The organism is Pseudomonas sp. SMV71 (assembly GCF_052042015.1).
Taxonomy (GTDB): Bacteria; Pseudomonadota; Gammaproteobacteria; order Pseudomonadales; family Pseudomonadaceae; genus Aquipseudomonas.
This window is the reverse complement of sequence record NZ_JBKGGU010000031.1, coordinates 1-48,251: the sequence shown is the minus strand read 5'-3', so window position 1 is coordinate 48,251 and position 48,251 is coordinate 1. Positions and strand designations below refer to the sequence as shown.

Genomic DNA, 48,251 nt, shown 5'->3' with positions numbered 1-48,251 from the left:
TCCAGGCGCTCTAGATCCTGAAACTCCCCACCAATTGCTTCAACCGCGCCGCCTGCTGCTCCAGGTCGGAACAGGCGCGCAAGGTCGATTGCAGGTTTTCCACGCCTTCCTGGTTCAGGGTGTTGATCTCGGTGATGTCGACGTTGATCGACTCCACCACGGCGGTCTGTTCCTCGGTGGCGGTGGCCACCGACTGGTTCATGCCGTCGATCTCGCCGATGCGCTGGGTCACGCTGCTCAGGCGCTCGCCGGCCAGGTTGGCGATTTCCACGCTCTGCTGGCTGTGGCGCTGGCTGTCGCTCATGGTCGTGACCGAATCCCGGGCACCGACCTGCAACTCTTCGATCATGGTCTGCACTTGCTGCGCCGATTCCTGGGTGCGGTGGGCCAGGTTGCGCACTTCATCGGCCACTACGGCGAACCCGCGCCCGGCTTCACCTGCCCGGGCGGCTTCAATCGCGGCGTTGAGGGCCAGCAGGTTGGTCTGCTGGGAAATGCTGGTGATCACTTCGAGGATCTGACCGATGTTCACGGTTTTGCTGTTCAGCGATTCGATGTTGCTGCTCGACGTTCCCAGCAATTGAGACAAACGATTCATCGCAGCGATGCTGCGCTCTACCACTTGTTGGCCGTCCTCGGCCAAGCCGCGGGCGTCGCTGGCCTGATGGGAGGCCTGGGCGGCGTTGCGGGCGATTTCCTGGGCGGCGGCGCCCAGTTGATTGATGGCGGCGGCCACGCTGTTGGTACGGCTCGATTGTTCATCGGAATTGACCATCGACGAGTTCGATGCGCTGACCACGCGCAGGGCGACTTCGTTGACGTGTTCGGTGGCCGAGGACACCTCGCGGATCGAACGGTGGATCCGCTCGACGAAACGGTTGAACGCCGTGCCGAGGATGCCGAATTCGTCCTGGTTCTGGATGACCAGGCGTTTGGTCAGGTCGCCTTCGCCGTCGGCGATGTCTTCCATGGCCCGGGTCATGACATGCAGCGGCTGGATCAACAGGCGGATCAGCATGCTCAGCAGGGCAATGATGAACACCACGGCGATGACAGTCGCCACGACGGCCGAAGTGCGGAAGTCGCTGAGCATGGAGTAGGCCATGTCCTTGTCTACCGAGACACCCACATACCAGTTGACCGAGGGCAGGCCTTTGATGGGCGTGAAGGTGACGATGCGCGTGTGGCCGTCTACTTCGACTTCGCTGATCTGGTCGCTGATCTTCGGGGTGTCCCGGGGAAAGGCCTCGGCCAGGGTCTTCATGACCAGGTTCTTGTCCGGGTGCACCAGGATCTTGCCGTCGGCGCTGACCAGGTAGGCATAGCCCATGCCGTCGAAGTCCACGGTCTTGAGGTTGTCGATGACGGCTTGCAGGCTCAGGTCGCCACCCACCACGCCGATGCTTTGCGTGGCGTTGCGCGAGGCGCTGGCGATGGAGATGATCAGCGCGCCGGTGGCCGCGTCGATGTAGGGTTCGGTCAGGGTCGCGGTACTGCTGCTTTGCGCGCCTTTATACCAGGGGCGAACCCGTGGATCGAAGCCGTCGGGCATTTTCGTATCGGGGCGAATGATGAAGCTGCCTTGGGCATCGCCCAGGTAGGACGCCATGAACGTGGACGTCAGCGCTTTCTGTTCCAGCAGGCGGGACACCGTGGCGGAATCCGGGTTGATGGCGATGTTCTGGGCCAGGTTATCGACCAGCAGGATGCGGCCGGTCAGCCAGGTCTGGATGTTGCTCGCCGTGACATCGCCCATTTCATGCAGGTAGCTGTCGAGGTCATCGCGGATGGCGTTGCGTTGCAGGTAATCGTTGTACAGCGTGAAGGAGGCGAAGGCGGCGATGACGATCAGGGCGGCAGCAAGCAGGATCTTATGGCTGAAGCGCAAATTTCTATTCATGGTTCGGGGTTCCGCTAAAGTCTTTTTTCCAGGCGTGCTTTTTTAGTAAAGCAGCGCAAAATGTCCCCGTACTGAAAATAAAGCTGATATTTCCTTCGCTCCCTGGGGAATTATCCGACCTTAGTTTTCGATGAGGTCTGTCGCTTTAGCTATCGACCATGCAGCGCCAAAGATGAATCAAAGGTGACCAAATGCAGGATTTCGTGCAACTCGTTATCGGGGCCGACCTCGCCGGTCAGCCTATCGGCCAGGCCATGCGCCTGGCGAATCGTCATGGTTTGGTGGCGGGCGCCACCGGCACCGGCAAGACCGTCACCCTGCAGCGCCTGGCCGAGGCGTTCAGCGATGCCGGGGTGGCGGTGTTCGCGGCGGACATCAAGGGTGACCTGTGCGGCCTCGGCGCCGCCGGCAACCCCCACGGCAAGGTCGCCGAGCGCATCGCCGCGATGCCCTGGCTCAATCACCAGCCCAGGGCTTATCCGGTGACCTTGTGGGATATCCACGGCCAGTCCGGTCACCCATTGCGTACTACCTTGAGTGAGATGGGCCCGCTGTTGATCGGCAGCCTGCTCGAATTGACGGACAGCCAGCAATCGGCGCTCTACGCCGCGTTCAAGGTCGCCGACCGCGAAGGCCTGTTGCTGCTGGACCTCAAGGACCTGAAGGCGCTGCTCAACCATCTCAAGGACAACCCCGAGCTACTGGGGGACGACGCGGCCTTGATGACCACCGGCTCCAGCCAGGCGTTGTTGCGGCGGTTGTCCACGCTTGAACAGCAGGGCGCCGATGCACTGTTCGGCGAGCCGGCCTTGCAACTCGAAGACATCCTGCAACCGACCGCCGATGGCCGTGGCCGCATTCATTTGCTCGACGCCAGCCGCCTGGTCCACGAGGCGCCGAAGGTCTACGCGACGTTCCTGCTGTGGCTGCTGGCCGAGTTGTTCGAGCAACTGCCCGAGCGCGGCGATGCGGACGAACCGTTGCTGGCGCTGTTCTTCGATGAGGCGCACCTGCTTTTTGCCGGTACGCCCAAGGCCTTGCAGGAGCGTCTGGAACAAGTGGTGCGGCTGATTCGCTCCAAGGGAGTGGGGGTGTATTTCGTCACCCAGTCGCCGGGTGACCTGCCGGACGATGTGCTGGCGCAGTTGGGCTTGCGCATCCAGCATGGCCTGCGGGCCTTTACCGCGAAAGAGCAGAAATCTCTGCGGGCGGTGGCGGAGGGTTTTCGACCCAACCCGCAATTCGATGCCCTGGCGGTGCTCACTGAGTTGGGGATCGGCGAAGCCTTGGTTGGTACTTTGCAGGAAAAAGGCACGCCGGAAATGGTCCAGCGGGTGTTGGTGGCGCCGCCGCAATCGCGCATCGGGCCGCTGAGCGAGGCCGAGCGCGCCGGGCTGATCGCCAACTCGTCGCTGCAAGGTCGTTACGACAAGCCGATCGATCGGGAATCGGCCTATGAAGTGTTGATGGGCCGCAAAGGGCTTGAACCCCAGACCGAAGCGCCGGGTAAACCGCAGGCCGAACAACCGAGCTTTGCCGACAAGGCCGGCGAGTTCCTCGGCACCGCGGCCGGCCAGGCATTGAAATCCGCCATGCGCCAGGCGGCCAATCAGCTGGGCCGGCAATTGGTGCGCGGGTTGATGGGGTCGTTGCTGGGGGGCAGTAAGCGCCGCTAGTCGGCAGACCCGGTCGCCGCCATCGCGAGCACATTCAACATCACCTGCACAGGCACACCGCTATCGCGAGCAGGCTCGCTCCCACAGTGGACCTTCAGCGGACATAAATTTTGTGTTCAACAGTGACCCCTGTGGGAGCGAGCCTGCTCGCGATAGCGATCTACCAGGCGAAGCAAGGCCTCAAGCCTTGGGCCGGGCATGCGCCGCCAGTCGTTCCAGCGCCGCCCGCAGTTGCGGATCGCTGATGCCATCGGCGGTGGCCTGGATGGTGGCGGCGGCATCGCTGGACAGGTCCAGGGTGTGCCCTTTGGCACGGGCCTGCACCGTGGGCGGCTGGACCTTGAACAGGATCCGCGTCAGGTTGGCGAACTCGTCGAACGCCTGCAATTGGCGCAGCAGACGCTTCTGTTGGTAGCGCAGGCGCGTGGCCCAGTGGCCGTCGGTGACGATCAGCAGCAGGCAGCCTTCGCGCCACGACGCCACATGGCAATGCTCGCGGGCGGCAGGTTGCAACTGGCTGTCCAGCAGACGCTGCAAATGGCCCAGGCGCCGGGCGTGGCCGAAGAGGGCTTTCAGCGGTTTGGCTTCGCGCAGCAGGACGGCGGGAGCCTTGGCTGGAAGAGGGCGAAAGGCCATGGACGATTACCACAAGTGACAGAGGCGCCATGGTAGCAGAAAGCACCGGGCACGCCTTGGCGCAGTCGTCCGAGGCGTTTAACGGATACAAACACTGGTAACTTCTGCATTTAATGGGTTGAAGTTCGCCCAAAAGCCCTTATTTTAAGCAGGCCCCGTCACAGCGCTGTGCCAGCATCGTGGAATAACGCCACTTTCCTCACCATCGTTTCCGGGTAGAATGCTCGTTCGCATGCGGCCATGAGGGCTGCACGGGCGACTCACGGGGCCGCCCTCCATCCCTTTAGTGTGGAAGATCCTGCCGATATGTTTGCGCCTTTGTTAAAGAAACTTTTTGGAAGCAAGAACGAGCGTGAAGTCAAGCGCATGCTCAAGACGGTACAGACTGTCAATGCCTTCGAAGAGCAAATGGTGGCCCTTTCGGACGATCAGTTACGCGCCAAGACTGCCGAATTCAAGGACCGCATCGCCAAGGGAGAAACCCTTGACCAGCTCCTGCCCGAAGCCTTTGCGGTTGCCCGCGAAGCCGGCAAGCGGGTCATGGGCATGCGCCACTTCGACGTCCAGTTGATCGGCGGCATGACCCTGCACGAAGGCAAGATCGCTGAAATGCGCACCGGTGAGGGCAAGACCCTCGTGGCGACCTTGGGCGTCTACCTCAACGCACTGTCCGGCAAGGGCGTGCACGTCGTGACGGTCAACGACTACCTGGCCCGCCGCGACGCCAACTGGATGCGCCCGCTCTACGAATTCCTCGGCCTGACCGTCGGCGTCGTCACGCCGTTCCAGCCGCCGGAAGAGAAGCGCGCCGCCTACGCCGCCGACATCACCTACGGCACCAACAACGAATTCGGTTTCGACTACCTGCGTGACAACATGGCGTTCAGCCTGGAAGAAAAATTCCAGCGTGAACTCAATTTCGCCGTGATCGACGAAGTCGACTCGATCCTCATCGACGAAGCCCGTACCCCGCTGATCATTTCCGGTCAGGCCGAGGACAGCTCCAAGCTGTACATCGAGATCAACAAACTGATCCCGCAGCTCAAGTTGCACGTCGAGGAAGTCGAAGGGCAGGTGACCCAGGCCGGGCACTACACCATCGACGAGAAGACCCGCCAGGTCGAGCTCAACGAAGCCGGTCACCAGTTCATCGAGGACATGCTCACCCGCGTCGGCCTGCTGGCCGAAGGCGAGAGCCTCTACTCGGCCCACAACCTGGGCCTGCTGACCCACGTCTACGCCGGCCTGCGTGCCCACAAGCTGTTCCATCGCAACGTCGAATACATCGTGCAGGACGGCCAGGTGGTGCTGGTGGACGAGCACACCGGTCGTACCATGCCCGGTCGTCGGCTGTCCGAAGGCCTGCACCAGGCCATCGAAGCCAAGGAAGGCCTGAATATCCAGGCCGAGAGCCAGACCCTGGCCTCGACCACGTTCCAGAATTATTTCCGCCTGTACAACAAGCTGTCCGGCATGACCGGTACCGCTGATACCGAGGCATTCGAATTCCACCAGATCTACGGCCTGCAAGTGGTGGTCATCCCGACCAACAAGCCGCTGGCGCGTAAAGACTACAACGACCTGGTATTCCTGACCGCTGAAGAGAAGTACGCAGCGATCATCAACGACATCAAGGAAGGCATGGCCCAGGGCCGTCCGATCCTGGTGGGCACCGCCACCATCGAAACCTCCGAGCACATGTCCGCCTTGCTCACCAAGGAAGGCATCGAGCACAAGGTGCTCAACGCCAAGTTCCACGAAAAGGAAGCCGAGATCATCGCCCAGGCCGGTCGCCCGGGTGCGCTGACCATCGCCACCAACATGGCCGGCCGTGGTACCGACATCCTGCTGGGCGGCAACTGGGAAGTGGAAGTCGCGTCCCTGGAAAACCCGACGCCGGAGCAGATCGCGCAGATCAAGGCCGACTGGCAGAAGCGCCACCAGCAGGTGCTCGAATCCGGCGGCTTGCAGGTGATCGCGTCCGAGCGTCACGAATCGCGGCGTATCGACAACCAGCTGCGCGGCCGTGCCGGTCGCCAGGGCGACGCCGGTTCCAGCCGGTTCTACCTGTCGCTGGAAGACAGCCTGATGCGCATCTTCGCCTCGGATCGGGTGAAGAACTTCATGAAGGCCCTGGGCATGCAGCCGGGCGAGGCCATCGAGCACCGCATGGTGACCAACGCCATCGAGAAGGCCCAGCGCAAGGTCGAGGGGCGCAACTTCGATATCCGTAAGCAACTGCTCGAGTTCGACGACGTCAACAACGAACAACGTAAAGTGATCTATCACATGCGAAACAGTTTGTTGGCCGCCGACGACATCGGCGAGACCATCGCCGATTTCCGCCAGGAAGTGCTCAACGCTACCGTCAGCGCCCACATTCCGCCGCAATCGCTGCCTGAGCAGTGGGACATCGCAGGACTGGAAGCGGCCCTGCGCAGCGACTTCGGCGTGTCCTTGCCGATCCAGCAGTGGCTCGACGAGGATGACCACCTGTACGAGGAGACCCTGCGCGAAAGGCTGCTGGCCGAACTGATCGCCGCGTACAACGAGAAAGAAGACCAGGCCGGCGCCGAGGCGCTGCGCTCCTTCGAGAAGCAGATTGTGCTGCGGGTACTGGACGACCTGTGGAAAGACCACCTGTCGACCATGGATCACCTGCGCCATGGTATCCACCTGCGCGGTTATGCCCAGAAGAACCCGAAGCAGGAATACAAGCGCGAATCCTACACGCTGTTCTCCGATCTGCTGGATTCGATCAAGCGCGACTCGATCCGTGTGCTGTCCCACGTTCAGGTCCGCCGCGAAGACCCGGCCGAGGAAGAAGCCCGCCTGCGCCAGGAAGCCGAAGCCCTGGCCGCCCGCATGCAGTTCGAGCACGCCGAAGCCCCTGGTCTGGAAGTCGTTGCCGAAGAGGGCGTCGACGTGGATGTCGCCCTGGCGAGCGCGCCGGTGCGCAACGAGCAGAAGCTGGGCCGAAACGAACTGTGTTACTGCGGTTCGGGCAAGAAATACAAGCATTGCCACGGGCAGATCCAATAATCCCGTTGCAACGCTGAACCCTCCACGCCGCGACCGGTTTCAAACGGCTCGCGGCGTTTTGCCATTTGATTAGCCGTCCCGACGAGAGCGGCGCAGACATACATCTAAAAGGAGCGCATTCATGGCTGTTGGTCTTGGTCCGTTGCCAACGTTGCACCCGGTTGCCGGTTTTGAACTCGGTATCGCTTCGGCGGGCATCAAGCGCCCCGGACGCAAGGATGTAGTGGTGATGCGTTGCGCCGAAGGTTCGACGGTCGCCGGCGTGTTCACCCTCAACGCCTTTTGCGCAGCGCCGGTCATTCTTGCCAAGCAGCGCGTGCAGGGGCCGGTGCGCTATCTGCTGACCAACACCGGCAATGCCAACGCCGGCGCCGGCGCGCCAGGCCTGGCCGCCGCCGAGCGCACTTGCGCAAAACTGGCCGAACTGACCGGTGTCGATGCCAATCAGGTGCTGCCGTATTCCACTGGTGTGATCGGCGAGCCGCTGCCGGTAGAGAAAATCGAAGGCGCGTTGCAGGCCGCTCTCGACGACCTGTCGGAGAACAACTGGGCCGCGGCCGCCACCGGGATCATGACCACCGACACCCTGCCCAAGGGCGCGAGCCGCCAGTTTCAGCACGATGGCGTGACCGTCACCGTCACCGGTATCAGTAAAGGTGCGGGCATGATCCGGCCGAACATGGCGACCATGCTCGGCTACATCGCCACCGACGCCAAGGTTTCGCGCCAAGTGTTGCAAGACCTGATGCTCGACGGCGCCAACAAGTCCTTCAACCGTATTACCATCGACGGCGACACCTCCACCAACGACTGCTGCATGCTGATCGCCACCGGCAAGGCCAACCTGCCTGAGATCACCGAAGCCAGCGGCCCGCTGTTCGCCGCCCTGAAACAGGCTGTGTTCGAAGTCTGCATGGAAGTGGCCCAGGCCATCGTCCGTGACGGCGAAGGCGCGACCAAGTTCGTCACCGTGCAGGTCAACGGCGGTGGCAATCACCAGGAATGCCTGGACGTCGGCTACACCGTGGCGCATTCGCCGCTGATCAAGACAGCGCTGTTCGCTTCCGACCCGAACTGGGGCCGGATCCTCGCCGCGGTCGGTCGTGCCGGCGTGCCGGCGCTGGACGTCAGCAAGATCGATGTGTTCCTCGGTGAAGTCTGCATCGCCAGCCAAGGCGCTCGTGCTGCGACCTACACCGAAGCCCAGGGCGCGGCGGTGATGCAGCAGGAAGAAATCACCATCCGCATCGAGCTGGGGCGTGGTGAGTGCAGCGAAACGATCTGGACTACCGATTTGTCCCACGAGTACGTGAAGATCAACGCTGAGTATCGGACTTAACAGGGCTCGGTACCGAGTTGCTCCTATCGCGAGCAGGGATCTGTGGTGTGAACTCAATTCACGCCACCCCACAAATCCCCTGTGGGAGCGAGCCAGCTCGCGATGGCGGCACAACGGCTGCACACTTTTGAGGTGAGCGGCCCAAGTCGAACCCCTTTATCAACGGCCGGCGCTCAAGGCGTGGCAAACGGCCGGCCTGGAGGACACTGCGCGGTGAAACGAGTCCATGTAGCGGCGGCAGTCATTCGTGACGCTGCCGGCAAGATCCTGATCGCCCGACGGGCCGACACCCAGCACCAGGGCGGCCTGTGGGAATTTCCCGGTGGCAAGGTCGAGGCCGACGAGTCCGTCGAGAAGGCGCTGGCCCGGGAGCTCCATGAAGAGCTGGGGATAGTGGTCGGAACCGCCCGACCGCTGATCAAGGTGCGCCACGATTACCCCGACAAGCAGGTATTGCTCGATGTCTGGGAAGTCTCGGCGTTCACCGGCGAGCCGCATGGCGCCGAGGGGCAGCCGTTGGCCTGGGTGACGGCCCGCGATCTGCCGAATTATGAGTTTCCGGCCGCCAATCAACCGATCGTCGCCGCGGCCCGCTTGCCGGGCGAATACCTGATCACCCCTGAAGGCCTTGAGACGCCGGCGTTACTGCGCGGCCTGCAGAAGGCGATCGCCGGCGGAATCAAGCTGGTGCAGCTGCGTGCCCCCAACGGCTACGACCCGCAATACCGCGACCTGGCGGTGGATGCGGCGGGGTTGTGCGCCGGCAAGGCGCAATTGATGCTCAAGGGGCCGTTCGAGTGGCTGGGGGACTTTCCGTCCGCTGGCTGGCACATCACCGCTGCGCAGTTGCGTAAACACGCAGCGGCCGGTCGTCCGTTCGGCAAGGAGCGCTGGTTGGCGGCTTCCTGTCATAACGCAGAGGAACTGGCCCTGGCGCAGCAGATGGATGTGGATTTCGTGACGCTTTCGCCGGTACAACCGACCCAGACCCATCCCGAGGCGCAGCCGTTGGGTTGGGAGGAAGCTGCGCGGTTGATCGAAGGTTTCAACAAGCCGGTTTATCTGTTGGGCGGGGTCGGGCCTGATGACCGGCAAAAAGCTTGGGAGGCTGGGGCTCAGGGTGTGGCGGGGATTCGGGCGTTTTGGCCTGGGGCATGATTTTTGTGGTGTGGCTGCTGACCCCTTCGCGGGCAAGCCCGCTCCCACAGGGTGATCGGTTGTGAGCACAGATTGAGTGTCTGACGCAGATCCAATGTGGGAGCGGGCTTGCCCGCGAAGGCGGCCTGACAGGCGATACATTTCTTTTGATCAAGCCCCAGGCTTGGCCGCCGCCTCCCAAAGCACCTCGGCCACCCCTTGCCGCCGGGCTATCACTCGGGCCGCCACGAATAGCAGGTCCGACAACCGATTGATATAAGCCAGCCCCGGCCCGGCCAGCGGTTCGACCGCGTTCAACTGCTGGCAACGACGCTCGGCGCTGCGAGCCAGGCTGCGGCAGACATGGGCCTGGGCAATCAGCGTCGAGCCGCCGGGCAGGATGAAGTTTTCCAACGGTCCCAACTCCTCGTTCCAGACATCGATCGCCGCTTCCAGTCGTTCGACTTCCGCCGTATTCAACGCCTGATAGGCCGGCATCGCCAGTTCACCGCCCAGATCGAACAGGCGGTGCTGACATGGCGCCAGCACGTCACTGACTTCCCCCAGCGCCGGGTAGCGCGTGGTTTCGGCGGCAAGTCCAGCCAATAGCAACCCCAGCTGGCTGTTCAGCGTATCCACCTCGCCAATGGCCTCGATTCGTGGATGGTCCTTCGCCACGCGACGGCCATCGCCCAATCCGGTTTCACCCTTGTCGCCGGTGCGGGTGTAAATCTTCGACAGGCGAAAGCCCATGCTCAGCGCTCCAGTTGTATGTTTTCCTGCTGGGTGAGGGACGTGCCGGCCAACGGCAGGCGCAGGGTAAAGCAAGTGCCCTGGCCCGGTGCCGATTGCACTTCCATCTGGCCCTTGTGGTTATTGGTGATGATGAAATACGACACCGACAGCCCGAGGCCTGTGCCCTGGCCGATCTCCTTGGTGGTGAAGAACGGCTCGAAGGTCCGCTTACGGACGTTTTCGCTCATGCCGATGCCGTTGTCTTCCACCTGGATCTCCGCCCACAGCGGATTCAGCCGAGTGCGCAGGATAATGCGCCCCGGTTCGCTGTCGTCCTGGCGTTGGTGGATTGCCTGGGCGGCGTTTTTCAACAGATTGAGCAACACTTGTTCCAGTTCGTTGGCCGTGCCGGGCACCGGCCCCAGGTTCGGGTCGAACTGACGGATGATCGCCTGGCCCTTGAAGTCGAAGCCGATCGCCAGGTCGAAGTCGTTGCCGGCGATTTCCACCGCCTGGTCGATCAGCGCCGGCAGGTCGCAGGGTGCCATCTGCCGCGTGCTGCGGCGGCTGAAGCTGAGCATGTGGGTGACGATCTTCGCGGCCCGGGCACCGGCCTGCTGGATGCCGTCGAGCAGCTGCGGGATCTCCCGGCCTTCCAGGTAACGATTGACCGCTGGCAGCTCGATGCCCAGTTGCTCGGCCTGTTCGAGGTTCCTCGGCAGGTCCGGCGACAGCCGCCGCCGGATGTTCTGCACGTTGTGCAGGATCGCGCCCAGGGGGTTATTGATCTCGTGGGCCATGCCCGCCGCGAGACCGCCGACCGAGAGCATTTTTTCCGATTGCACCATCATTTCCTCCAGCGACAGGCGCTGGGTGATGTCATCGATGCGGATCACCACCCCGCGCCCAGCGCCGCCCATCAATGGGTAGAAGGTCAGGGCGTAGTGTCGCGCTTCGTCGTCCTTGGTCCAGGTGACCCGTTCGATTTTCGCCACCGTGTGTTGTTCGACGGTCTGCTTGAGCTGCGGCAGGTACGGTTTGAGCGGTTCGAAGGCGAGGAAGATCGGCTGGTTCAGCGCCTCGTCCAGGCGCGTGCCGGAGAGCGCGCTGGCCTCCTGGTTCCACTGGGTGACGTAGAGCTGTTCGTCGAGGGCGATCAGCGCCGAGGGCATGGAGTCGATGATGCTGTTGAGGTAGTTCTGGAAACCGGTGAGTTTTTTCTCGATCTTGCTGCGCACCTGGACTTCCAATTCCAGCTTGCGATTGGTATGGCGGGTTTCTTCCGCCAGGCCTTGGGCCTGGTCGTAGGCGGCCTGGGAGTCGTCCCGGGCGCGCTTGAGCTGTTGCTCGCGGGCTTCGATCCGCGACAGCATGGTGTTGAATGCCTCGGCCAGGCTGCCGATCTCGTCGTGGTTGCCCCGGGCGGCGCGCAGTGAATAGTTCTCTTCGCGGGTGACCTGGCGTGACAGTTCTTCGAGTTGATGGATCGGTTGGGTGATCAGGCGCTTGATCTGTTGGGCAATCACCAGCCAGAGCAACACACTGAAGATCAGGATGCCGAGGCTGGCGGTGAGGGTGCCGGTGTAGAACGCCGTCGGCAATTCACTGCTGGCCACCAGCAACAGATGCCCCGGTGTCTTGCCGGGACGGGGCAGGGTGATCACCTGGTTGCTGCGAAACTCTCCGGCCTGCCAGGCCTGCATATGGCGGAAATGGTCGGGCAACTTGAGCTTTTCGCCCTGTTGCAACTGTGCCAGGCGTTCGCCCTCACCGTCATATAAGGCCGCTGCTCGCAGCGGTCCGTAGCTGTTGAGCTCATCGAGCAGGCGCTTGGCGGTTTGCGGCGATTGCAGTGCGTCGGAAATCAGGCTCGGGTTCGCCACCAGCCGGCCGATGGTCTGCAAGGCCTGGGGTGCCATGCTTTCCTGGGAAATGTAGTAGGCGGCGCTGATAAAGGTCAGGTTGGCCACCAGCAGAACGGTGGTCAACAACACCAACAGGGCGGCCAGCAGTTTCTGGCCGACCGGGAGGTTTTCAAGGCGTTGGCGCAATGGCATCAGAGTCGTCGCTGCAAAAGAACACGAGGGCAGCGTAGCCGCTGCTCAGTCGCTGGGCAATCCGAGGTTGTCCAGGTGGGCAATCAGGCGCTGTCGCAGCTGTTCCAGGTGCGGGATCACCAGCCCATGGCGTTGGGCTGACTTGCAGGCGTGGCCGAGCAGATAGCTGATTTCGGTGCGGCGCCGATGTTTGACGTCCTGGTACATCGAGGAGTAATTGGCGGCGGTGGCCTGGATCACCCGTTCGACTTCCGAATGCAAGTGCTCGGCCGCAGCCGGCTGGCCGCAGCGTTCGAGCAGGTCGGTGAGCTCTGCGCAGAGGGTCGCGACTTCGCAATGGTGCACCCGCAAGCCGCCATTGTTGCAGTCATGCAGTACCGTCAGCGGATTGATCGCGCAATTGAGCGCCAGTTTGCGCCAGAGCCGGGTGAGGATCTCGGTGCTCCATTCGTGGGGGATGCCGGCGGCGCTCAGGTCGTCCAGCCAGAACGGCGGCATCGGGTGGGCGGGGTCGCCAAGCCAGGTGTAGCCGTGGCCGGCGAACACCACGCGCCAGTCACCGTCGCGAAATGCGCCCTCGGTGCTGGAGGCACTGATGCAGCGGGCCTGGGGGACGCGGTTTGCCACCGCATCCTGGCTGCCGAGGCCGTTCTGTAGAAGGATCAGTTCCGACTCGGCGCCCAGGCGGTGGGCCACTGAAGCCACCGCGGCTTCGGCATCGTAGGCTTTGCAAGCCAGCAGCAGGCGCCGGATCGGTTCGGAGCTGTCCGCCGTTTCACCGGGCACCGGGTAGAATTGCGGCTGGCCCTGTTCCACCAGGGTAAGGCCTCCGGCCGCCTCATACGCCTGCAACCGGTCGTCATTGCGCAGCACCAGCCGCACCGGCAGGCCGGCCCGGGCCAGGCGCGTGGCCCACAGTGTGCCAAGGCTGCCGGCACCGAGGACATGCCAGGTGGTGGACATCAGTTTTTTACTCGGATTGGCGCAGGCATCTGAGGGCTCACAGCGTCGATTGGAAAAGACCCGTTATAATGAGCCCGATTTCAACCACAAGCCAAGCGCGCGCCTTCGTTACGGGCGCGCCTTTTTATTTGGAGAACACTACATGCCGTCATTCGACGTGGTATCCGAACTGGACAAACACGAAGTCACCAACGCCGTTGAAAACGCCGTCAAGGAACTCGACCGTCGCTATGACCTCAAGGGCAAGGGCAGCTTCGAGTTCAAGGAAAAGGAGCTGACCGTCAACTTGACCGCCGAAGCCGACTTTCAGCTTGAGGCGATGATCGAGATCCTCAAGCTGGCGTTGGTCAAGCGCAAGATCGACGTGCAATGCCTCGAGGTCAAGGACGCCTACGCGTCGGGCAAGGTGGTGAAGCAGGAAGCCGTGCTCAAGGAAGGTATCGACAAGGAACTGGCCAAGAAGATCGTCGCTCATATCAAGGACGCCAAACTCAAGGTCCAGGCCGCCATCCAGGGTGAGCAGGTCCGGGTGACCGGCAAGAAGCGCGACGACTTGCAAGAAGCAATCGCTGCCTTGCGCGGCAAGGAATTCGGCATGCCGCTGCAATTCAATAACTTCCGTGACTGATATTCCAGTTACATGAAGACCCTGTGGCGAGGGAGCTTGCTCCCGCTGGCTGCGCAGCAGCCTATTATAGATAGGCGCTACGCACCCAGGCGCGAGCAAGCGCCCTTGCCATAATGCCGCGTGCAATAGGATAAGGAGAACACGATGGACTTGAACGCTGAAGTGGACCACCTGGTCAAGGCTTCCCAGGCCTGGATCCCAATGATCATGGAGTACGGCAGCCGCGTGCTGCTGGCGATCGTCACCCTGGCCATCGGCTGGTGGCTGATCAACAAGGTGACCCAGAAGCTGGGCGCGCTGCTGGCCCTGCGTAATGCTGACCTGGCGTTGCAAGGGTTCATCAGTACCCTGGCGAATATCATCCTGAAGATACTGCTGATCGTCAGTGTGGCCTCGATGATCGGTGTGGAAACCACCTCGTTTGTCGCGGCCATCGGTGCGGCCGGCCTGGCGATCGGCCTGGCACTGCAGGGCAGCCTGGCGAATTTCGCCGGTGGGGTGCTGATCCTGTTGTTCCGTCCGTTCCGCATCGGTGACTGGATCGAGGCCCAGGGCGTTGCCGGTACGGTCGATGCGATCCAGATCTTCCACACCGTGCTGCGCACTGGCGACAACAAGACCGTTATCGTGCCCAACGGCAATCTGTCGAACGGCATCATCACCAACACCAATCGTCAGCCGACCCGCAAGGTGGTGTTCGATGTGGGCGTGGATTACCAGGCCGACTTGCAAAAGGCTCGGCAGGTGCTGCTGGATCTGGCAAAGGACGAGCGCGTACTGGCCGATCCGGCACCTGAAGCAGTGATTTCCACCCTGGGCGACAGTTCGATCACTGTGTCGTTGCGCATCTGGGTGAAAACCGCGGACTACTGGAGCGTGATGTTCATGCTCAACGAACAGGCCCGGGACCGCTTGAAGGATGCCGGGATTGATATTCCGTTTCCCCAGCGGGTGATTCGGGTCGTCCAGGAACCTTCTTCGGTGCAATGATGCTTCGGTAGTTGCTTGACCTTTTGGTCAGGGTTTCCATGAACCAGGCACAATGAAAAAGGCCCATCCGAAGATGGGCCTTTTTTGATTACCGCGAACTAACTTTCGACAATTACAGAATCGAAATCGGGTAGTCGACGATCAGGCGGAACTCATTGATATCGCCTTCAGCCTGGTCGGTGTTGGCGCGATGCCATGCCTGACGAACGCGGAACGACAGGTCCTTGGCAGGGCCGGCCTGAACCACGTACTTGGCTTCGAAGTTGGTTTCGTGATGCTTGCCATCATCACCATAACCGATGGCGTTGTATGGGCTGGTGGCATCCATTTTGGACCCGTCGATATCCCAACCTTTAACGTAGCGGGCCATGAAGCTCAGGCCAGGTACGCCGTACTCAGCCATCTTCAGGTCGTAACGAACCTGGGCAGACTTCTCGTTAGGGGCGTTGAAGTCAGAGTACTGGATGGAGTTCGCGAGGAAGATCGAGTCGCCACCACGGTTGTTCTTGCCTACACCGATGTAGTCGAACGGAGTGTCGCCGTTGACTTTCTGGAACGCGACGGTAACGGTGTGTGCTTTAAGGAACGAGTAAGCGGCAGCCAGGGAGAACGTGGTGTTGCTGATGTCGCCAGCCTTGGCGCTGCCGGCGTCGGTGGTGCGGTAGATGTTACCGTCCAAGTTCAGCGACTGATCACCGCCCATAGGGATAGTGTAGTTCAGGTTACCGTAGTACTGGTTCCAGATATCTTCCAGCTTGGCGCCGTACACCGATGCGCTCAGGTTGTCGCTGAAGGCGTATTTGCCGCCAAGGTAGTCGATGGTGTTGGCTTCCACGCCAGCGTAGTTTGCAAACAGACCGCCGTCACGAGCGTTGCGATCCTGGCTGGTGCCCGAGTAGAAGTGGCCGGCTTCGAGGTCAAGATCTTTGACTTCACTGCTCTGCAGTTGGAAACCGCTGGCAGTTTGAGGAAGGATGCGGGAGCCACCGACTGCGAACACTGGAGAAGTGCTAGGCTGCATGTCGCCGAATTTCAGCTCGGTCTTGGAGATGCGGAACTTGATGGCCGCGCCGGCTTTGCCCTGGCTGTCGTTCACATCGCCATCGGCGTCGCGGCTCATGTTGCCAGTGCCGCCAGTGCCGTCGCCACCGTCCAGTTTGACGGCCAGGTAACCGAATGCATCGATACCGACGCCTACGGTGCCTTGGGTGTAGCCGGAGTTGAAGTTGCCCCAGATGCCTTGGGTCCAGTCTTTCTGATCGTTGCCACCGTTTTTGTTGTCACGGTTGAAGTAGTAGTTGCGCAGCAGCAGCTTGGCGCTGGCATCTTCCACAAAGCCTTTGGCTTCAGACTGGTCAGTTACAAACGGTGCGGCCGTAGCCATTTGGGTACTGGCTGCTGCTGCAACGGCCAGTGCGATCATGCTCCACTTCATCACGCGCATCGTGATTTGCTCCTTTGGTTTTAGAAGAGTACTGCCGTCCCACCTGTTTTATTATCTGGGCGGCTCTTTCTTTTTGTGTCGGCGCAAACTTATATCACGCCGACCCTATTGGCGATACTTGCCCATACAACCTTTCAGCTTCTTTACGACCATGTCGCCAATGGCTCGATCCATGTCGTATCTGGGCTGAACCCGTGCACTTGGATTCACAACTTTAATGTTGTTTTTTCTTTTTCCGGCATCGGTATAAAGAGTCCATCATTACCGCGTTTGAAGCTCCTTGGGCAGCCTTGCCACTCTAATTTTTTCAACTCCTGGCGGTCTGCGCTCCGGCAGGCCTTCCAGACGATGTGCGGATTGAATGCAACAAGCATGCTCAAATCCGGTTCTGCCTTCACATTTTTTTCACATCTTGCTCGCGGTCGCGGTGAAACCTCATGAAACCGGGCCCCAAAGGCCTTGTTTTAAATAGGGTTGACTGCTGCGCAATAGTCATGGTTGCCGGTAGGAAATTTCGCGAGACAACCAAAAACGTTACCGGTTCACCCCATCCGGTGAGTAAATCCCGGATGCTTCGTGCACTGAGCGTAGACGCACTGTGCTGTTTTGGTGCAAAAAAATTTCAGGCTGGACAAAAATCCTACAGCTGTCGCGGTATGTAGCCGCGCCGCCCAGGGTTGTCGGCATGACCCATGCGCCGAATAGGGGCGCGCGGCTGCACTGGTTCATGGCACTCCCGGACCAAAATACATCAGCAGCCAGTGGTTGTTCCGGACCTGGACGTTACGCAGTGAACGTTCTGCGGTTAGCCGGTATGCTGCGGGTCTATGCCCGACGCAGTCCCCAGGGCCGCTCGTCCGGGCAGGATCATCAACGAGGAGTACGCACGGTGTTTGCCTTAGACCCACGACTGCAACAAGACACATTGCCGATCGGTGATTTCCCGCTGTGCCGGTTGCTGCTGTCCAATGATTCCAACTATCCGTGGTTCATCCTCGTACCGCGGCGGGAAAGTATCAGCGAATTGTTTCAGTTGGATGACGGCGATCAACAACAGTTGTGGAAAGAAACCACGGCGCTTGCCGAAACCCTGAAAGATTCGTTCGATGCCGACAAAATGAACGTTGCCACCTTGGGTAACGTCGTCAGCCAGTTGCACATGCATGTGATCGTACGCAAGCGTGATGATGTCGCCTGGCCTGCTCCAGTCTGGGGCAAACATCCGGCGCGGCCTTATACTGAGGTGCAGGTGGCGGCTGTTCGCGAACGCTTGCGGATGGCCCTGACCGATGATTTCAAGTTTCTGGAGGACTGATGCCATGAATCTTGAGGAGCGTGTTACCGAGCTTGAAAGTCGCCTGGCGTTTCAGGATGACACCATCCAGGCCTTGAACGACGTGCTGGTGGAACAGCAGCGTGTAGTCGAGCGGCTGCAGCTGCAAATGGCGGCGTTGCTCAAGCGCCAGGAAGAGATGGCGGGGCAATTCGAAACCTTTGAAGAGGAGGCGCCGCCTCCGCATTACTAACGCCGCAATCCTTGTGGAAGCGGGCTTGCTCGCGAAAAGGGCGGATCAGCCAGCATTGCGACCGACTGACCCACCGCTATAGCGAGCAAGCCCGCTCCCACAGGAAGTGGCGGACCTGGCGTCGATTGGCAGACCATAAAAAACCGCGAGCAGCCTAGGCTGCCCGCGGTTTTTTTTAGCGCTTGGGAATCAGCGACGCGGCAGGGCTGCGATCACGTCTTCGGCTTGCAGGCCTTTGTCGCGGTTCATCACCGAGAATTCCACGCGCTGGCCTTCTACCAGGACGCGGTGGCCTTCGCCACGAATGGCCCGGAAATGCACGAAGATGTCATCGCCGGAGTCGCGGGAGATGAAACCGAAACCTTTGGACGTGTTGAACCACTTCACGGTGCCGGTATCGCGGTTGGACATGTCGTAGTTCTGCGGCGCGGCGGCTGGCGACGACTTCTTGTAGAAGCTGACGGCCAGGTGCAGGGCCACGGCGAGCAGGGCGCTACCCAGGCTGAACAGGATCGCCGGTTGACCGGCGATTTCCGGCATCGGCGCCAGCAGCGCCAGGGTTTGCAAGGCAACGGCCAGCACCAGCAAGGCGCTGACCAGGTTTTGCAGTTGATGACGTGGACCTTTGTTCCAGTACGGAATTACAGGCGCGAGGGTCAGGTTGAGCAGGCCGAAGAAGGCCAGGTACAGTGCGTCGGGGTGTTGCAGGTAAGGTGTGGCTTCGGAACCCAGGCTAGGGATGAAGGACAGCAGCAGGGCAGCTGCGCCCATTAGCAAGTGGACGATTTTCAACATTTTGATTGGCTCACGGTTAAGACAGATCACAAGGAAGAGCTGGTCGGGGGCGGTTCGCTTCGGAACACATTAAGAGGCGGTGGACACGTACCCGAGTCAGCCTATGCGCCATGCCCGGAAGAATAGGCGTAGCGACACACTGCCTATTTAACAGTAAAGCCTGGGCCTTCTCAAACCCGTTGAGGGCGCGGGCCGCGCAGTTCGTCGGCTGGAAAGACTGGCATGCGCTTGAAGCTGTCAGGCAAAGGGCGTTGAATTCTTGAGACTGTCGGAACCGCCGGCGCCCCGGCCTTGTCGGTTCAGAAGGGCTGGCGATCTGTCGCAGGCTGGAGACGGCCAAATCCACTAAAGTGAACGGTCGTTGTCGAATTCATCACCATCAGGAGATCAACCCACCATGGCTATTGATATCGGAATCAGCGAAGAAGACCGCAAGTCCATCGTGGACGGGCTTTCGCGCCTGCTGTCGGACACCTATGTGCTGTACCTCAAGACCCATAATTTCCATTGGAACGTCACCGGGCCGATGTTCCGCACCCTGCACCTGATGTTCGAGGAGCAATACAACGAACTGGCGCTGGCGGTGGATTCGATTGCCGAGCGAATCCGTGCCCTGGGCTTTCCCGCCCCCGGTGCGTATTCGGTGTATGCGCGCCTGTCTTCCATCAAGGAAGAAGAAGGTGTGCCGGGCGCCGAAGACATGATCCGGCAACTGGTCGAAGGTCAGGAAGCCGTGACGCGTACCGCCCGTGGCATCTTTCCTTTGTTGGACAAGGTCAGCGACGAACCCACCGCCGACTTGCTGACCCAGCGCATGCAAGTGCACGAGAAGACCGCATGGATGCTGCGCTCGCTGTTGGAAAGCCAATAAGAGGCACCCGTTATATGCTCCGTGGCGAGGGAGCTTGCTCCCGCTGGGACGGTCCGACGCCTCGGGCGTAGCAGCCCCAAACCTTGTCAGACACAGGTCTTACGGCTGCTGCGCAGCCGAACGGGAGCAAGCTCCCTCGCCACGGGGGCGATATTGCCTGCGCGCCGGGTGTAGGACCGTGTAATTCATCGCCCACCTGCTGTTGGCTTGTCCTACGTCGATGGTCATAAAGTCATCTGGAACTGGCGCTGCCGTTGCGCTTCCATAGGACCACGGGTCGGGTATTCCAACCCACAGGCTCGTATGGCAAAGGAGTGTCAACGGTATGATTCAAGGAAAAGAACCCGGGGAGGGCGTGCAGGGGCGCTTCCAACCCATCAGTGTCGACCCGTTTGTCAGGGGGTTCGATATGCAGCTGGCCCGGCCCTGGGCCCGATCCATCCGTCTGAACGGATTCGCCACCTGTCTGCGGCTGGAGCAGGTGTATTGGAACATCCTCGGCGATATGGCCCGGCTCAACCGCTGCTCCATCAGCACCTTGCTGTCCCATGTGGATCGGGAAGTGCATCTGCGTCACGGTGGGGTGCGCAATTTCAGCGGCTTGGTGAGAGTGGTCTGCGTGGTGCATAGCCTGAAGGAGACCGGGATAGAAGTCCCCGCGCGCCATTGACCGCGCAAGCCCGGCGGTGTCCGCAACCCGACGGCGCAGCCTGTGCGGTCTTACGGCTGCACAGGCTGCATTTAATGGCTATAATCTCGCCCTTTGCCGCAAGGCCCAGTTCTTGCGGGTGTAACCTGATCGCCGAGATAACCCCATGCCGATGTACGACTATCAATGTGCTTCCTGTGGTCATCAGATGGAAGTCATTCAAAAGATCAGCGACGCAAAGCTGGTCGACTGTCCTGCTTGCCAGGCGCCGGAACTGAAGAAAATGCTCTCCATGCCTGGCTTCCGCCTCGGCGGCACGGGTTGGTACGAAACCGATTTCAAGACCGGCGCCAAGAAGAACCTGGCCGGTGGCGACAAAGCTGACTGAGTTGAACACGCGCGAGTTCTTGCACGGGCAGGGCCTCCAACCGAATGTCGAATTACGAGAAGTGAAACCACTACCATGATGCGCAGCCATTATTGCGGCCAACTGAACGAAAGCCTGGAAGGTCAGGAAGTTACTCTTTGCGGATGGGTCCATCGTCGCCGTGACCATGGCGGGGTGATTTTCCTCGATATCCGTGATCGTGAAGGCCTGGCCCAGGTGGTGTTCGACCCGGATCGCGCTGAAACCTTCGCCACCGCCGACCGCGTGCGCAGCGAATATGTGGTCAAAATCACCGGCAAGGTGCGCCTGCGTCCGGCCGGTGCCGGCAACGCCAACATGGCGTCCGGCATGATCGAAGTGCTGGGCTATGAGCTGGAAGTGCTCAACGAAGCGGAAACCCCGCCGTTCCCACTCAACGAATACTCCGACGTAGGTGAGGAAACCCGCCTGCGCTACCGCTTCATCGACCTGCGCCGTCCGGAAATGGCTGAGAAGCTGCGCTTGCGTTCGCGCATGACCACCAGCATCCGTCGCTACCTGGACGAGAACGGCTTCCTCGACGTCGAGACGCCGATCCTGACCCGCGCCACCCCGGAAGGCGCCCGCGACTACCTGGTGCCGAGCCGCACCCACCCCGGCAGCTTCTTCGCCCTGCCGCAGTCGCCGCAGTTGTTCAAGCAGCTGCTGATGGTTGCCGGCTTCGACCGCTACTACCAGATCGCCAAATGCTTCCGCGACGAAGACCTGCGTGCCGACCGTCAGCCTGAGTTCACTCAGATCGACATCGAAACCAGCTTCCTCGATGAAAAAGACATCATGGGCCTGACCGAAGGCATGATCCGCAACCTGTTCAAGGAAGTGCTGGGTCTGGAGTTCGGCGAGTTCCCGCACATGACCTACGAAGAGGCCATGCGCCGCTACGGTTCCGACAAGCCGGACCTGCGTAACCCGCTGGAACTGGTGGATGTCGCCGACCAGCTCAAGGAAGTCGAATTCAAGGTCTTCAGCGGCCCGGCCAACGATCCGAAATGCCGTATCGCCGCCCTGCGTGTACCGGGCGGCGCCAGCATGCCGCGCAAGCAGATCGACGACTACACCAAGTTCGTCGGCATCTACGGTGCCAAGGGCCTGGCGTACATCAAGGTCAACGAGCGCGCTGCGGGTGTCGATGGCCTGCAATCGCCGATCGTGAAAAACATCCCTGAGGCCAACCTCAACGTGATCCTCGATCGCGTGGGTGCGGTCGATGGCGACATCGTGTTCTTCGGCGCCGACAAGGCCAAGATCGTCAGCGAAGCCCTGGGCGCACTGCGGATCAAGCTGGGTCATGACCTGAAGCTGCTGACCTGCGAATGGGCCCCGATGTGGGTCGTCGACTTCCCGATGTTCGAAGAGAACGACGACGGCAGCTTCACCGCGCTGCACCACCCGTTCACCGCACCGAAGTGCTCGCCCGAGGAGCTGGAAGCCAATCCGGCGACCGCTCTGTCCCGCGCGTACGACATGGTCCTGAACGGTACCGAGCTGGGTGGCGGTTCGATCCGTATCCACCGCAAGGAAATGCAACAGGCCGTGTTCCGCCTGCTGGGCATCGACGAAGCGGAGCAGGAAGAGAAATTCGGCTTCCTGCTGGACGCCCTGAAGTTCGGCGCACCACCCCATGGTGGCCTGGCCTTCGGCCTGGACCGCCTGGTGATGCTAATGACCGGCGCCCAGTCGATTCGTGAAGTGATTGCATTCCCGAAAACCCAGAGCGCGGCCGATGTCATGACCCAGGCTCCGGGCGAAGTGGACGCCAAGGCGCTGCGCGAGCTGCATATTCGCCTGCGCGAACAGCCCAAGGCTGAGTAAGACCGGCACCTGATGGCGCATCTTCGGATGCGCCTTTTCGTTGGGGTCGATATTTCCGATTGCCGGCTGCTGCGCCAGCAGGGCGGGCGATGATTCAAAGAAAAACCGGAGCGAGTTATGGCAGGTCATTCCAAGTGGGCGAACATCAAGCACCGCAAAGAACGTCAGGATGCCAAGAGAGGCAAGATCTTCACCAAGTGGATTCGTGAACTGACGGTCGCGGCCCGCCAGGGTGGCGGCGACCCGGGTTCCAACCCACGCCTGCGCCTGGCCCTGGACAAGGCGCTGGGTGCCAACATGAGCCGCGACATCATCGACCGGGCCATCGCCCGCGGCGCCGGTGCGACCGAGGCTGACAACGTTGAAGAGCTGACCTACGAGGGTTACGGCCCGGGCGGCGTGGCGGTGATGGTCGAATGCATGACCGACAACCGCAACCGTACGGCAGCTGCCGTGCGTCATGCCTTTAGCAAATGCGGTGGCAATCTGGGCACCGACGGCTCGGTGGCCTACCTGTTCGAACGCAAGGGGCAGATCAGCTTCGCCCCCGGCCTGGATGAAGATGCCCTGACAGAGGCGGCCCTGGAAGCCGACGCTGACGACGTGGTCAGTCATGAGGATGGCTCGTTCGACGTATTCACCTCGTTCGCCAGCTTCTACGCCGTGCGTAATGCGCTGGAAGCGGCCGGATTCAAGCCTGCCGACGCCGAGATCGTGATGCAGCCGACTACCAGCGCCGAGCTGGACCTTGAAGGCGCCGAGAAAGTGCTCAAGCTGATCGACATGCTCGAAGACCTGGATGACGTGCAGAACGTTTATTCCAATGCCGATATTCCGGAGTCGGTGGCAGAGCAGTTGGGCTGACAGGTGTAATGCTGCTCCCTTAGGGTTTGTTTGAAACCATTGTGGCGAGGGAGCTTGCTCCCGCTGGAGTGCGAAGCGCTCCCAAAAAGGTCTGCTGCGCAGCCCAGCGGGAGCAAGCTCCCTCGCCACGGGTTCAACGTAGGCCTTTGTTGAGTTGCATCTTCTTGCCATCGCACTTTTTTTCGCAGGCGTTATGACTTTAATCCTTGGCATCGACCCCGGTTCGCGCATCACCGGCTATGGCGTGGTTCGCGATACCGGACGCGGCTGCGTGTACGTGGCTTCCGGTTGTATCCGCACGGGCGCGGGCGAATTGCACGAGCGCCTGCAGATTGTTTATCGCGGCGTGCGGGAGGTCATCCAGACCTACGGGCCGGTCACCATGGGCATCGAAAAAGTGTTCATGGCCCGTAACGCCGATTCGGCCCTGAAGCTGGGCCAGGCCCGAGGCGCGGCCATTGTCGCCGGTGCCGAAGAAAACCTGGAAATCGCCGAGTACACTGCGACCCAGGTCAAACAGGCAGTTGTTGGAACGGGCGCGGCGAACAAGGAGCAGGTGCAAATGATGGTGATGCATCTGCTGAAGCTGGTCAGCAAGCCGCAGATCGACGCCTCCGACGCCCTGGCCATCGCCATTTGCCATGCCCACACCCGTTCCAGCCTGTTGCCTCATGGCCTGGGAACCGCACGCAGTCGTGGCGGGCGCCTGCGTCTCTGATAGCATCAGCGCATTTATTCAAGAGCCCGAGCATTTTGCGCCTGTCGTCGGCCTTATATGCGCGGGCAGCGACTCGCCAGCCCGTGGTTGGCCAACCCCCAAGGATCTGAAACGTGATTGGACGCTTGCGCGGCACCCTGGCTGAGAAACAGCCGCCGCACCTGATTCTCGATGTCAATGGGCTGGGCTACGAGCTGGAAGTGCCCATGACCACGCTGTACCGCCTGCCGTCGGTCGGCGAGCCGCTGACACTGCATACCCATTTGGTCGTACGCGAGGACGCGCAGTTACTCTATGGTTTCGTCGGCAAGCGCGAGCGAGACTTTTTTCGTGAGTTGATCCGTCTCAATGGTGTAGGGCCGAAACTGGCCCTGGCCTTGATGTCGAGCCTGGAGGTCGACGAGCTGGTGCGTTGCGTGCAGTCCCAGGACACCTCGGCGCTGACCAAGGTGCCGGGTGTGGGCAAGAAAACCGCCGAGCGCCTGCTGGTCGAACTCAAGGATCGCTTCAAGGCCTGGGAAGCGGTGCCGGCCATGTTCGCGCTGGTGCCGAACCAGCCGGATGCACCGATGCCTGCGGCCAGCGCCGAGAACGACGCGGTGACCGCATTGATCTCCCTGGGCTATAAGCCTCAGGAAGCCAGCAAGGCGATTTCCGCCATCAAGGAAAAAGGCCTGAGCACTGAAGACATGATTCGTCGTGCCCTGAAGGGAATGATTTAAGTGATCGAAGCAGACCGTCTGATCGCCGCCACGGGCGCCCCCCGTGACCGCGAGGAAGTCCAGGACCGGGCGATTCGCCCCGTCAGCCTGGCGGACTATATCGGCCAGCCGACCGTGCGCGAGCAGATGGAGTTGTTCATCCAGGCGGCCCGTGGGCGCAGCGAATCGCTGGACCACACCCTGATCTTCGGCCCGCCGGGCCTGGGCAAGACCACCCTGGCGAACATCATCGCCCAGGAAATGGGCGTGTCGATCAAAAGCACCTCGGGGCCGGTCCTCGAGCGGCCGGGCGACCTGGCGGCGCTGCTGACCAATCTTGAACCCCATGATGTGCTGTTCATCGACGAGATCCACCGGCTGTCGCCGATCGTCGAGGAAGTGCTGTACCCGGCCATGGAAGATTTCCAGTTGGACATCATGATCGGCGAAGGACCGGCGGCACGCTCCATCAAGCTGGACCTGCCGCCCTTCACCCTGGTGGGCGCGACCACCCGGGCCGGCATGCTGACCAACCCGCTGCGCGACCGTTTCGGTATCGTCCAGCGCCTCGAGTTCTACAGCAACGCCGACCTGGCGACGATTGTCAGCCGTTCGGCCGGCATCCTCGGCTTGCCGCTGGACCCGGAGGGTGCCTATGAGGTGGCCCGTCGGGCCCGGGGCACGCCGCGGATCGCCAACCGGTTGTTGCGTCGGGTCCGGGACTTCGCCGAAGTCCGGGCCAAGGGGCACATCACCAAGCCGATTGCCGACCTGGCGTTGAACCTGCTGGATATCGACGAGCGCGGTTTCGACCATCAGGACCGACGCTTGCTACTGACCATGATCGAAAAGTTCGACGGTGGCCCGGTCGGCGTGGACAGCCTGGCGGCGGCGATCAGCGAAGAGCGTCACACCATTGAAGATGTGCTGGAGCCGTACCTGATCCAGCAGGGCTATATCATGCGTACTCCCCGTGGGCGTGTGGTGACGCGCCATGCCTACCTGCACTTTGGCTTAAACATCCCGACACGAATGGGCGAGATGCCGGTGGTAGACGAATTCCTCGATGCCGTGGACGATTGAACGCGCTCGATAGGCTGACTTTTTTCCAGCTCGTGCTGTCCCAGACGACGTCTGGAGCGTCAATGCATTCGAGATTGAAAAAACAGTTGCCTGGCCGATTGGCAACCTGAGGAGTAAGCACTAGAGTATGCGCGCGCAAAACGGGCTGGAGTCGTTCGCACATCGCTGTCGCGTTTATTACGAGGACACCGATGCCGGCGGCATCGTTTACTACGTCAATTACCTCAAGTTTATGGAACGGGCTCGAACCGAACGGCTGCGGGAACTGGGTTTCGCCCAATCCGCACTGGCAGGGGAGGACCTGTTATTCGTCGTGCATTCCAGCGAAGCGCGCTACCACGCGCCGGCGCGGCTGGACGACGAACTGGTGGTAACGGCCGATGTCATCGAATTGAACCGCGTCAGCCTGCGCTTCAAGCAGCAGGTCAGGCGGGCTGCGGATAATGTGCTGCTCTGCGAAGGGCAGTTTTTGGTGGCCTGTGTGCGCACCCATAGTTTGAAACCCCGGGCCATTCCCGAAGCTCTACGTGCGGCCTTTGCCGGCGTGAGCGGCGCGGGTACACACTCAGAGCAGGAGATAAAGCGTGGAAGCTAACGTCGTCGACCATACCTCCATGTGGAGCCTGGTCAGCAATGCCAGCGTCGTGGTGCAACTGGTAATGCTGACCCTGGTAGCCGCATCGGTGACCTCATGGATCATGATTTTTCAGCGCAGCAACCTGCTGCGCGCCGGTCGCCGTGCCCTGGAGAGCTTTGAGGAGCGCTTCTGGTCGGGTATCGACCTGTCCAAGCTCTACCGCCAGGCGGGCAGCAACCCGGATCCGGACTCGGGCGTCGAGCAGATTTTCCGTGCCGGTTTCAAGGAGTTCTCCCGTTTGCGCCAGCAACCGGGCGTAGACCCTGAAGCCGTGATGGAAGGCGTGGCCCGAGCCATGCGCGTGGCCATTTCCCGGGAAGAAGAGAAGCTCGAGCAGAGCCTGCCGTTCCTGGCCACCGTCGGTTCGGTCAGCCCGTACATCGGTCTGTTCGGTACCGTATGGGGGATCATGAACTCCTTCCGTGGCTTGGCCTCCGCCCAGCAGGCGACCCTGGCCACCGTGGCTCCGGGCATCGCCGAGGCGCTGGTCGCGACCGCTATTGGCCTGTTCGCGGCGATCCCGGCCGTTATCGCCTACAACCGCTTTTCTGCCCGCAGCGAAACGCTGATCGGCCGTTACTACACCTTCGCCGACGAGTTCCAGGCGATCCTGCACCGTAAAGTGCACACCAGCGAAGAATAAGCAGGTATTTCCCGATGGCTTTAATCGCTCGAGCCCGAAACAAGCGCAAGCCGGTTGCCGAGATGAACGTGGTGCCCTACATCGACGTGATGCTGGTGCTGCTGGTCATCTTCATGGTGACCGCGCCGATGCTCAACCAGGGCGTGAAGGTCGATCTGCCCAAGGTTTCCAGCGAAGCCTTGCCGCAGGACAACAACACCCAGGTCCTGACCATTTCGATCAAGGCTGACAAGACCTATTACTGGAACCTTGGCAGCGAAGTCGATACCGAGAAGCAGCAGGACCGGGCCATGACCCTGCCGCAGATGACTGACGCGGTGACCAAGATCATTCGTGTCGGCAACGACGCCGGCAAGCGTACCCAAGTGTTCATCCGTGGCGACAAGACCGTGGATTACGGCGCCGTAATGGGCGCGATGGGCGGTCTGCAGAAAGCCGGGGTCGGTAATGTTGGCTTGATCACCGAGGCCCCCTGATGCAGCAACAGCGAGAGCCCTCTGCCTCGGAAAGCTACTTCTGGCCCAGTGTCCTGGCAATCGGCCTGCATGTGCTGGTGTTCGGCATGCTGTTCGTCAGTTTTGCCATGACGCCTGAGTTGCCGCCGGCCAAGCCGATCGTGCAGGCGACGTTGTACCAGCTCAAATCCAAGAGCCAGGCCACGACCCAGACCAACCAGAAGCTGGCCGGTGAGGCCAAGAAGTCTGCCGCGCGGCAGACCGAAGTCGAGCAGATGGAGCAGAAGAAGGTCGAGCAGGAAGCGATCAAGGCTGCGGAACAAAAGAAAGAGGAAGCCGCTCAAAAAGCCGAAGAAGCCCGCAAGGCCGACGAGGCGAAGAAAGCGGAGGAAGCGAAGAAGGCTGACGAAGCCAAGAAAGCCGACGATGCGAAGAAAGCTGCCGAGGCGAAAAAGGCAGAAGAGAAACAATTGGCTGATATAGCCAAGAAGAAGGCTGAGGAAGAAGCCAAGAAAGCCGCTGAAGAAGAGGCCAAGAAAGCGGCCGCTGAAGAAGCGAAGAAAAAGATTGTCGAGGACGCGAAGAAAAAAGCGGCTGAAGACGCGAAGAAGAAAGCCGAAGCTGAAGAGGCGAAGAAAAAGGTCGCCGAAGAAGCGAAGAAGAAAGCCGCCGCCGACGCCGCCAAGAAAAAGGCCCAGGACGCAGCGCGCAAATCTGCCGAAGACAAGAAGGCCCAGGCCTTGGCGGATCTGCTTTCCGACACGCCGCAGCGCCAGCAGGCCTTGGCCGACGAGCAGGGCGACGAAGTCGCCGGCAGTTTCGATGATCTGATTCGTGCCCGAGCGGCGGAAGGCTGGGCTCGTCCACCTTCGGCGCGCAAAGGCATGACGGTAGTATTGCAAATCGGCATGTTGCCCGACGGTACGGTTACCTCGGTCAGCGTCGCCAAGTCCAGCGGTGACGGCCCGTTCGATGCTTCGGCGGTCGCAGCGGTCAAGAACATTGGACGATTGACGGAAATGCAAGGAATGAAACCGAGCGATTTCGCTCCCTATCGTTCATTCAAGATGACATTCACACCTGAGGATCTAGCCTTGTGAGAAACCTTCTTCGATCAATGCTCGTCGTTATCTGCTGCCTGGCAGGGATAGCGGTAGCAGAGGAAAAGAACATTCTGGTCACCAGCGGCAGCGACCGGGCGACCCCGATCGCGGTGGTACCGTTCGGTTGGCAGGGCGGCAGCGTCCTGCCCGACGACATGGCGGAAATCATCGGCAACGACCTGCGCAACTCGGGTTACTACGCACCGATTCCGAAGCAGAACATGATCAGCCTGCCGACCCAGGCCAGCGAAGTCATCTACCGTGACTGGAAGGCCTTGGGTGCCCAGTACATCATGGTCGGCAGCATCGTTCCGGCCGGCGGCCGCCTGCAGGTGCAGTACGCCCTGTTCAACGTCGCCACCGAGCAGCAGGTACTGACCGGCAGCGTGTCGGGTGGCGTCGATCAATTGCGCGACATGGCGCACTACATCGCCGACCAGTCGTTCGAGAAACTCACCGGCATCAAGGGCGCGTTCTCGACCCGCATGCTCTACGTGACCGCCGAGCGCTTCTCGGAAAACAACACCCGCTACACCCTGCAGCGCTCCGACTATGACGGTGCCCGCGCGGTGACCCTGCTGCAATCGCGCGAACCGATCCTGTCGCCGCGTTTTGCCCCGGATGGCAAACGCATCGCCTACGTCTCGTTCGAGCAGAAGCGTCCGCGCATCTTCGTCCAGCACATCGACACCGGCCGCCGTGAGCAGATCACCAACTTCGAAGGCCTCAACGGCGCGCCCTCCTGGTCGCCGGACGGTACGCGCCTGGCGTTCGTACTGTCCAAGGACGGTAACCCGGACATCTACGTGATGAACCTGGCTTCGCGTTCGATCTCGCGCGTGACCAATGGCCCGGGCATCAACACCGAACCGTTCTGGGGCAAGGATGGCTCGACCATCTACTTCACCTCCGACCGGGGCGGCAAGCCACAGATCTACAAGACCAGTGCCGGTGGCGGCGGTGCCGAACGCGTGACGTTCGTCGGTAACTACAACGCCAACCCTAAGCTGTCGGCGGACGAAAAGACCCTGGTGATGATCCATCGCCAGGACGGTTTCACCAATTTCAAGGTGGCGGCCCAGGATTTGCAGCGCGGTAGCGTAAAAATCCTCACTGATAGCACTCTGGACGAGTCACCTACTGTTGCGCCCAACGGCACCATGGTAATCTACGCCACCCGCCAGCAGGGCCGGGGAGTCTTGATGCTCGTGTCCATCAACGGACGCGTGAGGCTCCCGCTTCCTACCGCACAAGGCGAAGTCAGAGAACCGTCCTGGTCCCCTTACCTGAACTGACGCGGCGCAATACGTTTTACTTAACACACTGGGGTTCATTAGGAGTTTCACGATGGAAATGCTGAAGTTTGGTAAATTTGCTGCGCTGGCTCTGGCCATGGCTGTAGCTGTAGGTTGCTCGTCCAAAGGCGGCGACAATGCCGGCGAAGGCGCTGTTGATCCAAACGCTGGTTACGGCGCTAACACTGGTGCAGTTGACGGCTCCCTGAGCGAAGAAGCTGCTCTGCGCGCAATCACCACCTTCTACTTCGAATACGACAGCTCGGACCTGAAGCCAGAAGCCATGCGCGCTCTGGACGTTCACGCCAAGGACCTGAAAGCAAACGGCGCTCGCGTTGTTCTGGAAGGCAACACCGACGAACGTGGTACTCGTGAGTACAACATGGCACTGGGCGAGCGTCGTGCGAAAGCCGTTCAACGCTACCTGGTACTGCAAGGTGTTTCCCCAGCTCAGCTTGAACTGGTTTCCTACGGCGAAGAGCGTCCAGTTGCTACCGGCAACGACGAGCAGTCCTGGGCTCAGAACCGTCGCGTCGAACTGCGTAAGTAATTCGTCATGCGAACGTGCCGTCGTGCTGTAACTGTTCTGGCTCTCAGCCTCGCGCCGCTTGCGGCGTGGGCTGCGGTTCCTGTGGTCGATAACGATGCCGGCTATAACAATAGCGGGAGCAGCTATCCGCCTGCGGGTTACGGTACGAACGGCGCCTATGCCGGGGGAGGGGTTTCGGCCCCTGTCTCGGCACAGGGCGAGCTGTTCAACCAGCTCCAGCAAATGCAGGATCAGCTGTCGCGTCAGCAAGGCGTGATTGAAGTTCTGCAGAATGATATTTCGCGCATGAAGCAGGAAAACCTGGAGCGATACCAGGATCTTGATCGGCGCATAGGAACCGGCGTTGCACCTGCCGCGACTCCTGAGAATTCTGGCACCGGTGGCGAATTGAACGCACCCGGTGCAGCACCTGCCGCAGGCGCGGGGGCAGCCGCTCCGGCACCTGCCGCCGGCGGCGAACCGGCCGACCCGGCGAAGGAAAAGCTCTACTACGATGCCGCCTTCGACCTGATCAAGGCCAAGGATTTCGACAAGGCCAGCCAGGCCTTCGCCGCTTTCCTGCGCAAGTACCCCAACAGCCAGTACGCGGGCAATGCTCAGTACTGGCTGGGCGAAGTGAACCTGGCCAAAGGCGACCTGCAAGGCGCTGGCCAGGCGTTCGCCAAGGTGTCGCAGCTGTATCCCAAGCACGCCAAGGTGCCGGATTCGCTGTACAAGCTGGCTGACGTAGAGCGCCGCCTCGGTCACACCGACAAGGTCAAGGGCATCTTGCAGCAAGTGGTGGCCCAGTACCCGGGCACCTCAGCCGCCCAACTGGCCCAGCGCGATCTACAGCGCATGTAAGCCGGTTTGAGCCCGTATTGAAGAAACCCGCGCCTGTCGCGGGTTTTTTCGTTAGAATTCACGCCCTTTTATGAAACACGCTTTTTGGGATCTACGCGTTGGCGGGGTTCCTTGAAGTGCCTGACGGAGGCGGACAGCCTGTTTAGCTGTTACGCCCGTGGCGACTATGCAAGACACATTGAGAATCACCGAAGTTTTTTACTCGTTACAGGGTGAAACGCGAACGGCCGGGCTGCCCACGGTATTTGTGCGCCTCACCGGTTGTCCGTTGCGTTGCCAATACTGTGACAGCGCCTACGCCTTCAGCGGCGGCACCTTGCGTACCCTCGACGATATCCTTGAACAAGTGGCCGGCTATCGTCCGCGCTATGTCTGCGTCACGGGCGGCGAGCCACTGGCACAACCCAATGCCATTCCGCTGATCAAGCGGCTGTGTGATGCCGGCTACGAGGTCTCGCTGGAAACCAGCGGCGCGCTGGACATCTCGGCGGTCGATACGCGGGTCAGCCGCGTCCTGGACCTGAAAACCCCGGGTTCCAAGGAAGCGCATCGCAACCGTTACGAAAACATCGAGCTGTTGACGCCCAACGATCAGGTCAAGTTCGTCATCTGCTCGCGAGAGGATTACGACTGGGCTGTGTCCAAGCTCATCCAATACGGGCTGGATCAGCGGGCCGGCGAGGTATTGTTCTCACCGAGTCATCATGACCTGAACGCTCGGGAGCTGGCGGATTGGGTGGTGGCGGATAACCTGCCGGTGCGCCTGCAACTGCAGTTGCATAAATATCTTTGGAACGACGAACCGGGGCGCTGATATGACTGAGCAATCGAACATGGTAGAGAAACGTGCGGTCATCCTGCTGTCCGGCGGCCTGGATTCGGCCACGGTCGTGGCCATGGCCCGCGCCGAGGGCTACCGCTGCTACACCATGAGTTTCGACTATGGCCAGCGGCACCGCGCCGAACTGCAAGCCGCCGAGCGCGTGGCCCGTGACTTGGGCGTTGTGGAGCATAAGGTAATTGGCCTGAATCTCAACGGCATCGGCGGTTCGGCCCTGACCGACAGTTCCATCGACGTACCCGAGGCGCCGAGCGAAGGCATCCCGGTGACTTATGTGCCGGCACGCAACACCGTGTTCCTGTCCCTGGCCTTGGGCTGGGCCGAAGTCCTGGGTGCCCGTGACATCTTCATCGGGGTCAATGCGGTGGATTATTCAGGCTACCCGGACTGCCGCCCGGAGTTCGTCGAAGCATTCGAGCGCATGGCCAATCTGGCGACCAAGGCCGGCGTAGAGGGGCAGGGGTTCCGTATCCAGGCGCCATTGCAGAGTCTGAGCAAGGCCGCCATCGTCAAGGCGGGCGTGAAGCTTGGCGTGGACTATGGGCTGACTGTTTCCTGCTACCAGGCCGACGATCAGGGCCGCGCTTGCGGCAAGTGCGACAGCTGCCGCCTGCGTGCTGAAGGCTTCGCAGCGGCGGGCGTGGGCGATCCAACCCCTTATTTTTGATTTATTTCAAATTAAGTGTTGAATAGTCCTTAGAAATCAGTATTATACGCGCCACCACACAGCGGGTCGTTAGCTCAGTTGGTAGAGCAGTTGGCTTTTAACCAATTGGTCGTAGGTTCGAATCCCACACGACCCACCATTTTTAGCAGTTTTAAAAGTCTGGAAGGCCCACGAAAGTGAGGATTTCCGGATTTTTTTTTGCCTGTGGAAAAGTGGCCGGCGAACCCGCAGCTTGCTCGATGGCTCCGGGGATGAATGTCTGAATCACTGGATGTGTTGCGCGTAGCGCTTCGGGTTGAACCGCATCACCATCAGTATCATCAACGCCATGACCGCGGTAAGCGACCACCAGGCCCACTCGAAGCTTCCCAGCTGGTCGCGAATCGATCCGGCAATCAACGGCGAAAGTCCGGCGATCAGGTAGCCGATCCCTTGCACGAATGCCGTCAGGCCACCGGCCCTGCGCGGATTATCCAAATGGTCCAGCGACACGATCAGGCTCATCGGAAACAACCCGCCAATACCCAGCCCCAACAGGCACGGCCACAGCAGGCTCAGGCGTTCCGGGCTGAGGATCAGGCCGCAGAAACCCGTCATGATCAAAACCAGCAGGACTGTCAGGACCAGGCGTTTATCCCGGCTTCGGTTGGCAAGCGCCGGGGTGACCAGGCCGGACAGCACCTCCATCGCCGTAAGAAACCCCAGCAATAAGCCCGCGTGCTGTTCACTCCAGCCTTTTTCCACATAGTAGGGCGCCAGCCAGGCCAGTACGCAGGTGTAGGAAGCAGTGCCCAAGCCGAAGAATGTCGCCAGTAGCCAGGCCCGGGCGTTGCTGGAAAACGCTTCGTGATGCCGGGACGCTGTTTCGGGCAAGGACGTGATGTTCGAGTGCTGGGCGTACCAGCAGCCCAAGGCAACCAGCGCCAACAATGCCCAGATCGCGAGGCCGACGCGCCAACTGCCAGTCTGCGTCAGGACAAAGGGTGAAAACGATGCGGCAATCGCCGCCCCGCCCATGATGGAGGTGACGTACAAGCCCATGAACAGAGAGACGTTGTCGGCGAAGCGCGACTTGATCAGTGCCGGCATCACAGCCTGGATCAAGGCGATCCCTAGCCCGGCCACGATCGCACTGGCGATCAACCCGACGGTGCTGTCCAGGTACAAGCGCGAGGCCGTGGCGATGCCAATGATCAACAGCGACAGCACGATGGTGCGGTGTTCGCCGACGCGCAGGGCGATGCGCATGCCCAGGAACATCGCCAGGCCCATCGCCATGACCGGCAACATGGTCAGCAGCGAGGCGGTACTGAAATTCAACGACACCTCGCCGCGAATGGCCGACAACAACGGCCCGACCGCCGCCATCGAGGGCCGCAGGTTCAGCGCCACCAGAACGATGCTGATCATCAGCCAGGTGGCGCGGGTGGTTGAGGTTCGAATGTTTTCCATGACAGGGCCCTGGCTGGATAAAGCCCCATTTAGGCCAGGGCACCTTGCGATGGGCAAACTGAAAACTGGTGAGGCCTATTTAATAATCAAATGCGGCTCGCTGCTGTGGCGAGGCGATCAATCCCCTCGCCACACTGGCGTTCGCCGCCTGTCCTGTTTATTCCGTCCCCGGGCTTAGTGACCCCGGTGGAGCAGGCGAACCCCAGCCTGGCCGGACGCAGGTCAGAATGATCTTTTGCATCGAGGGGATATTCTGTAGCCTTGCCGGCTTGACGCTGTCCCGTGCCTGATTGATCCCCATTGTCCCGGCGGTACCCGAGTGGTCCGGAGCCGGGTGTATACTCGACTTTCGCGCTAAACGCGCTTGCAGGTCTTGCGAACATGACGCAAATTTCCGAACGCCTTCTGGTCCAGGCCCACCTCGACGCCAAGCAGCCCAAGCCGCTGAGCGCCGAACAAGAGGCCTGGTATCGCGCCGCCATCGCCGCCGAGCTCAAGGCTCAGGACGCGGTGCTGGTCGCGCACTTCTACTGCGACCCGATCATCCAGGCCCTGGCTGAAGAGACCGGCGGCTGCGTGTCCGACTCCCTGGAAATGGCCCGTTTCGGCAACGCCCATCCGGCCAAGACCGTCGTGGTGGCCGGGGTCAGGTTCATGGGTGAGACCGCCAAGATCCTCAACCCTGAGAAACGCGTGCTGATGCCGACGCTGGAAGCCACTTGCTCCCTGGACCTGGGTTGCCCGGTGGACGAGTTCTCGGCGTTCTGCGACCAGCATCCGGAGCGCACCGTGGTGGTGTATGCCAACACCTCGGCGGCGGTCAAGGCCCGTGCCGACTGGGTGGTGACGTCCAGCTGTGCGCTGGAAATCGTCGAGAGCCTGATGGACAACGGCGAGACGATCATCTGGGGCCCGGACAAGCACCTGGGTACCTATATCCAACGCAAGACCGGTGCCGACATGTTGCTGTGGGACGGAGCCTGTATCGTCCACGAAGAGTTCAAGTCCAAGCAGCTGGAGGACATGAAGGCACTGTACCCGGATGCCGCGATCCTGGTGCACCCGGAATCGCCGACTTCGGTGATCGAACTGGCGGACGCCGTGGGCTCCACCAGCCAACTGATCGCCGCCGCCCAGAGCCTGCCGAACAAGACGCTGATCGTCGCCACCGACCGCGGCATTTTCTACAAGATGCAGCAGCTGTGCCCGGACAAGGTCTTTATCGAAGCGCCAACCGCGGGCAACGGCGCAGCCTGTCGCAGTTGCGCGCACTGCCCGTGGATGGCGATGAATACCCTGGAACGTACCCTCAAGAGCTTGCAGGAGGGCGCCAATGAAATCTTCGTCGACCCGGCGCTGATTCCCCAGGCTATCCGCCCACTCAAGCGCATGCTGGATTTTACCCAGGCGGCGCGGATGAAATTGGCGGGTAACGCCTGATCGACAAGCTTCGGGGACCGCAAAGGTCTCAAGGCCTATGAAACCCCTGTGGCGAGGGAGCTTGCTCCCGCTGGGCTGCGCAGCAGCCCCTCTCTCCGGTGCCGGGTTACTTGAACGCGCATGAGCATTTGCGACTGCTGCGCAGTCGAGCGGGAGCAAGCTCCCTCGCCACGGGGTTCATCATCGGCCGCCCAGGCTGGCCTCACTTGGTCTTCTTCGGAATCCGCACCAGCTGAGTATCCGAGTAGATGTCATGCCAGCTGCGCTTGCGCTTGTCGAACAGCGCCCAGATGAAGCCCAGCCCCACCAGCAGCAATGACGCAATCGACACCACGAAGCGCAACAGCGCCTGCCACAGGCTGATGGCCGTGCCATCGGCGTTCTGTACGCGGATGCACCACACCTGCATGCCCAGGGTCTGGCCGTTGTGGGTCCAGAACTTGGCGAAGAAGCCGAACAATACGAACAGCAGCACGGTAGACAGCAGCGGGTCACCGTCCAGCGCGCCGGACTCGGTCAGGGCGCGCATTCTTTCTTCGCCGATGATTGCCATCTGGATCATCTTGTACGCGCCACTGGTGACGATCAGCAGCGCCGTACACAGTAGAAAGTCATAGAACATCGCTGCGAGGCGACGGCCCATGCCAACGGGGGGGAAATCGCCCTGTGGGGTGAGCAAGTGTTTCGGCATGACGGCCTCGGACAAAAAGAAGCCCATTCTACGGATTTACGCCCATAAAAAAGCCCCTGATATCAATCAGGGGCTTTTTCGTTCGCGAAAGCCTCAGGCTTCAGCTTGTACTTCGTCAGCCTGCATGCCTTTCTGGCCTTGCACCGCAACGAAAGTGACCTTCTGGCCTTCTTTCAGGGTCTTGAAGCCGTTGCCCTGGATCGCGCGAAAGTGCACGAACAGATCCGGACCGCTTTCAGGAGTGATAAAACCAAAACCTTTCTCGTCGTTGAACCACTTGACGGTACCGCTCTGACGTTGGGACATTTTCTTATTTCCTTTGACGCTAAAATTGATGACAGCCTCTTTCGCCTGAAAGAGTACTGGGGCTGGGTTGCAGGAAAGTAAGAGACGTCGAGCGGGATGTAGCGAACTTCATAAGCTACTGCCCAGGTCACGATTCCAAGCGACCCATGCAAACACAGTGACCAAACTCTACGCCAACCATGAACAAAAAAACAACCCCCCTGAAGGGCCCGTATTTGCTCAGCTTGCCGGCATTTCAAACGTTTCGCTGGACTTGGCTTATACGATACCGGAACTCAATAAGTAGTGAACGGTATAAGGCTCGTTCAATAACCTGAAGATGCACCTTTTTATGGCGGTTGCGTTACACATTAGTGCACGTATAACGCAACCGCGTTACTTATAGAAACAGTCAATCAACCACGGTAGTAGCGTTGTGGAACGAATGGCGTTTTGCTTACAAGTAAAGGCACCTTTTTCCCACGCACAATCGCCCAGACCGGCGTATCCAATGCGACATATGCACTGTTCAGATAACCCATCGCCAATGGACCGCCGAGCGTCGGGCCGAAGCCGCCGCTGCAAACTGCCCCGATAATCTCACCCGCTTCGTTGACGATCTCCGCGCCTTCGCGCACCGGTGTGCGTTCCTGGGGCAGCAGGCCGACGCGTTTGCGGTTCACGCCGTTCTGTTGCTGGGTAAATACCGTCTCGGCGCCGGGGAAACCACCGGCGCGGGCACCGTCGGCACGTCGCACCTTGGAAATGGCCCACAGCAGGCTGGCCTCGACGGGTGTGGTGTCGGCATTCATGTCGTGGCCGTAGAGGCACAGGCCGGCTTCCAGGCGCAATGAGTCACGGGCGCCCAGGCCGATGGCCGCGACTTCGGGCTCGGCGAGCAGGGCACGAGCAAGTTTTTCCGCCTCGACGGCAGGCACGGATATCTCGAAACCGTCTTCGCCGGTGTAGCCGGAGCGGCTGACGAAGCAGTCCACGCCCAGCAGGGAGACGCGCTGGAATTGCATGAAGGTCATCTTCGCCACATCGGGTGCCAGGCGCGCCAGTACGGTGACGGCGGCCGGGCCTTGCAGGGCGAGCAGGGCGCGGGCTTCGAACAGCGGCTCGATGTTGCACTGCTCGCCAATATGCGTACGCAGGTGCGCCAGGTCCTGCTCCTTGCAGGCTGCGTTGACCACCAGGAACAGCTCGTCATTGCCCAGGTTGGCGACCATCAGGTCGTCGAGGATACCGCCGTTCTCGTTGGTGAACATGGCGTAGCGCTGCATGCCCACCGGCAGGTCGATGATGTCCACCGGCACCAGGGTTTCCAGGGCCTTGGCCGCGCCGGCGCCGCTCAGGCGGATCTGGCCCATGTGGGACACGTCGAACAGCCCGGCCTGGTCGCGGGTGTGCTGGTGCTCTTTCATCACGCCCAACGGGTATTGCACCGGCATGTCATAGCCGGCGAACGGCACCATGCGGGCGCCAAGTTCAAGGTGCAGTGCGTGCAGCGGGGTTTTCAACAATGATTCGGTGGACATATCAGCTCCTGGAAAAATGAAGAGAGGCGCATCAGCATTCAATGATGTTGACCGCCAGGCCGCCGCGGGCGGTCTCCTTGTATTTGCTTTTCATGTCGGCGCCGGTCTGGCGCATGGTGCGGATGACTTTGTCGAGGGAGACGAAGTGATGACCATCGCCACGCATGGCCATGCGCACGGCATTGATGGCTTTCACCGAGCCCATGGCGTTGCGCTCGATGCACGGCACCTGGACCAGGCCGCCGATGGGGTCGCAGGTCAGGCCGAGATTGTGTTCCATGCCGATCTCGGCGGCGTTTTCCACCTGTTGCACCGTGCCGCCCAAGACTTCGCACAGGGCACCGGCGGCCATGGAACAGGCAACGCCGACCTCGCCCTGGCAACCGACTTCGGCGCCGGAGATCGAGGCGTTTTCCTTGTAGAGAATGCCGATGGCGGCGGCGGTCAGCAGGAAACGCACCACGCCATCCTCATTGGCGCCAGGGATGAAGCGCATGTAGTAATGCAGCACGGCCGGAATGATCCCCGCCGCGCCGTTGGTGGGCGCGGTGACGACCCGTCCGCCAAAGGCGTTTTCTTCGTTCACGGCCAGGGCATACAGGTTGACCCAATCCAGTACCGACAGCGGATCGCGCAGCGAAGCTTCGGGGTTCTTGCATAACTGGCGGTGCAATGCGGCGGCCCGACGCTTGACCTTCAATCCGCCCGGCAGGATGCCTTCGTTGCGGCAGCCGGCCGCCACGCAATCCTGCATCACCTGCCAGATTTTCAGCAGGCCTGCGCGAGTCTCGGCTTCGGGGCGCCAGGCACTTTCGTTGGTCAGCATTACCTGGCTGATGGACAGGCCATAGGTGGTGCAATGGCCGAGCAGGTCCTTGGCGCTCTTGAACGGGAAGGTCAGGACCGTGGCGTCTTCGACGATACGGTCGGCACCGGCCGCGCCTTCATCGACGACGAACCCGCCGCCGATGGAGTAATACTCGCGGCTGCGCACCTGCAGCCCCGCCGCGTCGAAGGCGCGGAAGATCATGCCGTTGGGGTGAAAGGCCAGCGGCTTGCGGATCATTGCCAGGTGCAGCTTTTCATTGAATTCGATGGGGTGTTGACCGAGCAGGTTCAAGCGACCGTTGCTGCGGATGTCTTGCAGGCGGGCCGTGACGGTCTCGGTGTCCACGGTGTCCGGGTGTTCACCTTCCAGGCCCAGCAGCACGGCCTTGTCACTGCCGTGGCCCTTGCCGGTGGCACCGAGGGAGCCGTAGAGCTCGACCTTGACGCTGGTGATGGTTTCGAGCAGGTCATCCCGACGCAGCCCTTCGACGAAACGGGCAGCGGCACGCATCGGGCCGACCGTATGGGAGCTGGAAGGGCCGATACCGATCTTGAACAGGTCGAACACGCTTAACGACATGGTGTTTCTCCGGTTTCTTTTTATGAGGATCGACGAATATGAAATAGGGCACAGGCTCCTTTGTGGGAGCGAGCTTGCTCGCGATAGCGCAGTGTCAGTCAACATTTCTGTCAGCTGTCATACCGCTATCGCGAGCAAGCTCGCTCCCACAGGGAGGTGTGGTTTCCTTGAGAAAGTGACCTTCCACAAGGTTCGCGGTGTTGTTGAAAGGGGCAGGCAAGCCCGCCCCCTCTCAGATCAAGCGTAGCTTTCGATCGACGGGCAGGCGCAGACCAGGTTGCGGTCGCCGAACACGTTGTCGACCCGGCCAACCGGTGGCCAGTACTTGCTTTCGATCAACGACGCCACTGGATACACCGCTTGTTCGCGGCTGTAGGGGTGGGTCCAATCGCCGACGAGTTCCGCCGCCGTGTGCGGAGCGTTCTTCAGTGGGTTGTCGTCTTTGTCCAGGCTGCCGTTTTCCACCGCGCGGATTTCTTCGCGGATGCAGATCATGGCGTCGCAGAAACGGTCCAGCTCTTCCTTGGATTCGCTTTCGGTCGGCTCGATCATCAGCGTGCCGGCCACCGGGAACGACATGGTCGGGGCGTGGAAACCGAAGTCGATCAGGCGCTTGGCCACGTCATCGACGCTGATGCCGCTGCTGTCCTTGAGCGGACGCAGGTCAAGGATGCACTCGTGAGCCACCAGGCCGTTGCTGCCGGTGTAGAGCACCGGGTAATGCTCTTCCAGGCGGCGGGCAATGTAGTTGGCGTTGAGGATCGCCAGCTGCGAGGCGCGCTTGAGGCCGGCACCGCCCATCATGCGGATGTACATCCAGGTGATTGGCAGGATGCTGGCGCTGCCGAACGGCGCCGCGCATACCGCGCCTTCCTTGCGCTCCATGTTGGCGTGGCCGGGTAGGAACGGTGCCAGGTGCGACTTGACGCCAATCGGGCCGACGCCCGGGCCGCCACCGCCGTGGGGAATGCAGAAAGTCTTGTGCAGGTTCAGGTGCGACACGTCGCCACCGAACTTGCCCGGTGCGCAGAGGCCGACCATGGCGTTCATGTTGGCGCCGTCGATGTAAACCTGGCCGCCGTTGTCATGAATGATGCCGCAGATTTCGCGGATGCCTTCTTCGAACACGCCGTGGGTGGACGGGTAGGTGATCATCAGCGCGGCGAGGTGTTCGCGATGCTCGATGGCCTTGGCTCGCAGGTCTTCGATGGCGACGTTGCCACGGGCATCGCAGGCCGTCACGACGACACGCATGCCGGCCATGTTGGCGGTGGCCGGGTTGGTGCCGTGGGCCGAGGACGGGATCAGGCAGATGTCGCGACGCTCTTCGCCACGGCTCTGGTGATAGGCGCGGATCGCCAGCAGGCCGGCGTATTCACCCTGGGAACCGGCGTTGGGTTGCAGCGACACCGCGTCGTAACCGGTGGCGGCGCAGAGCATGGCTTCCAGCTCGTCGGTCAACTGTTGGTATCCGGCGCTCTGCTCGGCCGGGGCGAACGGGTGCAGCGCGCCGAATTCGGCCCAGGTCACCGGGATCATCTCGCTGGCGGCGTTGAGCTTCATGGTGCACGAACCCAGCGGGATCATGGTGCGATCCAGGGCCAGGTCCTTGTCGGCCAGCTTGCGCAGGTAGCGCATCAGCTCGGTTTCGGAGTGGTAGCGGTTGAACACCGGATGGCTGAGGATCGGCGACTGGCGTACCAGCTCGGTCGGGATGCGGCTCTGCACGCTGGCGGCGAGGGCAGCGAAATCCGGCAGGGCCTTGCCGTCGGCCAGCAGTGCCCACAGGCTTTGGATGTCGGCCTGGGTGGTGGTTTCATCCAGGGACAGACCCAGGCGTTCAGCGTCCACCGCGCGCAGGTTGATGCGCTGGGCGCGGGCCTTGTCGTGCAGGGCGGCAGTTTGCGCGCCGGTGTGCAGGGTCAGGGTGTCAAAGAAGCTGGCTTGTTCGACCTTCAAGCCCAACGCGCCGAGGCCGTTGGCGAGGATCGCGGTCAGGTGATGAATGCGGTTGGCGATCTGCACGAGGCCCTTGGGCCCATGGTAAACGGCGTACATGCTGGCGATGTTGGCCAGCAGTACCTGGGCGGTGCAGATGTTGCTCGTGGCTTTCTCGCGGCGGATGTGTTGCTCGCGGGTCTGCATCGCCAGGCGCAGGGCCGGCTTGCCGAAACGGTCCACGGAAACCCCCACCAGACGGCCCGGCATGTCGCGCTTGAAGGCGTCCTTGGTCGAGAAATAGGCCGCGTGCGGGCCGCCGAAGCCCAGCGGCACGCCGAAGCGCTGGGCGCTGCCGATGGCCACGTCGGCGCCGAATTCGCCTGGCGGAGTCAGCAGAGTCAGGGCCAGCAAGTCCGCCGCGACCGCCACCAACGCATTGGCAGCGTGGAAACGTTCGGTCAGTTCACGATAGTCGAACAGATCACCGTTGCTGGCTGGATATTGCAGCAATGCACCGAAGAAGCCGTTGACGTCGCTCAGTTCGCGCTCGTCGCCCACCACCACGTCAATCCCCAGGGGCTCGGCGCGGGTGCGCAGTACGTCGAGGGTCTGCGGGTGACAGTGACGGGAGGCGAAAAAGGCGTTGCTGCCCTTGTTCTTGCTCAGGCGCTTGCAGAAGGTCATGGCTTCGGCGGCGGCGGTGGCTTCGTCCAGCAAGGATGCGTTGGCGATCGGCAGGCCGGTGAGGTCGCTGATCAGGGTCTGGAAGTTCAGCAGCGCTTCGAGACGGCCCTGGGAAATTTCTGGCTGGTATGGCGTGTAGGCGGTGTACCAGGCCGGGTTTTCCAGCAGGTTGCGCAGGATCGGAGCAGGGGTATGACAGTTGTAGTAACCCTGGCCGATGTAGGTCTTGAACAACTGGTTCTTACCGGCGATGGCCTTGATCGAGGCCAAGGCATCGGCTTCGCTCTGGCCGTCGCCCATGTCCAGCACGCTGGTGCCCTTGATGCTTTCCGGGATGACGCTGGCGCTCAACGCTTCCAGAGAGTCATAGCCCAGGCGTTCGAGCATGGCTTGCTCGTCGCTGGCCCGCGGGCCGATGTGGCGGGCGATGAATTCGTTGGCGGTGCCCAGATTGATACTCATGTCGTGGCTCCTCAGGCTTCGGCGTTGGCTTTGATCAGGCGGTCGTAGGCGTCCTGATTCAACAGTTGGCCAACTTCAGCGGCATTGGCGGGCTGGAAACGGAAAAACCAGCCATCGCCCAGCGGATCTTCGTTGACCAGTTCCGGATTGCTTTCCAGGGCCGGGTTGACTTCCAGCACCTCACCGTTGAGGGGCATGTAGACGCCACTGGCGGCTTTCACCGATTCCACGGTCGCGGCTTCGGCACCCTTGTCGTAGCTTTGCAGTTCCGGTAACTGAACATAGACCACATCGCCCAAGGCGTTTTGCGCAAACGCGGTAATACCGACTGTGACGCTGCCGTCGGCTTCGGTACGCAGCCATTCGTGATCTTCAGTGAAACGCAACTCGCTCATGGAAACTCCTGGGGCCAGATTCGTCTGGTGGACGCGAAGGAAAGGCGCGGGGCTTGGCCCGGCCCGATGCCAATACCCATAGCAAGAATGCGGCCAATCTCGATAAGTACTTATGGATCAATGATTTGAAGGGGGTCGGTGTGATGCGGGCGACCTGTGCTGTAGCGAAATCGCTACAGCGTTGCGCCTGGAAAAAATTATTGTGGGATCAAAGCCTTATATGACGCAGTTTATCGCCGGCTGTAGCGATATCGTTCCACTGTAGCGCTTTCAGTACAGATGGAGGTCGTTTTTGGCGCGATTTCGACCACAACTCAGAATCCTGTGGGAGCGGGCTTGCTCGCGAAGACGGTGTGCCAGCCAAGTTGATGTCGACTGACACACCGCTTTCGCGAGCAAGCCCGCTCCCACATGGAACAAGTAAAGCTATGGCTTGTTGGAAATCCCATACTTGCGCAACCGATGGGCAATCGCGGTGTGGGAGGTTTGCAGGCGGCTGGCGAGTTGGCGCGTGGAGGGGTAATTGACGTAGAGGCTTTCGAGGAGGTTTTTCTCGAAGGTCTCCACCGCCTGCTCCAGGCTTTCGACTTCCACATCGCCCTGACGGGCCACCGAGGTGCCGGCGATGTCCAGGTCGCCGATGTCTACCAGGCTGCTCTCGCAGATGGCGGCGGCGCGGAAGATCACGTTCTGCAACTGCCGCACGTTGCCCGGCCAGCGATTGCCCAGCAGCGCGGGGTAGGTACCGGGCGCCAGGCGGCAGACCGGACGCTGGATCTGCGCGCAGGCCTGTTGCATGAAGTAGCGGGCCAGCAGCAGGATGTCCTGGCCGCGTTCACGCAGCGGCGGGACTTCGACGTTGAGCACGTTCAGGCGATAGAACAGGTCTTCGCGGAACGAGCCTTCGCTGACCATTTTTTCCAGGTTGCGGTGGGTGGCGCTGAGGATCCGCACGTTGACCTTGATTTCCCGGTCGCCGCCGACCCGGCGGAAGCTGCCATCGTTGAGAAAGCGCAGTAGCTTGGCTTGCAGGTAGGGCGACATCTCGCCGATCTCGTCGAGGAATACCGTGCCCTGGTTTGCCAGCTCCATCAGCCCGGGCTTGCCGCCCCGCTGCGCCCCGGTGAACGCACCGGGCGCATAACCGAACAGTTCGCTCTCGGCCAGGTTCTCCGGCAGTGCGGCGCAGTTCAGGGCCAGGAACGGTGCGCTGTGGCGGGCGCTGATGGCGTGGCAGGCTCGGGCCACCAGTTCCTTGCCGGTACCGGTTTCGCCTTGGATCAATAGCGGTGCGTCGAGGGCTGCGACGCGCTGGGCCCGGGCCTTGAGGGTGCGGATCGCCGGCGACTCGCCGAGCAACGCATCAAAACCTTCGGCGTGGTCGTGGTGCAGGGCCGACAAGCGTTCGCCAATGCGATTCGGCGGGTAGAGCGTCAGCAGGGCACCGGCGTCGGTAATGGGCGTGGCGTCCAGCAACAAGGTCTGGCCGTTGAGGGTGATCTCCCGCAGCGGCAGGCGGAAACCGTTCTCCAGCAGAGCACTGAGCAGCGCTTCGTCGCCGAACAGGCTGGCCACGCTTTCCCCGGCCGGCTCGCGGCCATACAGGGCAATCAGTGCCGGGTTGGCCAGTAGTATGTTGCCGGCGCTGTCCAGGGCCAGCACCGGATCGGTCATGGCCGCCAGCAGGGCATCGAGCTGCAGGTGTCGGCGCTGGCCCGGCAGGATGTCCACTACGGTCACCGCTTGAACGCCACGTACGCTGAACAGCGCCTCGCGCAACTCGTCCAGCACCTGCGGGCTGAGGGTCGGAGCGTCGATGTAGACGTTGGGCGGCACCATCTCCACCGCATCCAGATTGAGATTGCGCCCACCGAGCAACGCCAGGACTTCCTGGGTGATGCCGACGCGGTCGATGAAACTGACGTGGATACGCATGGGGCGGTTTCGGGTTCTGGGGTGCGGAGGGTGGCAAGTATGCCTTGGGGTGGGGGTTTGGTGAAATCCTGGTGCGGTATTCGAGCTCTTGCACAATCCCCCTGTGGGAGCGAGCCTGCTCGCGATAGCGGTCTGACTGTCAACATGAATGTCGACTGACACATCGCTATCGCGAGCAGGCTCGCTCCCACCGGGGGGGTGGGTTTACAACCCCACATCCCACTCCGGCGTCTCGGGAAACCTCACCACCAGAAAATCCAGCAGGCTGCGCAGCGCCGAGGGCATGTGTTTGCGCGAGGCATACACCGCGTACATGTTCATCCGCCGGGGTTCGGCGTGGGGCAAAAGGCGAATCAGCTCGCCGCGCTTGATGTGGGCGCCGGCCTGAAAGCTGGGCAGCATCGCCACGCCGGCGCCCGCCATCGTCGCCCGCAGCAGGGTACTGGCCTCGTTGGCGCTGATGTTGCCCTGCACCGGTACCGAGACCTGTTCGCCGTCCTGCTCGAAATGCCACAGGCTCTTGCCGACGTAGGAGTGGGTCAGGCAGTTGTGCCGGCTCAGGTCCTCCACCCGCTGCGGTGTCGGGTGTTCGCGCAGGTAGGCGGGTGAGGCGCAGATCACCGAGCGGCAGACCGAGAGGCGGCGGGCGATCAGGTTCGGGTCCAGGTCGTTGCTCATGCGGATCGCCAGGTCAATGCGTTCGTCCACCAGGTTCACGGTGCGATCGAGCATTTGCAGGTCGACGCTCACCCCAGGGTATCGCTTGACGAACTCAGCCATGGCGGCTGCCAGTTGCGTCTGGCCGAACGAGGTGCTGGCGCTGATGCGCAGCATGCCCCTTGGCGCGTCGTCCCGCGTGCTGACCGCCGCTTGCATATCACCGGACAATTCCAGCATCTGTCGGCAGCGCGGCAGGGTCTCGGTGCCGGCGGCCGTCAGGCTCAGCTTGCGCGTGGTTCGGTGCATCAGCCGGGCGCCGACCCAATCTTCCAGCTCCGCCAGGTACCGCGAGACCACCGGCCTTGAAAGGTCCAGATACTCGGCCGCCGCTGACTGGCTGCCCAGGTCCACCACCGTGACAAAGACTCGCATTGCTTGGAGACGATCCATGATTTGCCCGCTTTCAGAAACAAACTATGTTCGAGCATCGCATTTTTCAGAATCAATCGGGTAACTAAGCTCTGTCGCATTCGGACTTTGAACAACGGAGCACACCATGAGCGGATTGACCCCTTTCAAGCGCCTGCTGCTGGCGACGGCCGCATGGGCTTTCGCCGCGCACACCTGGGCGGCCGACCTGACCCTCGACGTCTATAACCCTGGCGCGGCGGCGGTGTTCCCGGTGAGCTCGGTGTTGGTCAGTGGCGAGAAGGAAGCGATCCTGGTGGACGCTCAGTTCGGCAGAACCCAGGCCGAGCAGGTGGTGGAAAAGATCCGTGCCAGCGGCAAGCGGCTGACCACGATCTACATCAGCCATGGCGATCCAGATTATTACTTTGGCCTGCAAACCCTGACCGCGGCGTTCCCCGAGGCCAAGGTCCTGGCCTCGGCACCGACCGTCGAGCACATCAAGCACACCGTCGACGGCAAGCTTAAATACTGGGGACCGGTCTTGAAGGCTGACGCGCCGGCCAAGGCCATCGTGCCTGACGTGCTCAAGGGCGACAGCCTGACGCTGGAAGGCAAACGCTTGCAGGTCATTGGTCTTGACGGCCCGCAACCGGATCGCAGCTTCGTGTGGATTCCATCGATCAAGGCCGTGGTGGGCGGGGTGGTGGTGGCCGAGAACATTCATGTGTGGATGGCCGACACCCAGACGCCGAAGTCCCATCAGGACTGGCTGGCGACCCTGGCGAGCATCGAGAAACTGCAACCGCGCACGGTGATTCCGGGCCATTACCTGGGCGAGAGCGAGCGCTCCTTGGCGCCGGTCAGATTCACCGCCGCCTACATTCAGGCCTTCGACGAAGAGACCGCCCGCGCCAAGGACTCCGCTGCGCTGATCGCCGCCATGAAACAGCGCTACCCGGACCTGGGCGAAGACAGTTCGCTGGAGCTCAGTGCCAAGGTGGCGAAGGGGGAGATGAAATGGTGAGGGGCCGATGGTGGATGACGCTTTTGCAGCAATGAATCCGCTTGGCTGAAGAGCGTTTGTGGCGAGGGAGCTTGCTCCCGCTGGGTCGCGCGGCGGCCCACCACTTGCGACTGCTTCGCAGCCGAGCGGGAGCAAGCTCCCTCGCCACAAGGGTCTGCATGCTTGGCATCTATGAGTAATCAGAGGAGAACACCATGAGCAAAATCGCAATTATCGGCGCCACCGGTCGTGCTGGCAGCCAGCTGTTGGAAGAAGCCCTGCGTCGCGGCCACAGCGTCACGGCCATTGCCCGCAACACGGCAAAGATCGGCGACCGGGACGGGGTGGTCAGCAGGCAACTGGACGTGTTGGATAGCGAGGCATTGATCGCGGCCATCACCGGTCACGACGTGGTGATCAGCGCCGCGCACTTTTCTACCGTGCCGGCCGACAAGGTCATCGCGCCGGTGAAGGCCGCCGGCGTCAAGCGCCTGTTGGTGGTGGGCGGGGCCGGTTCGTTGTTGCTGCCGGACAACAGCCGGGTGATCGACAGCGAGGGTTTCCCCGAGGAATATCTTGCCGAAGCCACGGCCGGCGCCTTGTTCCTGGACGTGTTGCGCACGGAACAGGACCTGGACTGGACCTTCCTTTCGCCCTCGGCGGAGTTCGTCGAAACCGAGCGCACCGGCCAGTTCCGGGTCGGCAAGGATCACCTGTTGTTCGATGCCGCCGGGCGCAGTTGGATCAGCTTCGCCGACTACGCCATTGCGTTGATCGATGAGGTGGAGAAACCACAGTTCCCGCGTGCGCGGTTTACCGTGGGGTATTGAATCGAGGCTATCGTCGGATCGCCGCCCGGAGCAGGCTTGCCCACAACGATGTTGTGGTGTTCTCCGGTTTATGATGAGCGCAGACC

45 protein-coding genes, 1 tRNA gene and 1 pseudogene are annotated in these 48,251 nt (G+C 61.3%); 29 read left to right on the top strand and 18 right to left on the bottom strand.

The window, feature by feature from the left end; genetic code table 11:
• Positions 1-10 precede the first annotated feature (10 nt).
• Both ACLEJQ_RS24290 and ACLEJQ_RS24285 read right to left on the bottom strand, forming a co-directional pair.
• A complete protein-coding gene (locus ACLEJQ_RS24290; protein WP_440799218.1) occupies positions 11-775 on the bottom strand; it encodes a methyl-accepting chemotaxis protein in 765 nt (254 codons plus the stop codon).
• Positions 776-868: 93 nt separating this feature from the next.
• Positions 869-1,900, bottom strand: a pseudogene (locus ACLEJQ_RS24285) (HAMP domain-containing protein); the annotation flags it as partial.
• A gap of 191 nt (positions 1,901-2,091) precedes the next feature.
• Here ACLEJQ_RS24285 and ACLEJQ_RS24280 point away from each other — a divergent pair.
• Positions 2,092-3,576 (top strand): helicase HerA-like domain-containing protein, encoded by a 1,485-nt coding sequence (locus ACLEJQ_RS24280; RefSeq protein ID WP_440799212.1) that lies wholly within the window; start codon positions 2,092-2,094, stop codon positions 3,574-3,576.
• A 180-nt stretch (positions 3,577-3,756) separates the two neighbouring features.
• Here the strand turns inward: ACLEJQ_RS24280 and ACLEJQ_RS24275 are convergent, their stop codons facing one another.
• Entirely contained in the window at positions 3,757-4,212 is a 456-nt protein-coding gene (locus ACLEJQ_RS24275) for a DUF721 domain-containing protein (RefSeq protein WP_440799210.1), read from the bottom strand.
• A gap of 306 nt (positions 4,213-4,518) precedes the next feature.
• Here ACLEJQ_RS24275 and secA point away from each other — a divergent pair, with 306 nt between their 5' ends.
• From secA to ACLEJQ_RS24260, 3 genes are all read left to right on the top strand, one after another.
• Positions 4,519-7,254 (top strand): preprotein translocase subunit SecA, encoded by a 2,736-nt coding sequence (secA, locus tag ACLEJQ_RS24270; RefSeq protein WP_440799208.1) that lies wholly within the window; start codon positions 4,519-4,521, stop codon positions 7,252-7,254.
• 121 nt (positions 7,255-7,375) lie between these two features.
• Positions 7,376-8,593 carry a bifunctional glutamate N-acetyltransferase/amino-acid acetyltransferase ArgJ gene (gene argJ, locus ACLEJQ_RS24265; RefSeq protein WP_440799206.1) on the top strand — a complete coding sequence of 406 codons (1,218 nt, stop codon included), beginning with the start codon at positions 7,376-7,378 and terminating at the stop codon, positions 8,591-8,593.
• 213 nt (positions 8,594-8,806) lie between these two features.
• A complete protein-coding gene (locus ACLEJQ_RS24260) occupies positions 8,807-9,751 on the top strand; it encodes a Nudix family hydrolase (RefSeq protein WP_440799204.1) in 945 nt (314 codons plus the stop codon).
• 150 nt (positions 9,752-9,901) lie between these two features.
• Here ACLEJQ_RS24260 and ACLEJQ_RS24255 read toward each other — a convergent pair whose 3' ends face one another.
• From ACLEJQ_RS24255 to ACLEJQ_RS24245, 3 genes are read right to left on the bottom strand one after another with little or no spacing between them, the layout of a single operon-like run.
• Positions 9,902-10,483 (bottom strand): cob(I)yrinic acid a,c-diamide adenosyltransferase, encoded by a 582-nt coding sequence (locus ACLEJQ_RS24255; protein WP_440799202.1) that lies wholly within the window; start codon positions 10,481-10,483, stop codon positions 9,902-9,904.
• Positions 10,484-10,485: 2 nt separating this feature from the next.
• Complete coding sequence (locus ACLEJQ_RS24250) at positions 10,486-12,522, bottom strand: ATP-binding protein (protein ID WP_440799200.1); 2,037 nt, start codon at positions 12,520-12,522, stop codon at positions 10,486-10,488.
• Between the two features lie 45 nt (positions 12,523-12,567).
• The gene (locus ACLEJQ_RS24245; RefSeq protein WP_440799198.1) at positions 12,568-13,485 is read right to left on the bottom strand and encodes a putative 2-dehydropantoate 2-reductase; all 918 of its coding nucleotides are present in this window, start codon (positions 13,483-13,485) and stop codon (positions 12,568-12,570) included.
• A 142-nt stretch (positions 13,486-13,627) separates the two neighbouring features.
• Here ACLEJQ_RS24245 and ACLEJQ_RS24240 point away from each other — a divergent pair, with 142 nt between their 5' ends.
• Positions 13,628-14,113: a YajQ family cyclic di-GMP-binding protein gene (locus ACLEJQ_RS24240; RefSeq protein ID WP_440799196.1), complete on the top strand. Its 486-nt coding sequence runs from the start codon at positions 13,628-13,630 to the stop codon at positions 14,111-14,113.
• Between the two features lie 144 nt (positions 14,114-14,257).
• On the top strand, positions 14,258-15,103 hold the full coding sequence (locus ACLEJQ_RS24235) for a mechanosensitive ion channel family protein (RefSeq protein ID WP_440799194.1): 846 nt from the start codon (positions 14,258-14,260) through the stop codon (positions 15,101-15,103).
• A gap of 112 nt (positions 15,104-15,215) precedes the next feature.
• On the opposite strand, the gene ACLEJQ_RS24230 is transcribed toward ACLEJQ_RS24235, so the two are convergent.
• A complete protein-coding gene (locus tag ACLEJQ_RS24230) occupies positions 15,216-16,547 on the bottom strand; it encodes an OprD family porin (protein WP_440799192.1) in 1,332 nt (443 codons plus the stop codon).
• A 206-nt stretch (positions 16,548-16,753) separates the two neighbouring features.
• A complete protein-coding gene (locus ACLEJQ_RS24225; protein WP_440799190.1) occupies positions 16,754-16,921 on the bottom strand; it encodes a hypothetical protein in 168 nt (55 codons plus the stop codon).
• 515 nt (positions 16,922-17,436) lie between these two features.
• On the opposite strand from ACLEJQ_RS24225, the gene ACLEJQ_RS24220 reads away from it, so the two are divergent.
• A complete protein-coding gene (locus tag ACLEJQ_RS24220; RefSeq protein WP_440799216.1) occupies positions 17,437-17,862 on the top strand; it encodes an HIT domain-containing protein in 426 nt (141 codons plus the stop codon).
• Between the two features lie 4 nt (positions 17,863-17,866).
• On the top strand, positions 17,867-18,073 hold the full coding sequence (locus tag ACLEJQ_RS24215; protein ID WP_440799189.1) for a SlyX family protein: 207 nt from the start codon (positions 17,867-17,869) through the stop codon (positions 18,071-18,073).
• Positions 18,074-18,262: 189 nt separating this feature from the next.
• Here ACLEJQ_RS24215 and ACLEJQ_RS24210 read toward each other — a convergent pair whose 3' ends face one another.
• Positions 18,263-18,868: a cold shock domain-containing protein membrane protein gene (locus ACLEJQ_RS24210; protein WP_440799187.1), complete on the bottom strand. Its 606-nt coding sequence runs from the start codon at positions 18,866-18,868 to the stop codon at positions 18,263-18,265.
• A gap of 397 nt (positions 18,869-19,265) precedes the next feature.
• Here ACLEJQ_RS24210 and ACLEJQ_RS24205 point away from each other — a divergent pair, with 397 nt between their 5' ends.
• The 18 genes from ACLEJQ_RS24205 (at position 19,266) to ACLEJQ_RS24120 (ending at position 33,166) form a co-directional block, all read left to right on the top strand.
• Positions 19,266-19,739: a Dps family protein gene (locus ACLEJQ_RS24205; RefSeq protein WP_440799185.1), complete on the top strand. Its 474-nt coding sequence runs from the start codon at positions 19,266-19,268 to the stop codon at positions 19,737-19,739.
• Between the two features lie 325 nt (positions 19,740-20,064).
• Positions 20,065-20,409: a ribbon-helix-helix domain-containing protein gene (locus ACLEJQ_RS24200; RefSeq protein WP_440799183.1), complete on the top strand. Its 345-nt coding sequence runs from the start codon at positions 20,065-20,067 to the stop codon at positions 20,407-20,409.
• 145 nt (positions 20,410-20,554) lie between these two features.
• Positions 20,555-20,776, top strand: coding sequence for an FmdB family zinc ribbon protein (locus ACLEJQ_RS24195; protein WP_245143008.1), 222 nt, complete (start codon positions 20,555-20,557; stop codon positions 20,774-20,776).
• Positions 20,777-20,851: 75 nt separating this feature from the next.
• Entirely contained in the window at positions 20,852-22,627 is a 1,776-nt protein-coding gene (gene aspS / locus ACLEJQ_RS24190; protein WP_440799180.1) for an aspartate--tRNA ligase, read from the top strand.
• Between the two features lie 117 nt (positions 22,628-22,744).
• Complete coding sequence (locus tag ACLEJQ_RS24185) at positions 22,745-23,491, top strand: YebC/PmpR family DNA-binding transcriptional regulator (protein WP_018614256.1); 747 nt, start codon at positions 22,745-22,747, stop codon at positions 23,489-23,491.
• 193 nt (positions 23,492-23,684) lie between these two features.
• On the top strand, positions 23,685-24,209 hold the full coding sequence (gene ruvC / locus ACLEJQ_RS24180; protein WP_063324612.1) for a crossover junction endodeoxyribonuclease RuvC: 525 nt from the start codon (positions 23,685-23,687) through the stop codon (positions 24,207-24,209).
• A gap of 113 nt (positions 24,210-24,322) precedes the next feature.
• Positions 24,323-24,931 carry a Holliday junction branch migration protein RuvA gene (gene ruvA, locus ACLEJQ_RS24175; RefSeq protein ID WP_440799177.1) on the top strand — a complete coding sequence of 203 codons (609 nt, stop codon included), beginning with the start codon at positions 24,323-24,325 and terminating at the stop codon, positions 24,929-24,931.
• Positions 24,932-25,993 carry a Holliday junction branch migration DNA helicase RuvB gene (gene ruvB, locus ACLEJQ_RS24170; RefSeq protein WP_041023877.1) on the top strand — a complete coding sequence of 354 codons (1,062 nt, stop codon included), beginning with the start codon at positions 24,932-24,934 and terminating at the stop codon, positions 25,991-25,993.
• 127 nt (positions 25,994-26,120) lie between these two features.
• Positions 26,121-26,588: a tol-pal system-associated acyl-CoA thioesterase gene (ybgC, locus tag ACLEJQ_RS24165; protein WP_030140799.1), complete on the top strand. Its 468-nt coding sequence runs from the start codon at positions 26,121-26,123 to the stop codon at positions 26,586-26,588.
• Positions 26,578-27,273 (top strand): protein TolQ, encoded by a 696-nt coding sequence (gene tolQ, locus ACLEJQ_RS24160; RefSeq protein WP_440799175.1) that lies wholly within the window; start codon positions 26,578-26,580, stop codon positions 27,271-27,273. The genes ybgC and tolQ overlap by 11 nt, the downstream gene beginning before the upstream one ends.
• Before the next feature lie 23 nt (positions 27,274-27,296).
• Positions 27,297-27,749, top strand: a complete 453-nt coding sequence (gene tolR / locus ACLEJQ_RS24155) for a protein TolR (RefSeq protein WP_161796096.1) — start codon at positions 27,297-27,299, stop codon at positions 27,747-27,749.
• Positions 27,749-28,828, top strand: a complete 1,080-nt coding sequence (gene tolA / locus ACLEJQ_RS24150) for a cell envelope integrity protein TolA (RefSeq protein WP_440799173.1) — start codon at positions 27,749-27,751, stop codon at positions 28,826-28,828. The genes tolR and tolA overlap by 1 nt, the downstream gene beginning before the upstream one ends.
• Positions 28,825-30,126: a Tol-Pal system beta propeller repeat protein TolB gene (gene tolB / locus ACLEJQ_RS24145; RefSeq protein WP_440799171.1), complete on the top strand. Its 1,302-nt coding sequence runs from the start codon at positions 28,825-28,827 to the stop codon at positions 30,124-30,126. The genes tolA and tolB overlap by 4 nt, the downstream gene beginning before the upstream one ends.
• Before the next feature lie 52 nt (positions 30,127-30,178).
• Positions 30,179-30,676 (top strand): peptidoglycan-associated lipoprotein Pal, encoded by a 498-nt coding sequence (pal, locus tag ACLEJQ_RS24140; protein WP_003178634.1) that lies wholly within the window; start codon positions 30,179-30,181, stop codon positions 30,674-30,676.
• Between the two features lie 6 nt (positions 30,677-30,682).
• Positions 30,683-31,519 (top strand): tol-pal system protein YbgF, encoded by an 837-nt coding sequence (ybgF, locus tag ACLEJQ_RS24135; RefSeq protein ID WP_440799169.1) that lies wholly within the window; start codon positions 30,683-30,685, stop codon positions 31,517-31,519.
• A gap of 166 nt (positions 31,520-31,685) precedes the next feature.
• Entirely contained in the window at positions 31,686-32,333 is a 648-nt protein-coding gene (gene queE / locus ACLEJQ_RS24130; protein ID WP_245142993.1) for a 7-carboxy-7-deazaguanine synthase QueE, read from the top strand.
• A gap of 19 nt (positions 32,334-32,352) precedes the next feature.
• A complete protein-coding gene (gene queC, locus ACLEJQ_RS24125; RefSeq protein ID WP_440799214.1) occupies positions 32,353-33,027 on the top strand; it encodes a 7-cyano-7-deazaguanine synthase QueC in 675 nt (224 codons plus the stop codon).
• Between the two features lie 63 nt (positions 33,028-33,090).
• Positions 33,091-33,166, top strand: a tRNA-Lys gene (locus ACLEJQ_RS24120).
• Positions 33,167-33,291: 125 nt separating this feature from the next.
• On the opposite strand, the gene ACLEJQ_RS24115 is transcribed toward ACLEJQ_RS24120, so the two are convergent.
• Positions 33,292-34,479, bottom strand: coding sequence for a cyanate transporter (locus tag ACLEJQ_RS24115; RefSeq protein WP_440799167.1), 1,188 nt, complete (start codon positions 34,477-34,479; stop codon positions 33,292-33,294).
• Between the two features lie 381 nt (positions 34,480-34,860).
• On the opposite strand from ACLEJQ_RS24115, the gene nadA reads away from it, so the two are divergent.
• Positions 34,861-35,919 carry a quinolinate synthase NadA gene (nadA, locus tag ACLEJQ_RS24110; RefSeq protein ID WP_440799165.1) on the top strand — a complete coding sequence of 353 codons (1,059 nt, stop codon included), beginning with the start codon at positions 34,861-34,863 and terminating at the stop codon, positions 35,917-35,919.
• 202 nt (positions 35,920-36,121) lie between these two features.
• Here the strand turns inward: nadA and ACLEJQ_RS24105 are convergent, their stop codons facing one another.
• The 8 genes from ACLEJQ_RS24105 to ACLEJQ_RS24070 all read right to left on the bottom strand — a co-directional run bounded on the left by ACLEJQ_RS24105 (position 36,122) and on the right by ACLEJQ_RS24070 (position 46,371).
• Complete coding sequence (locus tag ACLEJQ_RS24105; protein WP_440799163.1) at positions 36,122-36,610, bottom strand: RDD family protein; 489 nt, start codon at positions 36,608-36,610, stop codon at positions 36,122-36,124.
• A gap of 93 nt (positions 36,611-36,703) precedes the next feature.
• Positions 36,704-36,916 (bottom strand): cold-shock protein, encoded by a 213-nt coding sequence (locus ACLEJQ_RS24100; RefSeq protein ID WP_440799161.1) that lies wholly within the window; start codon positions 36,914-36,916, stop codon positions 36,704-36,706.
• Between the two features lie 395 nt (positions 36,917-37,311).
• The gene (gene gcvT, locus ACLEJQ_RS24095) at positions 37,312-38,436 is read right to left on the bottom strand and encodes a glycine cleavage system aminomethyltransferase GcvT (RefSeq protein WP_440799159.1); all 1,125 of its coding nucleotides are present in this window, start codon (positions 38,434-38,436) and stop codon (positions 37,312-37,314) included.
• 31 nt (positions 38,437-38,467) lie between these two features.
• The gene (locus ACLEJQ_RS24090; protein ID WP_440799157.1) at positions 38,468-39,844 is read right to left on the bottom strand and encodes an L-serine ammonia-lyase; all 1,377 of its coding nucleotides are present in this window, start codon (positions 39,842-39,844) and stop codon (positions 38,468-38,470) included.
• Positions 39,845-40,081: 237 nt separating this feature from the next.
• The gene (gene gcvP / locus ACLEJQ_RS24085) at positions 40,082-42,931 is read right to left on the bottom strand and encodes an aminomethyl-transferring glycine dehydrogenase (protein ID WP_440799155.1); all 2,850 of its coding nucleotides are present in this window, start codon (positions 42,929-42,931) and stop codon (positions 40,082-40,084) included.
• 11 nt (positions 42,932-42,942) lie between these two features.
• On the bottom strand, positions 42,943-43,326 hold the full coding sequence (gcvH, locus tag ACLEJQ_RS24080) for a glycine cleavage system protein GcvH (protein ID WP_440799153.1): 384 nt from the start codon (positions 43,324-43,326) through the stop codon (positions 42,943-42,945).
• Positions 43,327-43,752: 426 nt separating this feature from the next.
• Positions 43,753-45,261 (bottom strand): sigma-54-dependent transcriptional regulator, encoded by a 1,509-nt coding sequence (locus tag ACLEJQ_RS24075; protein ID WP_440799151.1) that lies wholly within the window; start codon positions 45,259-45,261, stop codon positions 43,753-43,755.
• A gap of 204 nt (positions 45,262-45,465) precedes the next feature.
• Positions 45,466-46,371: a LysR family transcriptional regulator gene (locus tag ACLEJQ_RS24070; protein WP_440799150.1), complete on the bottom strand. Its 906-nt coding sequence runs from the start codon at positions 46,369-46,371 to the stop codon at positions 45,466-45,468.
• A gap of 106 nt (positions 46,372-46,477) precedes the next feature.
• Between ACLEJQ_RS24070 and ACLEJQ_RS24065 the strand changes: the two genes are divergently transcribed.
• Together ACLEJQ_RS24065 and ACLEJQ_RS24060 are read left to right on the top strand one after the other, a co-directional pair.
• The gene (locus ACLEJQ_RS24065; protein WP_440799148.1) at positions 46,478-47,356 is read left to right on the top strand and encodes an MBL fold metallo-hydrolase; all 879 of its coding nucleotides are present in this window, start codon (positions 46,478-46,480) and stop codon (positions 47,354-47,356) included.
• Positions 47,357-47,550: 194 nt separating this feature from the next.
• Positions 47,551-48,165: an NAD(P)-dependent oxidoreductase gene (locus ACLEJQ_RS24060; RefSeq protein WP_440799146.1), complete on the top strand. Its 615-nt coding sequence runs from the start codon at positions 47,551-47,553 to the stop codon at positions 48,163-48,165.
• The last annotated feature ends 86 nt before the right edge of the window (positions 48,166-48,251 follow it).

Bases quoted from the DNA above. Each gene is read 5' to 3' on its own strand.
- ACLEJQ_RS24290 (WP_440799218.1), bottom strand. From the start codon at position 775: ATGGTCAATTCCGATGAACAATCGAGCCGTACCAACAGCGTGGCCGCC.
- ACLEJQ_RS24280 (WP_440799212.1), top strand. From the start codon at position 2,092: ATGCAGGATTTCGTGCAACTCGTTATCGGGGCCGACCTCGCCGGTCAG.
- ACLEJQ_RS24275 (WP_440799210.1), bottom strand. From the start codon at position 4,212: ATGGCCTTTCGCCCTCTTCCAGCCAAGGCTCCCGCCGTCCTGCTGCGC.
- secA (WP_440799208.1), top strand. From the start codon at position 4,519: ATGTTTGCGCCTTTGTTAAAGAAACTTTTTGGAAGCAAGAACGAGCGT.
- argJ (WP_440799206.1), top strand. From the start codon at position 7,376: ATGGCTGTTGGTCTTGGTCCGTTGCCAACGTTGCACCCGGTTGCCGGT.
- ACLEJQ_RS24255 (WP_440799202.1), bottom strand. From the start codon at position 10,483: ATGGGCTTTCGCCTGTCGAAGATTTACACCCGCACCGGCGACAAGGGT.
- ACLEJQ_RS24250 (WP_440799200.1), bottom strand. From the start codon at position 12,522: ATGCCATTGCGCCAACGCCTTGAAAACCTCCCGGTCGGCCAGAAACTG.
- ACLEJQ_RS24245 (WP_440799198.1), bottom strand. From the start codon at position 13,485: ATGTCCACCACCTGGCATGTCCTCGGTGCCGGCAGCCTTGGCACACTG.
- ACLEJQ_RS24240 (WP_440799196.1), top strand. From the start codon at position 13,628: ATGCCGTCATTCGACGTGGTATCCGAACTGGACAAACACGAAGTCACC.
- ACLEJQ_RS24235 (WP_440799194.1), top strand. From the start codon at position 14,258: ATGGACTTGAACGCTGAAGTGGACCACCTGGTCAAGGCTTCCCAGGCC.
- ACLEJQ_RS24230 (WP_440799192.1), bottom strand. From the start codon at position 16,547: ATGCGCGTGATGAAGTGGAGCATGATCGCACTGGCCGTTGCAGCAGCA.
- ACLEJQ_RS24225 (WP_440799190.1), bottom strand. From the start codon at position 16,921: ATGCTTGTTGCATTCAATCCGCACATCGTCTGGAAGGCCTGCCGGAGC.
- ACLEJQ_RS24215 (WP_440799189.1), top strand. From the start codon at position 17,867: ATGAATCTTGAGGAGCGTGTTACCGAGCTTGAAAGTCGCCTGGCGTTT.
- ACLEJQ_RS24210 (WP_440799187.1), bottom strand. From the start codon at position 18,868: ATGTTGAAAATCGTCCACTTGCTAATGGGCGCAGCTGCCCTGCTGCTG.
- ACLEJQ_RS24205 (WP_440799185.1), top strand. From the start codon at position 19,266: ATGGCTATTGATATCGGAATCAGCGAAGAAGACCGCAAGTCCATCGTG.
- ACLEJQ_RS24200 (WP_440799183.1), top strand. From the start codon at position 20,065: ATGATTCAAGGAAAAGAACCCGGGGAGGGCGTGCAGGGGCGCTTCCAA.
- ACLEJQ_RS24195 (WP_245143008.1), top strand. From the start codon at position 20,555: ATGCCGATGTACGACTATCAATGTGCTTCCTGTGGTCATCAGATGGAA.
- aspS (WP_440799180.1), top strand. From the start codon at position 20,852: ATGATGCGCAGCCATTATTGCGGCCAACTGAACGAAAGCCTGGAAGGT.
- ACLEJQ_RS24185 (WP_018614256.1), top strand. From the start codon at position 22,745: ATGGCAGGTCATTCCAAGTGGGCGAACATCAAGCACCGCAAAGAACGT.
- ruvC (WP_063324612.1), top strand. From the start codon at position 23,685: ATGACTTTAATCCTTGGCATCGACCCCGGTTCGCGCATCACCGGCTAT.
- ybgC (WP_030140799.1), top strand. From the start codon at position 26,121: ATGCGCGCGCAAAACGGGCTGGAGTCGTTCGCACATCGCTGTCGCGTT.
- tolA (WP_440799173.1), top strand. From the start codon at position 27,749: ATGCAGCAACAGCGAGAGCCCTCTGCCTCGGAAAGCTACTTCTGGCCC.
- pal (WP_003178634.1), top strand. From the start codon at position 30,179: ATGGAAATGCTGAAGTTTGGTAAATTTGCTGCGCTGGCTCTGGCCATG.
- ybgF (WP_440799169.1), top strand. From the start codon at position 30,683: ATGCGAACGTGCCGTCGTGCTGTAACTGTTCTGGCTCTCAGCCTCGCG.
- queE (WP_245142993.1), top strand. From the start codon at position 31,686: ATGCAAGACACATTGAGAATCACCGAAGTTTTTTACTCGTTACAGGGT.
- queC (WP_440799214.1), top strand. From the start codon at position 32,353: ATGGTAGAGAAACGTGCGGTCATCCTGCTGTCCGGCGGCCTGGATTCG.
- ACLEJQ_RS24115 (WP_440799167.1), bottom strand. From the start codon at position 34,479: ATGGAAAACATTCGAACCTCAACCACCCGCGCCACCTGGCTGATGATC.
- nadA (WP_440799165.1), top strand. From the start codon at position 34,861: ATGACGCAAATTTCCGAACGCCTTCTGGTCCAGGCCCACCTCGACGCC.
- ACLEJQ_RS24105 (WP_440799163.1), bottom strand. From the start codon at position 36,610: ATGCCGAAACACTTGCTCACCCCACAGGGCGATTTCCCCCCCGTTGGC.
- ACLEJQ_RS24100 (WP_440799161.1), bottom strand. From the start codon at position 36,916: ATGTCCCAACGTCAGAGCGGTACCGTCAAGTGGTTCAACGACGAGAAA.
- gcvT (WP_440799159.1), bottom strand. From the start codon at position 38,436: ATGTCCACCGAATCATTGTTGAAAACCCCGCTGCACGCACTGCACCTT.
- ACLEJQ_RS24090 (WP_440799157.1), bottom strand. From the start codon at position 39,844: ATGTCGTTAAGCGTGTTCGACCTGTTCAAGATCGGTATCGGCCCTTCC.
- gcvP (WP_440799155.1), bottom strand. From the start codon at position 42,931: ATGAGTATCAATCTGGGCACCGCCAACGAATTCATCGCCCGCCACATC.
- gcvH (WP_440799153.1), bottom strand. From the start codon at position 43,326: ATGAGCGAGTTGCGTTTCACTGAAGATCACGAATGGCTGCGTACCGAA.
- ACLEJQ_RS24075 (WP_440799151.1), bottom strand. From the start codon at position 45,261: ATGCGTATCCACGTCAGTTTCATCGACCGCGTCGGCATCACCCAGGAA.
- ACLEJQ_RS24070 (WP_440799150.1), bottom strand. From the start codon at position 46,371: ATGGATCGTCTCCAAGCAATGCGAGTCTTTGTCACGGTGGTGGACCTG.
- ACLEJQ_RS24065 (WP_440799148.1), top strand. From the start codon at position 46,478: ATGAGCGGATTGACCCCTTTCAAGCGCCTGCTGCTGGCGACGGCCGCA.
- ACLEJQ_RS24060 (WP_440799146.1), top strand. From the start codon at position 47,551: ATGAGCAAAATCGCAATTATCGGCGCCACCGGTCGTGCTGGCAGCCAG.